Consider the following 57,671-nt stretch of genomic DNA (forward strand, 5'->3'; position numbering starts at 1 on the left):
GAGATCGGGTCGGCGGCAGACGTCGCCGAGGCGTTGAAGCCGATTGCCGGCAACTTCGCCTTCGTGCTGTTCAGCATCGGCATCGTCGGCACTGGCCTTCTCTCCATTCCGGTGCTTGCGGGCTCTGCGGCTTACGCCTTCGGCGAAAGCCAGGACTGGAAGTGCGGCCTGGAACATAAACCTTGGGAAGCGGTCGGCTTTTACAGCGTCATCGCCGCGGCGACGATCTTCGGGCTGGGGCTAGAGTTCGCGCCGATCGATCCGATCAAGGCATTGTTCTGGAGCGCGGTGATCAACGGCTTCGTGGCCGTACCGATCATGATCGCCATGATGATGGTGGTCTTCGGATGGGCAGCGACCACCGTGATGGGCGTTGCCGCTATCGCGATGCTGGTGTCTAAGTAAACCGCGCGCCTGCTGAGAAGAGCCGGAGGAGGTCCACCCGCGGGTCCGGCACACGCTAATCAGTGAAACGCGATGAACCGCTGCGGCGCAATACCGGCTCGACCGGCATGATGATCGGTCGCGTATTGAATAGTTTCAACCAGTTCCAGGTCGAACATCGGCTTGGCAATCACGCCTAAGGTCCCCTCGACCCCATCGCCGAGCTGTTCGGGGTTGCCGGTCATGAAGATGACCGTGACGCCTTGATCTGCAAGCCGCCTGCCGATCTCCGGCCCAGTGGCCCCATCGACCAGATTGACATCAACAAATGCGACTTCGGCCCGTTCGGCAAGATCGTAAGCCTCTTTTGCCGTCGTCGCTGTTCCAATCGCCTCATGCCCGAGCGACGTCACTGCCTCTTCGACCGCGCTGGATAACAGCCATTGGTCTTCGACAATCAGGATATTCATCATGCGTATCCTACCTTCCTGCGTGCGCTGCAAAAGCTCCCTGAGACAAGTTTGTTCCGCAGAAATCCACCTTTCGCGCAGCCGCCGCGCAAAACGCACGCCTGCGTTCTACGATGCGTGCGTTTACCATTATGCGGAACAACGCTGGACTCCGCTCGTTCTTTGGCAGTCGCAAAGATCTGGAATGCCGATGACCGAACCGTCCGAACAACTCTCGCTCGTTGAGGAGCAGCTGGTCGTCGACAAGCGTCCGGTCAGCGACGGCCGGGTGCGGGTCAGCACACGGACGGAATTCGTCACCGAAGCCGCCGAGGCTCGTCTCGACAGCGAAAATGTCGAGGTCATCCGGGTTGCGATCGGTCGTGAGGTGTCCGAGGCGCCTCAGGTCCGGACCGAAGGTGACGTCACCATCGTGCCGGTCATGGAGGAGGTTCTTATCATCGAGAAGCGCCTGATGCTGGTCGAGGAAATTCATATCCGCCGCGTCGCGACAAGCGAAGAAGTTTCCATTCCCGTCGAGCTGCGCAAACAACGCGCCACGATCGAGCGCGAAGACTGATCAACCCAATCCATTGAACTTAAAGAAGGGGAGAGATCATGACTTACAACGAAACCACATCTTCCTACGGCGCCTCGTCGTCGAACACGATCACGGCGTTCTTCGAAAACCGTAGCGATGCCGAGGCTGCCATCGAGCGGCTGGTCGAGGCCGGTATCCCGCGCGACGGCATTCGCCTCGTCGCCGGCAAGGAGTTCGAGCGTTTCAACCGACGCGTTCTCCGAGAGCAAGGGCTTTTGGGAGAAGCTGGAAGACTTCTTCTTCCCGGATGAAGACCGGGCAGTTTATTCCGAAGGCCTGCGCCGTGGCGGTTATCTGGTGACGGTCACCGGTGTCAGCGCCGCGACCTACGACAAGGCTCTCGATATCCTCGATGACGAAGGCAGCATCGACCTCGAGGAGCGGGCCGAAAGCTGGCGTTCGGAAGGTTGGGATCAGAAGAACGTCTACGGCGCTTCCGGTGCTGTTGCCAGCGGTACAACCGCGACAACTGCATCGACAGTCGCTGACGGCCGGGAAGAAGTGATTCCGGTGGTCGAGGAAGAGCTTCGCGTCGGCAAGCGCGATCTCAATCATGGCCGGGTGCGGGTCCGTTCCTACGTTGTCGAAAATCCGGTGAGCGAACAGGTGTCGTTGCGTAACGAAAACGTCAGCATCGAGCGCCGAACCGTCGATCGTCCATTGACGGGGACGGAAAGTGCGTTCGTCGATCGTACGATCGAGGCTGAAGAACATCACGAAGAAGCGGTCGTCTCCAAGGATGCGCGCGTCGTCGAAGAAATCTCGCTGCGCAAGACCGCAGATCAGCGCGAGGAGACCATCCGCGATACCGTCCGCCGCACCGAGGTGGAAGTCGAGGACGACCGCTCGACGGGTGCAATCCGCAAGGAATAGTCTCGATTGCCTCGCTCTCACCTAAGCATCGAAGGGCCGGTGGAATAACCACCGGCCTTTTTGCTTTTGGGTTCGAGAGGAACCCTCGCCTGATTGCGGCGTTATCGTGGCACTCACGAACCCGTGAACCCATGAGGATACGTCCATGACCGAACCCGTCTCAGTCCACCTGTCGCGCGAAACAGCCTATGTCGATCCGTCCCTGACGGCGTCTTTGAACAAAGTCTCCTGGGGTGCGATCTTCGCCGGTGTCGTTTTGGCACTGGCCGTTCAGTTCCTGCTCAATCTTCTCGGCGTCGGCATTGGTGCTGCAGTGCTCGATCCTGCACAATATGATAACCCGGAAGCCAGCACCTTCTCGATTGCAGGCGGGATCTGGTTCGTCGTGGCCGGTATCATCGCATCCTTCGTCGGCGGCTATGCGGCCAGCCGGCTGTCCGGTCGCCCGAGCCATTCGACCGGCGGCTATCAAGGTGTCACCACCTGGGCTGTGACCACGCTCGTCATCCTCTATCTTCTGACCACCTCTGTCGGGGCTCTGGTCGGCGGAGCATTCAGTGGTCTTTCCAGCATCGTCGGTGGTGTTGGCCAGACGGCGGCAACCGCTGCGACGACCGCCGCACCTGCCCTGGCAAATTCGGCCAACCCGATGGCCGGGATCGAGCAGCAGATCCGCGACGCCTCTGGCGGCAATGATCCGGCAGCACTGCGCGACGCCGCGATCGCGTCTGTTCAGGCCGCCGTCACCGGTGACGAAGCGACCGCAGCTGATGCTCGCAATCGTGCTGCCGATGCTGTTGCCAAGGCCCAGAACATTCCAATCGAACAGGCGCGAACCCAGGTCGCGCAGTACGAAAAGACCTATCGCGACAACATCGCTGCCGCCAAGCAGAAGGCGCTCGATGCGGCCCAGACTGCTACCAAGGCAGTGTCGGCCGGGGCGATCCTTGGTTTTATCGCTCTGCTGCTCGGCGCTGTTGCCGCATGGTTTGGCGGTTCCTACGGCACGAAGAAGGCGCTTCTGCTCGCAGAGACCACCACGCGTCGCACCATCTGATTTGCGAAAAGGCCACCCGATGCGGTGGCCTCTTTGCGTGCAGCTCAAATCTCAAAGGAAGATCTCATTATGATAAGTGGTCCATTAAAGGCCCTCCTCGGCGTGCTTGCCGTCGCCGGCTATCAGAACAGAGACAAGATCGGCGAACTGTTGCACGGCATTCAAACCGGACGCAATCCGGGTGCTGTGCCGGGACAAACCGATCAGCAGCCCGGTGGGCTTGGCGGGCTGCTTGGAGGCCTGGCTGGCGGCCAAGTCGGTCTCGGCGATCTCCTCGGCGGCATGACCTCCGGCGGGATCCTCAGCGGCGGCCTCGGCGATCTGCTGAAAACCTTTCAGCAGAATGGTCACGGTGATAAAGCGGAGTCGTGGGTCCGGCCGGGCCCGAATGCCGACATGGATCACGGCGAACTGGCGCAGGCCATCGGACCGGAGATCCTCGACGAGCTGGCAGCGAAGACCGGCCTTCCCCGAGAAGAGATCCTCGGCCGGCTCCGTGAAGATTTACCCAAGGCCGTGGATGATTTGACCCCGAATGGGACCCTTCCTGAGGCCGACGAGGGCTTCGGCCATTCTCGCCCGACCGCGGTCTGAGCATGGCATATGAAGTCACACGGCTGATCCTCACCACTGCCCTGGTCGTCCTCTGCGGCCCGGCGTTCGCAGGTCCAGTTGATGCGCAGGCCGTCAACACGGCCGCCATCGCCTCCCTCCCCGTCGAAGCACCGGCGGAAAAACCGAAAGACCCGGATCCGGCCGTCGTCCACCTTCAGGTTTTATTGGATCGTGCCGGCGCGTCGCCGGGCGTGATCGATGGTTATTTCGGCGAGAACCTGACAAAGGCGATCGCCGGTTTCGAGGCTTTGCAGCGCCTTCCGGTCGATGGAAAGCTGGATCCGGAGGTGCTCGCGCGGTTGACCGACGAGGTCCCGGCGGTCCAAGCCTATGCGATCACCGCGGATGACAGCAAGGATATCGTTGAAAGCATTCCCAAGGACTATGCTGAACAAGCCAAGATGGAACATCTCGGCTATACAAGTATCGCCGAGAAGCTCGCCGAACGCTTCCACATGGACATCGGATTGCTCAAGACACTCAATCCGACCGCAGCGTTCAAGTCCGGTGAGACGATCGCCGTCGCGATCCCGGGCGTTCCCCGAACCGGCTTGGTCAAACGGATCGAGGTGCATCGGAAAGTGGCGCAGGTGTTTGCCTTCGCAGAAGCTGGATCGCTGCTGGCCGTCTATCCCGCCACCATTGGCAGCGAGGACACGCCCTCGCCGACGGGCACGCATAAGGTCAAGGGCGTTTCTCGGATGCCGGTCTACACCTACAACCCCAAGATCAATTTCCAGCAAGGCAACAACAAGAAGGTCTTGGAATTGCCAGGTGGCCCCAATGGTCCGGTGGGCACAGTGTGGATCGACTTGACGGAGCCGACATACGGGATCCACGGCACGCCTGAGCCGGAGCTGATCGGCAAGGTGGGGTCGCATGGATGTGTTCGGCTGGCGAATTGGGATGTTGAGGAGCTGGCCGGTATGGTCAAGCCAGGGGTCGTTGTCGAATTCGTCGAATGACTTACGAAGACTGACCTTGCAGCAGAGGTAGAACATCGCCATGAAAGAAACTGCCAAATCCGGGCCATTGCCGGAAGGTGTCGAGAATCATGGACGGTTCCAGCGCCTCTTTTGGACCGTGCAGCGCTGCGCCTGGGTGGTTTTCGCGGTCATTCTTATTGCGTGCTTGTTGGGGTTGCTCGGTCGCGGCGGGTTCTTCTCCCGCTCGATCGTGCAGGTGGCTCAGGGCTCGCTCGATTTTCCAGCGATTTCCCGTTGGAACGCGCCCGACGAATTGAAGGTAACATTTTCCGCCACGGACCAGGATCGGACCGTCATCATCGATCCGCGGTTCTTGGAAGCTTTTTCCGTGGAAGGGATTGATCCACCCCAAAAGACGACCTTCGCGCGCGATGGCCATGTTGGCTACGTCTTTGCCGCAGACCCCACGGCCGAGATCACCGTGATCTTCCGATTGCAGACCCAACACCCTGGATTGCGCTCCTATTCGATCGGCATCGGGGATGAGGTGTCCGAGCGGTCCACATTCATTTTCCCCTGAGGTATTGTCATGGACGCTGTCATCCGCGGGCTAGCCATCTACTTCACTCTGCTGGTCATCATTAGGCTCTCAGGACGACGAACCCTTGCCCAGATGACGCCATTCGATCTGGTAATTGTTCTCGTCATCTCGGAGACCACTCAGCAGGCCATGCTCGGCGACGACTTCTCGATCACCAATGCCATCATTCTGATTCTGACGCTGTTCACCACAGACATCGCTCTCTCCTACGTCACGCGCTGGTGGCCCAGGACGGCCCATGTCATCGATGGCGTGCCGACCGTGCTGGTCGTGGACGGGCGCTACGACGAACGCGCGCTGAGAGGATGCCGCCTCGACAAGCAGGATGTGATGGAGGCAGCCCGCAATCAGGAAGGGATCGAGCGCGTGGGCGATATCAAGTTCGCGATCCTGGAGGTGAGCGGCAACATCAGCGTGATCAAGAAGCAATCTTGAATACAGCACGGTGAAACATTGGGAATTAGTGATCGGCTCGTCCGCATAGCATAAGACCAATTCGTTCTCTCAAGGGAGAGATCATCGTTCCATCGCCAGCGGGCTTCTCGAAGGGCCGCCCGGAGCCGGCACTACAAGCGCATTCTCTTCGGACAAACTCATCCAACAATCAGGCGCCGTTTAGGAGCAGCGTAAAGGGAATTTCCGCACAGAGCCACAAGCAGACGAATCGGTCTCAAAATTCCGGATAACAAATGGACGCCAATGTGATCCGCGTTCTTTGCACCATGTTTTCGGCGCAGCCCGCGAGGATTGATACGCAGCCCTGCCGGCAAATGCAAAGACACATGTTTTACAGTGTAATGGGGCGTCTCACTCCTCCTCGCCGGGATACTGAGACTGTTTCAGGAGGCCAGCGAGATGAGCGATGTTGCGGGCGAGCATCGAGATCATTGTTTCGACTTCCTCCGGAGTTTTGTCGAAGTCCACGAAGTTTTTGGATCCCATTGCCTCGCCGACCCAGTATGCCACGGCATTGGCGGGAACGGTGAAGCCGACATCATTGAGAGCCTGATACACTTCGGCCGAGACATGGTGGGCGCCATCTTCGTTGCCGACGACCGCAACAGCTGCCACCTTGCCATAGGATACCATCCGCCCTCCTCGTCGGTCTCCTCCAAGAAAGCGTCCATGCGTTCCAACGCCCGCTTGCAGACACTCGATGGCTGGCCCAGCCAGATCGGTGTCCCAATCAGCAGGATATCGGCCTCAAGCACTTTCTCGCGGATCTTTGGCCAATCATCATCCCCTTCGCCTTCGTTTGATGTCACACCCGGCTTGATATTGTGATCAGCGAGACGAATTGTTTCGGTTTCGACTCCGTGTTTTTTGAATTCCTCAGCGATCAGCTCAAGAAGCTTGGCGGTCGAGGACTGCTCCGAGGACGCGGAAGATTTTAGGGTGCTGTTGAATGCCAAAGCCTTGAGTGTCATGGAGTTTCCTTTCAAAAATTACTGTTGACGGAGGGCTGTTCTCGCCGCCGCGCTCCGAGCCGACCTGTCCGACGGACGTTTGTCTTCCGGATAAAGCCTCAACGACCCGCCGGTTCCCGGCTTCATGTCCACGTTGAAAATTCTCCGTCTTCGCCAGATCGAGTTGCAACGCGAACCAATCGCCCAGCGATTCGACAGCGTTGTGGCCGGTTCTGTTGGCAACACCGCTCCAGCGGACATCACTAAGCACAGATGGAGGCCGCGATCGACAGCGCCGAGCACGTTCGCCAGCACCCGGAGACCGTTTGGTCGGCGAGAAACTGTGGTCTCTACCTTTTGCTGCCGTTCCACTAGCCGCTTCGTTTTGGTACGAGTCCTGCCGGAAGACGTTATTTCCAGCATATCGATGACAAAACCGGCCTCATCTCACCCCTCTTCCTTGCAGCTGCAGCTATACGGCGCAGGGATGACGTCGATGGCTAAGTCAAGGTTGGTGAGAGCGATGTGCTCGCCGCTAAATTCTCACCCACGGGCCTCGCTCGATCTCACTGGCTGGGGACAGCCTTAAGTGGGGCTACTCCGCCGTAGGCTACCGATTTCCCCATTTTCCGCGATACCGGCTGCCAGTATATAAAATAGAAGACATGTCTTAAATAATATGCGTATTGCACGTGAATTCCATTTACGATGTCCGCTGTCACTTTCTAAACATCGCCTCTCGCCATGCTGCCAAGAAGTCGTCATTCGTATCCATTGCCTCGGGAGTATTCGTGTGAAGTTTGATCAGAACGAAAGTTATCATGACGAAGCGGTTATGAACCTTCTGGCGCTCGTCCGCGACCTGAAAGGGAAAGCTGCGACGTCGGGGGCAGTGGATCATCAGCGACGCCGTGCCAACGTTCAGTCCGTCCTCGCATCTCTCCTTCGTGCGTCCGCCTCAACCGGTGGCGACTGAAGGCCTCAGGACCAGCGTTGGATGACTTGAAGCACCGTTCGAAGCTGGCCTGCCACCGTGAGGTGTCCGGATTGCTCGGCAATCTCCAACGCCGCGCGACAGTGGAACGTCAGAGCACTCTGGTGCTTCAACTGATCAAGTGGATCGGCGACGATCATCCCTGCCCAACAGGCGGGCGTGCCCGCCTCATCCCTGAAGCAACGGCCCGAGGCCAGTACCGTCAGCGCATCGCCCTCAGGCTGAAGGATACGGTAGGTTTCCTGGTAAAGCCCTCCTTGGACGATGGCTGTATGGATGGCCTGGGCAATTCTCGGCCGGTCGTCGACATCAATGCGCTCGAGGATCGCCTCTATCGGCAGTCCCTGGCGCAGTGTTGGAATGTCGAATCCGAAAAAAGTGGCAAAGTTATCGTCTCCAAAGACAAGATTTCTGGCACGTTCCAACTGTAGAAGCCGAGACTATCGGTATTCGTCCCGGTTCCAAATGCCTGCGACTGCACATTCCTCACGTAAACCTCCCGATGCTGCACGACTGAGCAAGCAGAAGGAGACCGCGGCATCACGAGACTTCGACACGAACGCCATCAAAGTATCCTGGAACTTGCACCTCTAAACATTTACGCAAATTGGAAGTTCCTGGATCACGTAAAAGTTGCGACATCAGAAGAATTTACCAGCCATCATTGTTGCGCCAATCGTCCATTCGGATACCCTAATACGTATAAGACGTCTTTCAGGGAGACGAGCGCACGCCCCATTCGCCAATGCTATGTGACTGGCCGATTTCCCCGGAAGAACTGAACCGCCTTGCCATTGTCTACGAAGTGGTCCGCCACCACGCCCATCTATCGCATCACCATCCAATGGCAGAAAGGATTGCCGCCATGGCGATCCGGTACTACCAGCTCGGCATTCGGGAGGAGCAGGTACTGGTCGAGGCTGTGTTGCGCTCCTACAAACAATTATCGGAAGCGTCGATGACCGCCACGGCTTAGCTGCCCTTGGCCATACCATAACCGCCCCCTACGTCGTCTGCGCACCGCTCGCGTTACCTGCATCTCCATCGCGGTCGCGCGGGTTGATCTGACCGGCGTCGATGAGACGCTCGTTTCCAGTAAGGCCAAGTTCTGCTCGGTCCTGTTCGGCCTCGACTTATGCGCGACCGATCCCGATCTGATCGACGAGCAAGCCCTCCGGGAGGAGGCGTTCGAGCTGTTTCAGCGTTCCTTCGCTTTGCTCACTCATGGTGAACTTTTTAGCTTATCTTCAAACCGCGCGCCACTTCGGCAAGGCCAAGGCATCTGTCCACTCCAGCGGCGAGCACGAGTGGCTTGCCCCTTTGCATCGTCGATGGACCAGAGTTGGAGGGTGATAGGCGGCGAATAGTAAAAGCTGCCCCTATCTGCGTCTTCCTCGGGATCTGGCTCGACAAAATCGACTTTTGACGATCTCGCCGAAATGTCGAGGAAATGGGGACTGATCACGGCGTCGATCTGTTTCAGATGCTGCCGGACCCAAGTCGTCATGGAACTCACCCTTTCAACATCCTCGGATGTCGCATTTTCGAGATGACTCAGTACCGCGGTCAACTTGCTCCGTTGGATCAGTTGCTCATGAACCGCGTCCACAAACTCCATGCGGCGCTTCTCGCGTCCGTTGAATGCCTCTTCACGCTGACGTTGAGCTTCAGCCTCCCGGTATTGGCGCTCCCGCTCGTCGGCTTCTCTCCTGCGCTCGTTAATGTACGCGGCGTGTCCGACAAAGCCTGCCAATATGTCAGGCAGCATGTCTTCCAGGACTTGCGTCTTTCCGTCTGAGTAAGTGCGACGAATACCTGAATATGGGTTGGCGTGAATGACGATGGCGAGCCGGCCGGATGGAAATTGGTCGTACTTGGGCCATGGATCGGTGGTGTAGCCCCAGCGTGCCCTTTCATCCCGACGCTTCAATTCTGCGGCTGTTGGTTGATGCAAGGTTTTCTCGGGCTGTTCCTCTAGGCCGAACGCAATTGATTCATTCTCGACAACGAGCACCAACCCGTCCTCGGTCGCCTTGGGCAAATGGCCTTGGGTCTCCGCGAGAGCGAACAACTCGCTTAGAACCCGAATTCCCCGTTCAATGGAAGCCGGAGCAATTTTGAGCGGGACAGCACCTTTCGACGGAGCCGAGGCGAAACCCTGGTCGTCAGGACGCGCTTTCAAAATCGTGCGCCTTGTGGCAGCAAGATACGGCGGTTCAACGATGCTCAGCGTCAGTTCCGATGCGGGGACCAGAAGCGGCTTAGCCGCAGCGTGCTTTTGGAGCTTGTCTCTCGCTTTTTCCTTGGCTTCGCGGACCAACGGAGACAGATGCTGCTCCGAACTTCCTGATATCCTCACCGTAGCCAGGTTTGGTTCGGTCAGTGCCGGTAGTGCTTCCTTGGTGACCCGCTTCCCATATTCCAGCTTTGCCCAGTACCCACGTTCCGGTGTTGGAATGTGGTGGCGATCGCAGGTCTTCTTCAACGCCGTACCCGTGACGCCGTAATCTGCGGCAACTTTGGTCATGGGTTTGGACCAAACCTGCTCGTAAAGCTCTTCCCGAGAAACTGTCTTCACCCTCTCAACCTCTGTCGTCCATGCAATGGGCTCGGTCCCAACCCGCCATCCCGGCGATCCAGGATCAAAGTATGTTTATTGATTTTGCCGGTTTTGACGGTACTTTATCGAGGTGCCAGATTCGACGTTTGCCATCGATTTCTCATCATGAGACGGCCGATAGATGCCGATAGTTCACAGAATTTTTACAGCAGTTGTCGTGCCGAATAACCCTGTAAAATCAAAAGCCTAACTTTTTGACGGTTTCGTGTACGGGCCCCGGCCGCCCAAAAATAAATTTATGAAATGAAAACAGGCACTTAGCTCGCGGAAAATAACAGAGTGGGAATGATCCTGCCGGTCCAGGCGTCCATATAGGCCGCCGGATTTATGCGGCTCGTTCCCGTGGACCACGCATCCAGGATGCAGGCGAAGGCGGAACGAGCCGTGCAAAAACATGTACGGCTGGCGCACCGGCCTTCGTGAGCCGCAATTTTCAGGCGTCGCCGACGTTTGTTTCTGGCTCGCCATCTCCCAGGCGCTGCAACGCAGGCATCAAGACCGTATCCAGCAATCGGTTGAGGAAAGCCTCGTCAGCCGGCATGCGCCTGACCACCGCTTGATAGAAAATCATCGTTTGCGCCACATCGTCGAGCGGCTCCACCTCCAGGGCCTGCGCCCGCAATGCTCCCCTTTGCACCGCCCGATCAATCACACCACGCCATCCTTCGTTGCGGATTGCTTCAAGTTTCCTGGAAAACAGAGCAGCAAGTTCCGGATCGTGGTGCATGGGCAATAGCAGGCCGGCGAGCATACGCGCCCGCTCCGGATTAAGCGCCCCGGCAAGCATTTTCAAAAACGCGAACAGGTCGGCACGCAACGAACCGTGGTCTTCCAAATGCAATTGCAGCTTTGCCAGATCATCCTCGATTGCCGCCATGACCAGGCTCTTTGCATCCGGATAGCGTCTGTAAATGCTGGTCGCGGGAATACCGGACAGTCGTCCGACCTTGGCCATGGTTACGCCCTCAAAACCCGTCTGGCTGAGAAGCTCCAGCGTGATGCGAATAAGCGCGTCATCAAGGTTCTTGTCGCGTGGGCGGCCCTGCTGCGGTGAATTGGAATCGTCAGCGTTCAATACAATACTCATCTTAAAAACCGCCCTGTCGATATCGACGCGGTACTCGCTATTGATCGCGGAGGCAATTGGGTTTATGACTTTCGCTATAGATCCATAGCGAAATTCATAAACCCATGAACACCTTCAAAACCTGGTTCCCCACACTATCACAAACGGCAAGCAGGCGGTCGATCCTATGGGGAGGTGCGGCGCTCGGAGCAATGACACTCGCCCCGGCCTCGCTCTTCGCAGCGCAAGGCTCTGCCGCGTCAACCAGCGCCCCGGCTGGCACTTCTGCTGGAAAAGCCGAAAACGAATTATATCCTCCTTTGTTCGACCCGGTGACGGGCCTGGCTTATCTGCCCCAAATGATTCGCAATTCATGGTTTTTGATCGGCTATCTCGAAACGACAACCGGTCACAAATTCAGTTGCCTCGTTCATCAGATTATCGCCTCATCGCCCGAAGAGCCGGTAAAGATCGCCAGCATCCTGAATATCACGGACATTACCGAACGCAAATATCGCGGTGAGGAGCGGATTCATCAGAATAATGAAATCACGCTTGCAACGGACCAGATGAAAAACGTCACGCCGACGTCGACAATACAGGGCGATCACCGCTCCGTCAGTGTACAGGCGCAGTTCGGCTGGGGGGCTCTGGATTTCAAGGCGGACTTCCCCGGCCAGATCATGATGAATGGCGGCGCCGGTGTCTTCCAGTTTCTGGGTGGAACGCCGACTGTCCAATATTCAATCCCGTGGGGCAAAGGAGCGGGATGGCTGACACTGGATGGCGTTCGGCACGAGGCAACCGGCACGTTCTGGCTGGATCGCCAATGGGGCCTTCGACAGGGATTTTTTGGCCAGCCCGGCATCCCGATCGACCCCAGAGACAATTGGGTCTGGATGGATCTCAACCTCAGCAACGGAATCGTCCTCGGCTTGTGGGATGTGGAATTGAGCGGCCAACGTCATAGCTGGGTTACCGCACTTTATCCCGATGGAAGCCATGTGATCGCCGCATTGGAACCTTTGGCCGATGGTGCCAGCGCGGTATGGACCAGTCCGGCAACCGGCCAGCGCTATCCGACCCGATTTAATGTCAAGGTTCCAGCACTCGGCTGCATACTCGACGTCACAGCTGTGATGGTAGAGCAGGAAATCGTCTCGCCAACGGAACCGAAATATGAGGGCGTCGCAAATATATCCGGCCTCTTCGACGGCGAAACCGTGACTGGCTTCACACTGATTGAGATGGTGGGAAACTGGCGCGGCTGATCCCGTTGCCTAACGCCGCAGCCTTTGCAAACTCCTCAGTGTGTGCCTCACACCAACACAATCCAATCATTTCCCTTCGCTCCCAATCATTCGCCAACCACGCCGAGCGCAAAACTGAAAGACAGCAAGATGAGTGGTTTGAACACAGACTTTACCCTTCTATCGCAAAAGGCTCGCAGACGGGCGGTGCTCGGCGGAGGGCTGGCGCTTGGGGCCCTCAGCCTCACTGCGACCTCTGGCTTGGGCGCAGCCATCGCCACCGGCACCGCCCGCTCCACATCCGGCACGCCGCTGTTTATCGATCCGGTCAAGGATCTGGCTTCTCATCCCTCGACCGTTCTGGAATCCTGGTATGTCAATGCCGCCTTCGAAAGTCGGGGCAAGATTGTCGGTTTCGAATGGCATCAAAGCGTCACCCCGCAGGGCAGCATGACCGAGTTCCTGCTGATGAACGGATCTGACGGCACCTGGAGACCGCAAGTCGCCGCAGAACCCGCATCGGATAAAGTTGGTGCTGCAACGACGGAATGCCATGTCTATTCAAGCCTCGGCACGCTGAAGGGAAACCGGTCCCAGTTCCAGCTCAAGCTCGGATCGGGAGAGAACTCCGTCGACGTGGTGCTGACGCCGCAGCGCGAGGAACTCTATAACGGCACAACCGGCCTTCTTCGCTTTCTCGGCTCGGATTCCTATGAATTTGCCTTCCCCAACATGCAGGCGAAGGGATCGATGACCATTGATGGCGACGTGTTTCCAGTCGATGCAAAATCGGTGTGGTTTGATCGGCAATGGGCCAAGTCGGAAGCTGCCGATCCGCAAGAGCAGGCGAAGAAGGCTGAGCAGATCAATCAGTCTCACTGGACATGGCTGGGACTGACGTTCGATGCCTCAGACAAATGCGCGATTTCGTTCTGGGATGTCATGGAACCCAACAAGCGTTCGACCTTCCTGACCTATTTGCGCGAGGACGGGGTGCAGATGAATGTCGATGCGCAGGTGGATTACGATCGCATCTGGACAAGCAGCGATACCGGGCAGCGTTATCCTGCCATTGCGCATATAACCGCGCCAGCAATCAATCTCGACATCGTGCTGACCGCAATGCTTGAGCGACCGGAGTTTGTCTATCAATCAGGACAAGGGCATAGCGGATGCCAGTCCCTCTGCCTGGTGAAGGGTAAAATCGGCGCAAACACCATCAGCAAACCGGCGATCCTGGAGCTTATTGGCGGTATCGACCTGTGACAAAGGCCCCAAGGCGGCGATAGCCGGTGCAGACCGCGATCATAATACCCTGCCGCTGGCCAACAGTTCGGCCAGCATCGTATTGGGAAAGCGCCGTTTCTGGATGATCGCATAAAAGCTTTCGATGACTTCCGGAATGCGGCAGTGTTCGATGAGCACTCCCGCCTCCAGTTCGTCGCGCACGACGATCGGCGGCACCAGTGTGAGCCCTTCGCGCTCGCGTGCCAGAAGGCGAAGCATCGCCATATCGTCCACCTCGGCGAGAATGATAGGCCGTATTCCGGCCATTTCGAGGATCCGGTCGAAGGCCACCCGGATATCGCTATCGAGGCTGGGCAGTAGCAATGGCTCGGTGCGCAGATCGTCGGGAAATTTGAAACTCTGCCCAGCAGGCCGGGGGCGGCCAACCAGGCTGACCGGCTGCTCGTTCAGCAGATGATTGCGCAACAGCGAGCGTGCGTCGCGCGGGGCGGCGCTGTTTGCCAGCACAACATCAACGGCATGGGCTTCGAGTTGCGCCAGGAGATCGCGCATATTGCCCGAACGCACGATCAGTTCCACATCGGAGCGACCGACCAGCGGGCGCAGGAATTCCAGCTGGAAGTTGCGCGACAGCGTCGTCAGCGCGCCGACCCGCAACACTTGACGGCTGGAGGTGGGGCGGCCACTGAGCGTGCTCATCAATTCGTCGCCGGCCTTGAACACCGTATCGGCATAATCGAGCGCGATCTGCCCAGCTTCTGTCAGCACCAGCTTCTTGCCGACACGCTCGAACAGCGCATGCCCCATCTGATGTTCAAGCTTCTGGATCTGCACGGACAAAGCTGACTGCGACAGATTCATATGCTGTGCGGCCCGCGTCAGGCTGCCTTCATGCGCGACGGCCCAGAAATAGCGTAGATGATTGAAATTCAAATCTCTCATATCGTTCTTTTAAAACGAACGATATCGACAAAACAATGAATTTTTCTTGGTCTCATAGCTTGGATAAGAGTGGTCCCCGAAGCGATCCTGCCTGAAGGGAATACCACCCGTGTCCATTCATTTCCTGCCCTTGCTGGCGCCCCTTGCCCTGCTTGCGAGCGCCGCCATCAGCTTTACGCAACAGCAGCAAAGGCCCAGACATAGCCCTCGTCTTGGGGAAGTAGCAGCGCTGCTGGCGCTTGCAATCGCGCTGGCCTCGATCATCGCGCTGATCCTGCTTGGCCCTGGCAGCAGCCCGTTGATCGGGTTTGCAACAGTGGGCCTATCGGTTCGGCTGGATGCCGTCAGCGCCACCATGCTGGTGCTGGTGACATTCATCGGCTGGGTGGTCACACGCTATGCCGCGACCTATATGGATGGCGAGGACCGGCAGGGACCGTTCACCGGTTGGCTCTGCATGACCCTCGCCGCGGTGCTGTTGCTGGTCACGGCGGGCAACCTGCTGCAACTGGTGCTCGCCTGGATCGCCACCAGCCTGTTTCTCCATAAATTGCTGTTGTTTTATCCCGGTCGAGTGGCGGCACAGCGCGCCGCCCGCAAGAAATTCATCACCGCCCGCCTCGGCGATGCAGCGCTGGCCGCTGCGGCCGCTTTGCTGGCAATCGCCTATGGAACCGCCGATATCGGCGCAATCCTCGATGCTGCCCGTGCTGGACATGCCACGGGACAAGGCGGCGGCCTTGTTGTTGCCGCAGCAAGCCTGCTGGCGCTGGCTGCTGCGCTTAAATCCGCGCAGTTTCCCACCCATGGCTGGCTGACCGAGGTGATGGAAACACCGACACCCGTCTCAGCGCTGTTGCATGCGGGGGTGATCAATGCCGGTGGCTTTCTGCTGATCCGTTTTGCCGATGTCATGCTGCTCGCCCCCGGCGTGCTGGCGGTGCTGGTCATGCTCGGCGGTTTCACGGCGCTGTTCGGCAGCCTGGTGATGCTGACCCAACCTGCGGTCAAAACCTCGCTGGCCTGGTCCACCGTTGCGCAGATGGGCTTCATGATCTTCGAATGCGGCCTGGGGCTGTTTCCGCTGGCCCTGCTGCATATCGTGGCGCATTCGCTCTACAAGGCCCATTCCTTTCTGGCCTCTGGTGGCGCAGTGGAGCGGGTCGCAGCACTCCCCCGGCCCGGCCCGGTGGCCGTGCCCGATGCGGGCGCGGTTGGGCGAGCCTTTCTTTCAGCCCTTGCCATCTACTGTGTCGTAGGCCTGTGTTTTGGGCTGACACATAAATCACCGCAAGCCATTGCGCTTGGCGCCATCCTGATCTTCGGCGTCGCCTATATGCTGGCCCAGGGCTTTGCCGATGCGGCCCCCAAGGCATTGACCCGGCGCACGGCGGTCTATGCCATCGCCACCTCGATCGGCTATTTCGCGCTGCAAATGGCTGCCACCCTGATGACATCAGGGGTCCTGCCTGCCACGCCTGCGCCGGAACCGCTGGAATGGGCGCTGATCGTGCTGGCAGTGGTCAGCTTCGGCCTGGTCGCCGTGGTGCAGGCCATGTTCCCCCTCTGGGCCTATCATCCGGCAGCGGCGGGCCTGCGCGTCCATCTTTCCAACGGCTTCTACGTCAATGCCATCTTCGACCGCCTGGTCGGTGGTTGGTCGATCCGTAGCCTGTCTTGATGAAATCGGAGTTTTGACCATGTTGCATAGCCATATCCCGACCCAAGCCGATCCGATGATCTTCGAGGCGGCGGCAGACCGTGCCGCACGGGCCATTCCTCCCGTCTGGCCGCTGATGTCGAGCGTCGCCGTCAACCCCTTTCTCGGGCAAGCTGGCGAAACCTTAGCCCAGGCGGGCGCCCGGCTGGCGCGCGTGGCAGGCATCGCCATCACCATGCCGCGCCATTGGTACCAGCAGAAGATCGCCACGGGTGAGATTTCCGATGCGGATCTGCTGGCCGCCTGGACCTGCGCCCCTGCCGATCTGCGGCCAACCGATCTTGCTGCCTTGAAAATAGCTGCCACTCTCACCCCACCAAAGCCAAAGGCACTGGCCTCGGTGGCGGATCTGGCGACGCAAGTCTCCGGTGTAGATTGGCCGGGCCTGATAACCGAGCGGCTCGGCGCCTGGATGGCAGGCTATTTCGATGAGGGCCAAGCGCTGTGGGCCGCGCCGCGTGGCAAAAGCGCCTATAGCGCCTGGCGGGCCGTGGCAACCCATGACCTGACGCCGGAAATCGCCGGTCTGCGCGGTTTTGCGCGGCATGTCTCGGAGGCACCGGAAACGGCGATGGCGGTGATCGCCCGTGTCTGCATCCGTCTCGGCCTGCCTGCCGAGGCGCTGGAGACCTATTTTCACCAGATGCTGATGTCACTGGGCGGCTGGGGGCAATATGCACGCTACAAACTCTGGCAAGCGGAACTGGCCGGCGGCACCGATCAAACGATCACGGACCTTCTGGCAATCCGGCTGATCTGGGAAGAGGCGCTGTTTCTGCGCTATGGCGGCCAAATCGGCGAAGCCTGGGCGCATGTGCGGGCGGCCCATGCGGCACCGGTCGTGGCGACGCCCGATATAGTGATCGACGCCATCCTTCAGGACGCAGCCGAACGGGCGGCACAGCGGAAACTGGCTCGGACTTTGGCAAAAACCGCCCCACAGAAACGCGAAACCCGGCCACGGATTCAAGCCGCCTTCTGCATAGATGTGCGCTCGGAAGTGTTTCGCCGTGCGCTTGAGAGCCTCGATCCGCAGATTCAGACGCTCGGCTTTGCAGGCTTTTTCGGTCTGGGGACGGCGCATCGCCGCTTTGCCTCCGATGTCGAGGAATTGCGGCTCCCGGTTCTGCTCAATCCGGCACTCAAATCCAGCGCTGGCGGACCTTACAAGGCCGACGATGCCGAGCCGCAACGGGTCAAGGCGCGGGCAAAGCGAGCCTGGGGCCGGTTTAAGCTGGCGGCTGTCTCCTCCTTCGCTTTCGTCGAGGCCACAGGGCCGATCTATGTCGGCAAATTGCTCACCGATGCACTCGGCCTCCCCCACGCACCAACCCCGAATGATCCCGCACCGCAACTCGAACCTGCGCTCGATCTGGCGACCCGGGTCAAGGCAGCCGGTGCGGTGCTGCGCGCCATGTCGCTGACCACGGGCTTTGCACGGCTGGTGCTTCTGACAGGGCACGGCGCCAATACCGTCAACAATCCTCATGCCAGTGGCCTGCATTGCGGTGCCTGCGGCGGCTATTCGGGAGAGGTCAATGCCCGCCTGCTGGCGGCCTTGCTGAATGACCCTGATGTCCGGGGCGGACTGATTGAGACCGGCATCGAGGTCCCGCTGGATACACTGTTCCTGGCGGCACTGCATGAAACGACCACCGACCGGGTGATGCTCTATGCGGATGACCATCCCTCCAACACTCATGAGGCCGATATCGCTCAGGCCAGGAGCTGGCTTGCCGATGCCGGCAGACTTGCGAGGGGCGAGCGTGCCCTTCGCCTGCCGCGTGCCGTAGACGAGGCATCCATTTCCAAACGCAGCCGCGACTGGGCAGAGACCCGGCCCGAATGGGCGCTGGCTGGCTGCAAGGCCTTTATCGCCGCCCCCAGATCCCGCACGGCTGCTAAAAACCTCGAGGGCCGGGCCTTCCTGCATGATTATGACTGGACGCAGGACAAGGGCTTCAGCACGCTGGAGCTGATCCTGACCGCCCCGGTCATCGTCGCGAGCTGGATCAGCCTGCAATATTACGGCTCGACCGTAGCGCCGGAGGCTTTTGGCGGTGGCAACAAGCTCCTGCACAATGTCACCGGTGGCATCGGCGTGGTGGAAGGCAATGGCGGGCTTTTGCGGGCCGGGCTGCCTTGGCAATCCGTCCATGATGGACGGGATTATGCACACGAACCGCTGCGCCTGTCGGTCTGTCTTGAAGCGCCCGTCGAGGCCATTGCCGAGGTGCTGGGCCGCCATGATGGGGTGCGCGCCCTGTTCGATCATGGCTGGCTGCACCTCTTCTCCCTTGATGAGCAGGGCCGTATGGCCTGGCGGTACAATGGCGGTCTGCAATGGGTGTCAATGGACGACGCGCAGGCCCCCGAACACATGCACCCGCTGAAGGTCGCCGTTTAATCGGGACTGGACGTTCTAACTGGACAGCCACCCGGGATACAATAAACGCGCTCTGGAATGGGCATAGTCCGGGTGGTGACCTGATCTGGCATCAGGGCTGCGCACATCACATCTGCGTATTTCCTATTTAAGGAATATTTTTAACGCCTATTTCACAGTGAATGTGCTTTCGTCATGGCTGGCAAACGGGGTTGACCCGTGGCCAGGGAGATCGACCGCGTGAAGATGGCATCTATATTTCAGAACAAGCCTATAAAAGACGCCGCTATATTGCTGAGTGTCGGGGCTGTGATATGGGCGATTGCCATCCAAATCGACTTCCATGAACATCTCGATGCCTTCCTGCATCGCAATGAAGCCTGGCAACTCGATGAGCTTTTCAATGTCGTCGCTATTACCGGTCTGCTCAGCCTGATTTTCGCGGCCAGACGGATCGGCGAGCTGAAGGCCGAGATCCGGTTGAGAAACACCGCCGAAGACAATATGGACTGGCTGGCCCATCACGATCCCCTGACAGGCCTTCCCAATCGCCGGGCGCTGTCCGATCGGCAGGCGGAGATGGAAGCCTTGCAGGATGGACGCCACTGGGTGATCTATTCCATAGATCTCGACGGGTTCAAGAAGGTCAACGACCTCGTAGGCCACCAGGGCGGCGACCTGCTTTTGCGGCAAGTGGCGCAGCGCTTAACGCATGCCTTGCCGAATGCCGATGTCTACCGGATGGGTGGTGACGAATTCCTGCTGGTCAGCCCTCGCTCGGCGAATATGGATTATCGCCATGCCGGCCAACATATCGTCAGGCTTCTGTGCAACCCTTACGATGTCGGCGGCATGACCAGCGAAATCGGCGTCAGTGTCGGTTTTGCGCTGTTTCCGGAAGACAGCGACGATTTCAAGGATGCAACGCACTGCGCCGATGTGGCGATGTATGTCGCCAAGAAAGCCGGGCAGAACAGCGTCTATGGCTTCGAACGGATCATGGAAGACCGCGTCATGCGGCGGGCTGAAACCGAAATGGCGCTGAAGCGTGCGATCCGTGACAAACTGATCGTTCCCTATTACCAGCCATTGATCGACCTCAAATCCGGTGAATTGCGTGGATTCGAGGCTTTGGCACGATGGAAGACCGGCCCTAACCATTACGTTCCCCCCAGTGATTTCATCGAATTGGCGGAAACCGCCGGGCTGATCGTCGAGCTGTCGGATAGTCTGTTTCGCCAGGCCTGTCTTGACGCACTGCAATGGCCCGACACGGTGCGGCTGGCCTTCAACATCTCGCCGACGCAATTCATCGACCGTCAATTGAGCCTGCGGATCATGTCGATCCTGATGGAGACGGGATTTCCGCCCAACCGGCTGGAAATCGAGATCACCGAAACGGCGCTGGTCCATGATATCGAACTGGCTACCCAGATCCTGGCCGACCTCAGGCAGAGCGGCATCCGCATTGCCCTGGACGATTTCGGCACCGGCTATTCCAGCCTGTCGCAATTATCGAAATTCACCTTCGACAAGATCAAGATCGACCGCAGTTTCGTCATGGCCTACGACGTCGACAAGAAGCAGGAAGACATTATGCGTGCCATTCTGGGCCTTGGTCAGGGCCTTGGCATTGCCACCACCGCCGAAGGCATCGAGGACGAGAACCAGCTGGCCTTCCTGAAAAGCATCGGCTGCGATTTCGGTCAGGGCTTCCTGTTCAGCAAGGCGTTACCGGCAGAACAAGCCCTGTCGTTAACGACGAAGGATGCCACAATAAAACCAGATGTAGCAACTGTGGCGCGCTAAAAATACGCCAACAACCGGAGAACCCATTAAGTGCTGCGATTTTGTCTTTCCTGAACGCCAAAATTCGCTAAGAGCTTATCGTAATATCAATGGACGGATGCAGCCTCCCATGACGCAATTCGACGTGCTCACCATCGGTAACGCTATCGTTGACATCATCTCCCGCTGTGAGGATCAATTCCTGGAAGAAAACGGCATCGTCAAGGGCGCCATGAACCTGATTGATGCGGAACGCGCCACACGGCTTTACAGCCTGATGGGGCCAGCCATCGAGGCCTCCGGCGGCAGTGCCGGCAATACGGCGGCAGGCATTGCCAATTTCGGCGGCAAGGCAGCTTATTTCGGCAAGGTCGCCGAAGACCAGCTCGGGACGATTTTCGCCCATGACATTCGCGCCCAGGGCGTTCATTACCAGACCATGGCCAGAGGTCAGCATCCGCCGACCGCTCGCTGCATGATTTTCGTAACCGAAGACGGCGAGCGCTCGATGAACACCTATCTCGGCGCCTGCGTCGAGCTCGGTCCTGAAGATGTCGAGCCGGAGGTGGTGAAACAGGCCAAGGTCACCTATTTCGAAGGCTATCTCTGGGACCCGCCACGCGCCAAGCAGGCGATCGTCGATTGCGCCCGCATTGCCCATGAGCATGGACGGGAAATGTCGATGACCCTGTCCGACAGTTTCTGCGTGCATCGCTACCGCGCCGAATTCCTCGACCTGATGCGCTCAGGCACCGTCGACATCGTGTTTGCCAATCGGCAGGAAGCGCTCGCCCTCTATGAGACAGAGGATTTCGACGCAGCACTCGACCAGATCGGCAAGGATTGCAAACTTGCCGCTGTGACCATGAGCGAAGAGGGAGCGATGATTATCCGTGGCAGCGAGCGCATCCATGTGCCTGCCACCACCATCGCCGAACTGGTCGATACGACAGGTGCCGGCGATCTGTTCGCCTCCGGTTTTCTTTACGGCTATACGCAGGGGCGGTCTCTGGAAGATTGCGGCAAGCTCGGTTGCCTGGCAGCCGGCCTGGTCATTCAGCAGATGGGACCGAGACCGCAGGCCTCGCTACAAGAGGCAGCCAGCGAAGCCGGGCTTATTTAAAAGGCCCAGTTATGGGAAGCCTTCCGTGATTTGAAGGCTCCCCTTATTTGCCCTTATTTGAAGGCTTCTCTTACTTGAAGGCCTCGCCGGGATAGGCGCCCCAGATTTCCCCTTGGGCGACCCATCCTTTGGTGCCGTCCACTTCGGTGCGACACCAGTTGCCATTGCATTCCAGCAGCTTCATCAGCACGCCGGGTTGAAGCTTGGCAACCACGCCCGCCCCGGCCTGCCCATCGCGGCGCATATTCACATAGATATCGTCGCCCTTACCCTTCATCCACGGCGCTGCAAGCGCACTGCGTTCACCAGACAGCAATGTCTGGTTCACCCAGCCCTCAGTGCCATCGGCATCGCGAATGCGCCGCCAATTGTCGTATTCCTGAATGATTTCCACCGGCAATCCCGCACGCGTATACATCCAGGACGTCGCATAATCCGTGCTGGGGCCAATGCGCAGATTGACCCTCGCCGATTTCAAGGTCACGAAACGCGGCAACGGCAGGCCGCTCATGCCCTTGGCTGGGCCTTGCGCGACGGCGGCGCCTGCCCATATGACACAGAGAGCGGCGATGAAAGGAATGAGACAGGAGCGTTTGAACCCGTTGGGCATGGCATTTCCGTTGAACGATCGATAAAACGAAACCCGAAGCCCCCGCCAGCGGTTCCGTCGCCTGTATGTGATCCTTGACGGCGAAGATACAATTGTCTTCCCGAACAGGTTTGATAGAAATGAACCGGACTGCGCAATATCTCTCTCGACCAGAGTGGCTCGAAAATAATATTGCGTAGCTGGCGAAACCTCTTGAAACATCCGTCCCGCGCCAGCGACGCGCGACGACTGGCCGGAATCATCGCCTGTGTTGGTTAAGGACCTGTTTACAAAGCATCGAAAGTCTTCATGACCCAGCGGAAAAAGACCAAGGTTTACATCACGCGCAAACTGCCGGACGCAGTGGAAACCCGCATGCGGGAATTGTTCGAGGCAGAGTTGAACATTGACGACACGCCGCGCAGCCGCGACGCCCTGATGGATGCGATGAAAACCTGTGATGTTCTGGTGCCGACCGTGACCGACCGGATCGATGCCGGACTGATCGAGGCGGCTGGCCCGCAACTGAAACTGATTGCCAGCTTTTCCAACGGCACCGACCATATCGATGTCGATGCTGCGGCCCGCAAGGGCATTACCGTGACCAATACGCCGAATGTGCTGAGCGAAGACACCGCCGACATGACCATGGCGCTGATTCTCGCCGGCCCACGGCGTCTGGCGGAAGGCTCGCGCGTTCTGACCGACCAGCCCGGCGAATGGGCCGGATGGTCGCCGACCTGGATGCTGGGACGGCGGATCTGGGGCAAGCGAATCGGCATTGTCGGCATGGGCCGGATCGGCACGGCGGTCGCCCGGCGCGCCAAGGCTTTCGGCCTCGCCATCCACTACCATAACCGCAAACGGGTCAGCCCGCAGACGGAAGATGAGCTGGAGGCAACCTATTGGGACAGTCTCGACCAGATGCTGGCGCGGGTCGATATCGTCTCGGTCAATTGCCCATCCACGCCGGCCACCTACCATCTGCTTTCGGCCCGGCGCCTGGCGCTGATGCAGCCGACCAGCTATATCGTCAACACCGCCCGGGGTGGCATTATCGATGAAAGCGCCCTCATTCAATGCATCCGTGACGGCAAGATCGCGGGCGCGGGCCTGGATGTGTTTGAGAATGAACCGGCGGTCAATCCGAAGCTGTTGAAACTGGCGGAAGACGGCAAGGTCGTATTGCTGCCGCATATGGGATCGGCAACGATTGAAGGCCGGATCGATATGGGTGACAAGGTGATCATCAATATTCGCACCTATTTCGACGGCCATAGGCCGCCGAACCGGGTTTTGCCGGGGCGCGACTGATCACAGGTGCTTTCATAAAAGGCTTGAGATAGCCGAAACCGAAATACGAACAGCTATTGAAAATGGCTGTTCGTATCAATCAGACGAGTGGCTTTTCCATCAGCACGAACGTGGCCCGGTCATAACCGGGATGGCTTTTTTCCCCAACAACATGGAAACCCCATTTTTCGAAGCGCTTGTGATTATTATCAAGCTCGATACGGGTTTCCAACTGCAAGTGCCTGACACCACAGGCATGGGCAACACCTTCCGCCGCTTTCAGCATGGCGCGACCAATCCCTTGCCCCTGAAGCCCGGGAAGCACGGCGACCTTGCCGACATAGAGCCGGTCTGCCTCGCTCTGGCGGCAGAACAGACAGCCGACCAGCTTGCCATCGATCAGGGCGGCATAACCGATTTCCTCATGCGCCTTGGCTTTCAGGGCTTCCGCCGTCAGCTTCAACGCTGAAGACGGCGGATCGATCAGCGGATGCATGTAGTCGAAAGCTTCCAGCACCAGGGCTAGAAGATCATCCCAATTTTCAAACTGCTCGTCGATCTGAATGATCTCGACCATGGTCAGCCTTTCCTGTTCCTGTCATCGCTCTGGCCTGTTCTATCATGGCGCGGACCTGTTGCTGTCACGACGCCGGTAGCGCACCGTGTCGAACCGGGCGGACAGGGCGTCATACATTAGCAGACGCCCTACTAACGGTTCCCCAATGCCGGTGATAAGTTTGATCGCTTCCATCGCCATCAAGGTGCCGATCACCCCGGTCAGCGCACCGATAATGCCAGTCTCGGCGCAGGTGGGAATGAGACCGGCAGGCGGCTTTTCCGGAAAAAGATCGCGGTAGCCAGGATAGAGCACTCCATCCGGCCCGGTCTCATAGGGTTTCAGTACGGTCAGCGAGCCTTCAAAACGCCCAACAGCACCCGTCACCAATGGGCGGCAATGCTGTTGTCCGGCATCGGCGGCGGCATAGCGGCTGTCGAAATTGTCCGAACCGTCGATCAGCAGATCGAACCCGGGCAGATGCGTTGCGGCGAAATCCGCATCGAAGCGTTGCTCGAACCGCATCACGCGCACATGTGGGTTGAGCCTGGCAATGGCCTTTGCCGCGCTTTCCGTCTTCAGGTCGTTCAGCGTACCGCTGTCATGGATCACCTGCCGTTGCAGATTGGAGAGCGAGACGTGGTCGTCATCGGCAATGCCCAGCGTGCCGATACCGGCTGCGGCCAGATATTGCAGTACAGGCGCGCCAAGTCCGCCTGCGCCAATCACCAGCACGCGGGCGGCTTTCAGCTTCTGCTGGCCTGCCCCGCCGATTTCCGGCAAGAGGATGTGGCGTTGATAACGCTGGATTTCTTCGGGTGAAAGCGGCTCCATGGCCTGTTGTCGCATGTCTTTGGCTTTCCGAATAGTCACAATGACAGATGGCCGTCATCCACGGTCACGAATTGTGCCCGATCACCCAGACTTGCAAACATCTGCGCATCGGTGCCGGTCATGAAGGCCTGGCCGCCGAGCACGTCGATCCGGTCGAACAGGGCAGCCCGACGGCCCTCGTCAAGATGGGCGGCAATTTCATCCAGGAGCAGGATCGGCGCAAAGCCGGTCATGGTCGCCACCAGTTCGGCATGGGCAAGGATCAGGCCGATCAGCAGAGCCTTCTGCTCGCCGGTCGAACAACGCTCGGCTTCCATGTCTTTTTCCCGGTGCCGCACCAGAAGATCGCTGCGATGCGGCCCCTCCAGCGTGCGGCCTGCCGCTGCATCCCTGCCCCTGGAACCGGCCAGACGATCGCGATAGGTGTCTTCGAGATCGATAGCCGCCGTGCCGGCATGGTCATCCATGAACCCCGACAGCATCAGTTCTGCCCCCGGAAAACTTTCAGGCTCCCGTCGCTGTTCGATAAGGGCGGCCAGCAACCGCATCATTTCCTGACGGGCGAGCGCCATGGCAATGCCGAGTGCTGCCATCTGCTGCTCGATCCCGGCAAGCCAACTGGCATCGAAACGGCCTTCGGAGAGCAATTTGTTGCGGCTGCGCATGGCGCGCTCGAAATCGCTGGCGCGGCGGCCATGCTGCGGGTCGATCGACAGGACCAGCCGATCCAGAAACCTGCGCCGCTCGGACGAGGAGCCGGTAAAGAGACCGTCCATGGCTGGCGTCAGCCAGAGAACGCGCAAATGATCGGTCAATTCGTCGACGGAGCGCACCGAGGCGCCATTGATGCGCAGACGCCGCACCGCCGTCTCGTCCTGAACCTCCGTGCCGGTGCCCAGTTCCACGTCCCCGGCCATGCCCCCCAGGCTGGCAAAAATCGAAAATCCGCTTGCCGCTCCGGCCCGCGCCACATCGGACAGCACCGCCCGACGCAGCCCACGCCCCGGCGACAGAAAGGAAACCGCTTCCATCAAATTGGTCTTGCCGGAACCGTTATTGCCGGTCAGCACCACATGGCGTCCATCAAGCCGCAAGGAGGCGGAACCGTAATTGCGGAAATCCGTCAGCTGCAGCCGGTTGATGAAGGTTTTTTCAGCCATGCATTCCCATATCAAACCGTCTCACGGCACGACGCTGTAACGTCATAGGTAAGACATGAAAGAAGCTTTATCATTATATTTTCTGCATCAAGCCCAAAGCAATTCCGTTTCAGGGAATTATGCAGTAGCTCGTCCAGACGAAGACAATGGCAGTAGCACACCGGCCAAGGACAACACGGGCCAAGTAGCGAACCAGAAGGACACACTATGGCTAGCGCGAAAGACGCCGACGCAGAAGACCGCCTGATCCGGCTTGAGGAAACGGTTGCCTATCAGGCCAAGACCATCGAAGAGCTTTCAGATCAGTTGACCGAGCAGTGGAAAGTGGTGGAGCAAACCCGAGCCAAGCTTGATCGGCTGACGGAACGGTTTCTCAGTCTCGAAGAGCAAGCGGTTGATGCCGTGCCGATCACCAAGCCACCCCATTATTGACCATGGAAAAGGCCGATGCGAAGCGCACCGGCCTTTTTTCATCAACCCTCGAAGAACTCTTTCATCCGGGCGAAGAACCCGGTCGATTCCGGATTGTTCTCCTTGGACGAAATCTGGTCGAATTCCTGTAACAGCTCGCGTTGACGCTTGGTGAGCTTCTGCGGCGTCTCGATCTGGATCTGGATATAAAGATCCCCCATCTGCGCCGAGCGCAGCACCGGCATGCCCTTACCCTTCAAGCGGAACTGCTTGCCGGGCTGGGTACCTTCCGGCACGGTGACCCGCGACTTGGTTCCATCCAGCGTGGTCACATCGAACGTGCCGCCGAGGGCGGCTGTTGTCATCGAGATCGGTACGGAGCAGTAGAGATCGGCACCTTCGCGCTGGAAGAACTGGTGCGGCTTGACCGACAGGAAAATATAGAGATCGCCCGACGGCCCGCCTCGCAAGCCCGCTTCGCCTTCGCCCTGAAGACGAATGCGTGTCCCGTCTTCAATACCGGCCGGAATGGAAACAGACAGCTGACGTTCTTCTGTAACGCGGCCCTGGCCGTGGCACTTGCCACAGGGATCGCTGATCGTCTGGCCCCGGCCCTGACAGGTCGGGCAGGTCCGCTCGATGGAAAAGAAACCCTGGGCAGCCCGCACCCGGCCAGACCCCTGGCAGGTGGCGCAGGTGGTCGGCTTGGTGCCGGGCTTGGCGCCCGAACCGGAACAGACTTCGCAGGTAATCGAGGTCGGAACCCGGATCTGCGCCGTCTTGCCGGTAAAGGCTTCCTCCAGCGAAATTTCCATATTGTAGCGCAGGTCGGCACCACGTTCACGGCCACCGGTGGAACGTCCACGTGCATTGCCGCCACGCCCGCCGCCCATCATCTCGCCAAAGATGTCCTCGAAAATATCCGAGAAACCGCCGCCGGCAAAACCACCGCCGCCGCCAGCACCGCCCATGCCACCCTGCTCAAAGGCAGCGTGGCCGAAACGGTCATAGGCAGCCCGTTTTTGCGGGTCCTTCAGCGTTTCATAGGCCTCGTTGATTTCCTTGAACTTCCGCTCGGATTCAGCATCGCCCGGATTCTTATCCGGGTGAAACTTCATCGCCAGCTTGCGGAAGGCGCTTTTCAGCTCTTTTTCATCTGCGGTTTTGGAGACACCGAGGGTCTCGTAGAAATCTGCTTTTGCCATCGTCCTACAAAGCTCTCAAAGCTTTTTCCACACCCGCGTGGTTGCTTGTCTTCTGTCCTACCTGCGCGTCGCAGGCAGACATGTCTCTGTTAAAATCTGCAGCCGCCTGGCGGGCATCATCCATCAGCATTTTTCGCGCCGCGCCCTTTTGCGTGACCGCCTCCGACAGCGACATGCCGGCAAAGCCCAGGGAATGGGCCGCCAGATCGCAGGAAGAGACCTGCCCACCGGACTTCTTGCGCTTCAAGGCATCCTCGATCAGCGGACCGAGGCCACCAACGGTTCGCCGCAACAGCGCCGTATCCCGCTTGGCAATCGCCTGAAGGATAGACGCTTCGGCAGCACTGACTTTCTGGTGAACATCGGAGCCCGCTGCCGCATGCGCGGCGAGGCACCCTGCCAAAGCAAACGCGGCTGGCCCGAAGGCCAGCCATCTCACAAAGGTATTACGCCGCAAATTCCGCATCAAGCAGACTTCTTCGTGTTGTCGTCCTTCACTTCTTCATAGTCGGCATCGACGATGCCGTCATCATGGTGACCACTTGGCCCACCCTCGGCACCGCCTTCGGCCTGCTGGGACTCGTAGATCGCCTGACCAAGCTTCATGGACACTTCCATCAAGGTCTGGGTCTTGGCCTGGATGTCCTCGGCGTCAGGCTCCGAGGTTTCAACCGAAGACTTCAGGGCTGCAATAGCATCCTCAATCGCCTTGCGGTCGTCTGCGGATACCTTGTCACCATAATCCTTCACCGACTTCTCGGTGGAATGAATAAGGCTTTCAGCCTGGTTCTTGGCTTCGACCACGGCGCGACGGTTCTTGTCGGCTTCAGCATTGGCTTCAGCGTCCTTGACCATCTTCTCAATGTCGGCATCCGACAGACCACCAGAGGCCTGAATGCGGATCTGCTGTTCCTTGCCGGTGCCCTTGTCCTTGGCCGAGACCTGCACAATACCGTTGGCGTCGATATCGAAGGTGACTTCGATCTGCGGAACGCCGCGCGGTGCCGGTGGCAGACCAACGAGGTCGAACTGGCCAAGCAGCTTGTTGTCCTGGGCCATTTCGCGCTCGCCCTGCGATACGCGGATGGTCACGGCCTGCTGATTGTCGTCAGCGGTCGAGAACACCTGGCTCTTCTTGGTCGGGATCGTCGTGTTACGGTCGATCAGACGGGTGAAGACACCGCCGAGAGTTTCAATGCCGAGCGACAGCGGAGTGACGTCGAGCAAGAGAACGTCCTTGACGTCGCCCTGCAGAACGCCAGCCTGAATGGCGGCACCCATGGCAACCACTTCGTCCGGGTTCACACCCTTGTGTGGTTCCTTGCCGAACAGCTGCTTCACAACTTCCTGCACCTTCGGCATACGGCTCATGCCGCCAACCAGAACAACTTCATCAATGTCAGCGGCAGTGACGCCAGCGTCCTTCAGAGCTGCCTTGCACGGTGCAACGGTGCGCTGAACCAGATCGTCCACCAGGTTTTCAAACTTGGCGCGGGTCAGCTTCATCGTCAAATGCTTCGGACCAGAAGCGTCAGCGGTGATAAACGGCAGGTTGATTTCGGTCTGCTGCGACGAAGACAGTTCGATCTTGGCCTTTTCAGCAGCTTCCTTCAGGCGCTGCAGAGCGAGCTTGTCGTTCTTCAGCTCAATGCCCTGCTCCTTCTTGAATTCTGTTGCCAGATATTCAACCAGACGCATATCGAAGTCTTCACCGCCGAGGAAAGTGTCACCATTGGTGGACTTCACTTCGAACACGCCATCGCCGATTTCCAGAACGGAAATATCGAAGGTACCACCGCCCAAGTCGTAAACAGCAATGGTCTTGCCGTCCTTCTTGTCGAGGCCGTAAGCGAGAGCCGCAGCGGTTGGCTCGTTGATGATGCGCAGAACTTCCAGACCAGCGATGCGGCCTGCATCCTTGGTGGCCTGACGCTGGGCGTCATTGAAGTAAGCGGGAACGGTGATAACGGCCTTTTCGACCTTTTCGCCGAGGTAAGCTTCTGCGGTTTCCTTCATCTTCTGAAGAATCATCGCAGAGATCTGGGCTGGCGAATAGCCTTTGCCCTGAGCTTCGACCCAGGCATCACCATTGTCGCCCTTGATGATCGGGAAAGGCACGAGGCCCTTGTCCTTTTCAACGGTCGGATCTTCGTAGCGGCGGCCAATCAGGCGCTTGACAGCGAAGAGCGTGTTGGTGGGGTTTGTCACCGCCTGGCGCTTGGCCGGCTGGCCGACAAGGCGCTCACCATCGTCAGAAAAAGCCACCATGGACGGCGTGGTACGCGCGCCCTCCGAATTTTCAATGACCTTCGCATCCTTGCCGTCCATGACAGAAACGCAGGAATTGGTCGTTCCAAGGTCGATACCGATTACTTTTGCCATTTTATTCTCTCCTTGAAGCAGGCTGTCCGAACCCCGACAGGCATTCCAGTGACAGCCCCTCGACGTGGATTGTGGTCTACGGGATTGCGCAGCGACGCTGCCTTATGCGGGCTATATAAGAACCGAAATTTACGACTGCAAGGCACCAAATTCACGCCGACCACCAAGTTTAGTTATTTCCCGCAAAACAAGGTATTGCGGATGGTCCCAAGGTGAAGACGCCATACAATCTGGACCAAATCCCGCCAGATATGACAGACATTGCTTGCCTGAGGCCTGCGGGACGTGAAAGGCGTGATCGCGCATACAAAATCCAGCCATTACCGCCCCATGATCACATCCAGCAACGTGGTCTTTCCATCACTATGGCTCTGCGCGCGGGGCTGTTGTCCTTCACCCACATCGGCCGGAGGCGCATAGCCACCATCGGCACCGTAAGGATTGCTGTCGGGATCTTCACCCGGATAGCCATCCTCAGGCACAGGATCGTTGTGGCGCAAAGCACCCGGCGGCACCCGGCCTTCCAGAACGGCGCCATCGCGTGGATTGACCGGCGGGCGCGGCTGTAATGGAGCCTGGCCCGGCAGTTGACCCGGGTTCTGGTTTGGTGTCTGGCGCGCCTGAGGTGGATAGGCCGGATTGGCATCACCAGGCTGAGTACCGGGCGCATTGCCGGACAGCGGACCTGGCGTATTGGCAGGCGCTGGTGGCGCCGGTGGATAACTGTTTTCCTGATCGGCGGGGGCAGGCGTGGACGGCGTGCCGGACAGAACCTGCTGGATCATCGTCGTCAGCGACGGGCTTTCCTCGGTCTGTGGCGTCGGATCGCCAAACAACGGCACCGGCGTCAGACCTTTATGGGCAACCGTCATGAAATCCTTCCAGGTCTTGGCGGGAAGACCACCGCCGGTCACCTTCTTCATCGGCGCCCCGTCGTCATTGCCGAACCAGACGCCGGTGGTGAGATTGCTGGTAAAGCCGACAAACAGTGCATCGCGGAACGATTGCGTCGTTCCGGTCTTGCCAGCTGCCTGCCAGTTCTTGAGCTTGGCCGCCTTGCCGGTGCCCTCGGTCATCACGCTTTCCATCATCCGGGTCATCTGCCCGACAACCTGCTGATTGAGTACCCGCGGGGGCTCACCGTAATCGGCGGTATAAAGCACCTTGCCATCGGCATCGGTAATCTGGCTGATCACATGCGGGGTTGCCTTGTAGCCGCCATTCATGAAGGGCGCATAGGCTGCCGTCAGCTCCAGTAACGACACTTCCGACGTGCCGAGCGCAATCGAAGCATTGCTTTGCAGATCCGATTCGACGCCGAGCCGGTGAGCAAGCTTGATCACCTGATCCGGGCCGACTTCCATCACCAGTTGGGCGGCCACAGTGTTGAGCGAATGGGCGAACGCGTAGGAAAGCGTCACCGGTCCGTTGTATTTCTGCTCGTAATTTTCAGGGGTCCAATTGCCAATCTTCACCGGACCGTCATTACGCACAGTGCTGGGCGTATCGCCGATTTCCATGGCAGCGGCATAAACGAAAGGCTTGAAAGCCGAACCCGGCTGCCGTTTTGCCGTTACGGCCCGGTTGAACTGGCTGGTCGCATAATCCCGACCGCCGACCAAGGCGCGCACCGCGCCATTGCCGTCAATGGCGACAAGAGCCGCTTGCGAGGCGTTGGATTTCTTGCCGTCCTTGTCCAGCGTGGCGGCAATTGCTGCCTGCGCCGCATCCTCCAGCGTCGGATCGATGGTCGTGGTCACGACAATGTCCTGCTTGACCTCGCCGATCAGCCCCTTCAACTGGCCCGCCACCATATCGGCCACATATTGGCCCGCCCCATCGGCCTGCCGCTTGGCATGATCCGGGGACTGTTTCATGGCGCGGTCGAAGTCGCTGTCCGTGATGTAGCCCTGTTCGCGCATGGCGCCCAGCACGATCTTGGCCCGATCCTGGGCTGGCTTTGGATCATTGACCGGCGACAGCCGCGACGGCGCCTGAACCAACCCGGCCAAAAGCGCCGCCTCGCCCAGATTGACGTCGCGCGCAGAGGTATTGAAATAGCGTCGCGATGCCGCTTCGACACCATAGGCATTGTCGCCAAAATAGACCCGGTTCAGATACATGGCCAGGATCTGATCCTTGGTATATTTCTGCTCCAGCCACAGTGACAGCAGCACTTCCTGCACTTTGCGCTCAAAGGTCTTCTTGGGCGACAGAAACAGGTTTCGGGCCAATTGCTGCGTGATGGTCGATCCGCCTTGGGCCTTATGGCCCAGCAGAATATTGGTGACGAAGGCGCGGCCAACCCCGATGAAATCGACACCGAAATGGTGGTAAAACCGTTTATCCTCAATCGCCACGATTGCTTCCGGCAGATAGGGCGACATTTCATCGATGGACAAGGCTTCGCCACCGGTGACACCGCGATTGGCGATCAATGCGCCATCGACAGAGACAATCTTGATATTCGGCGCGCGGGCCGGCACGGTCCAGGAACTGGCACTCGGCATCTGGGCGGCGAAATAGATGACCAGACCAACGATGCCGATCGTTCCCCATATGCCCAGCACCACGCACCAGTAGAACAGCCTGCGGATACCACCCAAGAGGCCGCCAGACCGGACTTTCTCTCGCTTCGGGCGCGGATCGGCAACTTCTCTCGACCGTTTGGAACCGGTGGCTGGCATTTTTTTCCCAGCCGAGGCCGAGCGTCCGCCGAGCACGCGATCAGTGCTGTCGAGCCTGATCTCGTCACCATCCTCATTCTCAGCGTCGCCAAGCCTGGGCTCAATGCGGTTTCGTGACTTTTTCATGCCTGCCATGGCGCGCGGGCCGTTCTCCAGAAGGGTAATCATAGGGGCTGCTTCAATCCCTGCTTATAATGTCTTGGGCATGGATGGAAGACGGATGGGATGGGCAATGCATGTCTGTTGATTCCATCCCATTGCGGTCTTTTCGAGAACCGAATGGAACCAAAGCGGCATGGAACCGTTATTTTCCCGAAAACACAACAGGGAGTTACCCATGGCTGATACGACGCGTATGCAAGCTGAAATGCGTGAGCTTCAGGCTCAAATCGCGCAATTGAAGGACAAGTTGGCTGAACAGGGTCATTCTGTGGCCGATCAGGTTCGCGGCAGCACATCTCATGCGCTGAGCAACGCTGCCCGCGGCGCGCAGGACGTGGCGCGCTACGCCAAGGATGAAGCAACATCGGTTGCTGGTATCGTGCGCGAGCATCCGACGGCAACATCGACCGCTCTGCTTGGCATTGCACTGGTGGGTGCGTTCGTGGGTTATCTGGTGGCAAGCCAGTCCACGCCAGAGCCTCGCCGTCGCTGGTACTAAGGCACAGGTCTGAAACTGCCACGCAGTTTCGGAGGATAGGCATTCGTCGTTTTATGGCGAGGAGGAAAGGCGGCGCATCCTGCGCCGCCTTTTTTGTATTCGATCACTGTGACCAATGATCCTTCATCTTACTGGCAGACATCTTACTGGCAGACATCGACCCATTCAGCCCCGGTGAGATCGACTATGCGTTGCGGCGCGATCTTGACGGCGGAATTGGTGGCACCGGCAGCCGGGACGACAATGTCGAAACGCTGCAACGACATATCGCAAAACACCGGAAGCGGCGTGGCCAGCCCGAAAGGACAAACGCCACCCACCGGATGGCCGGTCAGCGCCACGACTTCTTCCGCTCCCAGCATACGGGGCTTGCCCCCGAACCGCTCCTTGAATTTCTTGTTGTCCAGCCTGCGCTCGCCTGCGGCAACCACCAGCATGGTGACGTCACCAACCCGCAAACAAAGGGTCTTGGCGATCTGATCCGGCTCGACCCCATGCGCCTCAGCGGCCAAAGCCACGGTGGCCGAGCTTTGCTCGGTTTCAATCACGGTAATATCCGGCGCATGGGCCGAAAAGAAATCTTGGACGGATGTAAGGCTCATACTCTATTTCATAAAAGGGCGAGCGCCGGCCTGCAAGAGTTTGCAGATCGGGAGGATCAAGAAAATCACCTCCAGCGCCGTGCGCCACTGCTGCATGATCCCTCAATCGATGTCGATTTAAGAATTATGCAGCAGAGCCCTTGAAAAGTCGCAATGAGTTGCCATTTATGATGAAGACGTGAAGGACGGGGCATTGCTGCCGAGGTCGCTGACGATGCTTAATACAAGTTTAGGCATTTGGCGCGATACTCATTCAAAGGCGGCAAACAGGGTGAGAACCCGGTCCTCCTTCAGGTTGAAGCCTCGCGCTTCGTTGACCACGGATGTACTGGCAACGATAAGAGCGAGTTTTGGAAAGGTCGGGTTTACTCCCCGGCCTTTTTGCTTTTTAGGCCCCTTATCCTTCCCCCCGTTACGACACGCGATCCAAATGAAAACGCCCGGAGTTCGTCCGGGCGTCGTCGCAATTGCGTGCTTGGTGTCAGTGCGCCAGCGCGTCCAGAATGCGGATCCAGGACCGGATACCCTTATGGAAGGATGCCAGCTCATACTTTTCATTGGGTGAGTGAATGCGGTCATCCACCAGGCCAAAGCCGACCAGCAGCGAATCCATGCCCAGCATGGTCTGGAAATCTCCGACAATCGGGATAGAGCCGCCCATGCCGATCACTTCGGCGGGCTTTGGCCATTCATCCGACAGAGCGGATTTAGCCTTGGTCAGGAAGGACGAATCATAGGGAAGCTGGATGGCTGGTGAGGCCCCATGCTCGTGAAATTCAACCGAGCAGTCGCCGGGAATACGGGCCTTGACGAAAGCCCGGAAGTTTTCGCGAATCTTCGCCGGGTCCTGCTCCCCGACCAGACGGAAAGAAACCTTCGCCGACGCTTTGGAGGCGATCACGGTCTTGAAGCCTTCGCCGGTATAGCCACCGGTAATGCCGTTGACTTCGGCGGTCGGACGCGCCCAGGTCAATTCCAGCACGCTGCGGCCTTTTTCGCCTGATGGGATCGACAGACCGACATCATTGAGAAACTTGTCGGCGGTGCGGCCCAGCTTTTCCCAAGAGGCCTTGATATTGGCAGGCGTCTCCTCGACACCTTCGTAAAAACCGTCAATGGTGACCCGGCCCGTCTCGTCATGCAGGTCGGCCAGCACCTTGGCGAGAATATGGATCGGATTGGCCGCAGCCCCGCCAAACAGACCGGAATGCAGATCGCGGTCCGCTGCCGTCACGGTCACTTCCTCGCCGACCAGGCCGCGCAGGGCTGCCGCAATCGCCGGGGTGTCGCGGTCCCACATGCCGGTATCGCAGACCAGGGCGAAATCACATTTCAGCTCGCCTGCATTGGCTTCCAGGAACGGCTTCAGCGATGGCGAGCCGGATTCTTCCTCACCCTCGAACAGGATGGTGATCTTGACGGGCAGGCCTCCATGCACAGCCTTATAGGCCCGGCAGGCCTCGACGAAGGTCATCAACTGGCCCTTGTCATCGGCCGTGCCGCGTCCGGTGATCACCTTGCGGCCCGGCTCGATTTCCTTGATGGCAGGTTCGAACGGATCGTTTTCCCAAAGATTGAGCGGATCGACCGGCTGCACATCGTAATGGCCGTAAAACAGCACATGCGGCGCATCCGGGCGGTCAGCATCGTGATGGCCAACGACCATCGGATGACCGGGCGTATCGCGCACGGAGGCATTGAAGCCGAGACCCGTCAACTCCTGCGCCAGCCATTCCGCTGCCTTGCGGCAGTCGGCCTTATAGGCCGGGTCTGTGGAAATCGAGGGAATACGCACAAGGTCGAAAAGCCGATCAAGGCTTTGCGGCAGCGCCTTGTCGGCCTCGGCGAGAATGGGGGCTAGATCGGTCATGGGCATGTCCTGCACTGTTCAAATCAGCGGGGACGATAGACCATGCGCCCGACAGTTTCGAGACAAGCAGCGTCAAATATTTGAGCCGGTATCGCTAGTGCGGGCATTTTGCAGGGCCTGGCGGATGAATTCCAGCATCAATTCCTTCTCGAACCGCCGAAAACCATGAAAAAGCGCCTCATCGGCCTCGCAGGCAGCGGAAATCGCCTGATCCCGCAACCCCTCCCCCTTGTCGGTCAGGAAAACCAGTTGCGCACGTCGATCGCTAGGATGGGGCTTTCGCTCGATCAACCCGTCGCGCTCCATGCGCGATAGCGTGTTGGCCATGGTGGCCTGTTCCACGGCCACCCGCTCCAGCAATTGCTTCTGGGTCAGGCCTTGCTCCTCCCAAAGCTCCAGCAGGATTGGAAACTGACCGGCGGAAAAGCCGAGCCCTTCGGCGCGAACCTGCAAGGCACGGGCAAATTCCTTGGCGAGTTGGCTCACGAGATAGGTTGGCGATTGCCGGCGATCAAACAGCATGGCGGCGATGATAGGCCGGTTTCAAAGCCGAGGCAATGTGGCCCGCTTTATAGCAGAAATGCCAGGCACAAACAAAAAAGTCGTCACGGCTGGAGGCGGCGCCGTGACGACTTTTCGTAACAGGGGACAAAGGCCCGGAGAGGGGGGATAAGGCCTTTGTCCTGAAGTCTGAAGCGGCGGGGGACGAGCCAACTTTCAGACCGCGGTGCTAATCATGCGCCGCTGACTAGTAAATGCGCGGCCAAATGTGTTTTTTCAAGGGAAGGAATGATTACAAAGCGGTAAGCTTTTCGTGATGACACAGAAAATTCGTCACTTCACTCTGTAAACGGTTTTGGCGTGATGTGGCATGGACCTTTTTGAACCGCCGCGCTATCCCTTGGCGCATGAAAAAAGGCGATCATCTCTTTCTTGTCGACGGCTCCGGCTTCATCTTCCGGGCCTTCCATGCGCTTCCGGCGCTGACCCGCAAATCGGACGGGCTGCCGGTCGGCGCGGTCTCGGGCTTCTGCAATATGATGTGGAAGCTGCTGACCGAAGCGCGCGACACATCGGTCGGTGTCACCCCCACCCATCTGGCGGTGATTTTCGACTATTCGTCGAAAACCTTCCGCAAGGATCTCTATCCGGAATACAAGGCCAATCGCTCCGCCCCGCCGGAAGATCTGGTGCCGCAATTCGGGCTGATCCGCCAGGCGACGCGGGCCTTCAATCTGCCGTGCATCGAGACCGAGGGTTTCGAGGCCGATGACATCATCGCCACCTATGCCCGGGCTGCCGAAGCCATCGGCGCGGATGTCACCATCGTCTCCTCCGACAAGGACCTGATGCAGTTGGTGACCGCCAATGTCCATATGTATGACAGCATGAAGGACAAGCAGATCGGCATTCCCGATGTCATCGAAAAATGGGGCGTGCCGCCGGAAAAGATGATCGACCTGCAATCGCTGACCGGCGACAGCACCGATAACATTCCAGGCATTCCCGGCATCGGCCCGAAAACGGCGGCGCAATTGCTGGAGGAATATGGCGATGTGGAAACGCTGCTGGCGCGGGCCTCCGAGATCAAGCAGAACAAGCGGCGCGAAAACATTCTGGCCGGCGCCGAACTGGTCAAGCTGTCGCGGCAACTGGTGACGCTGCGCACCGACGTGCCGCTGGACATGCCGCTCGACGCGCTGATGCTGGAAAAGCAGGATGGGCCAAAGCTGGTCGCCTTCCTGAAGGCCATGGAATTCACCTCGCTGACACGCCGCGTTGCCGACAATTGCGATTGTGATGCCGGCGCCATCGAGCCCGCCACGATCTCGGTGGAATGGGGTGCTGCGGCCCGTGGCCCGGATCTCGACGCCGGTGCCGCAGCTCAAACGCCAGTCTCCGGCCAAGAAACAGATTCCACGGCACAAGCCACCAAGGCCGATGGCGCGACACCTGCCGATCTCGCCGCTGCAAGGCAATCGGCCTTCGGTGGTCAACCCATCGACCGGTCCGCCTATGTGACCATTCGCGATCTTCCCATGCTGGAAGGCTGGATTGCCTCAGCCCGGGAAACCGGTGTGGTTGCCTTCGATACCGAAACCACCTCGCTTGATCCGATGCAGGCCGATCTGGTCGGTGTGTCGCTGGCCCTACAGGACAATGCGGCGTCGCCGGGCGGGGCAACCATTCGCGCCGCCTATGTGCCGCTTGGCCATAAGACCGGTCGTGACGACCTGTTCAGCGACGGCCTGAAACTGGCGGAAAACCAGATCCCGATGGATGCGGCGCTTGCCGCCTTGAAGGGTCTGCTGGAAGATCCATCGGTTCTGAAAGTGGCGCAGAACCTGAAATATGATTACCTTGTCATGAAGCGACACGGCATTGTTATCAAGGGCTTCGACGATACCATGCTGCTGTCCTATGTGCTGGAAGCTGGCGTCGGCGCCCATGGCATGGACAGCCTGTCGGAACGCTGGCTCGGACATACGCCCATCCCCTATAAAGAGGTGGCAGGCTCCGGCAAATCGCTTGTCACCTTCGATCTCGTCGATATCGACAAGGCGACCGCCTACGCCGCCGAGGATGCGGACGTTACGCTGCGTCTCTGGCTGGTGCTGAAGCCACGGCTTGCCGCCGTAGGTCTAGCGCGTGTCTATGAGCGACTGGAACGGCCCCTGGTGCCGGTTCTGGCCGAGATGGAAGAGCGCGGCATTACCATCGACCGACAGATCCTCTCGCGGCTATCAGGCGAGTTGGCGCAGAAAGCCGCCGCCTTCGAGGATGAAATCTACGAACTGGCTGGCGAGCGCTTCAATGTCGGTTCGCCCAAACAGCTGGGTGATATCCTGTTCGGCAGGATGAACCTTCCCGGCGGCTCGAAAACCAAGACCGGTCAATGGTCGACCTCTGCGCAGGTGCTGGAAGATCTGGCCGCCCAGGGCGAACCCCTGCCCCGCAAGATCGTCGACTGGCGCCAGCTGACCAAGCTGAAATCCACCTATACCGACGCCCTGCCCGGCTATGTTCACCCGCAGACCAAGCGGGTCCACACATCCTATTCCATGGCGGCCACGACCACCGGTCGCCTGTCGTCATCCGAGCCGAATCTGCAAAACATCCCGGTGCGCACGGCAGAAGGCCGCAAGATCCGCACCGCCTTCATTTCCACCCCAGGCCACAAGCTCTTGTCTGCCGACTATAGCCAGATCGAGCTGCGGGTGCTGGCGCATGTGGCGGATATTCCGCAATTGCGCCAGGCCTTTGCCGATGGGGTTGATATTCATGCGATGACCGCCTCTGAAATGTTCGGCGTGCCGGTGGATGGCATGCCGTCTGAAGTGCGCCGCCGCGCCAAGGCGATCAATTTCGGGATCATCTACGGTATTTCCGCCTTCGGGCTTGCCAACCAGCTCAGCATCGAGCGGTCGGAAGCGGGCGAATACATCAAGAAATATTTCGAGCGCTTCCCCGGCATCAAGGACTATATGGAAAGCACCAAGGCCTTCGTGCGTGAGCATGGTTATGTCGAAACCATCTTTGGACGGCGCGCCCATTACCCGGAGATCAAATCCTCCAACCCGTCGATGCGGGCCTTCAACGAGCGGGCGGCAATCAATGCGCCCATCCAGGGTTCCGCCGCCGATGTCATCCGCCGCGCCATGGTGCAGGTGGAACCGGCGCTGGCCAAGGCCGGTCTCGGTGACAAAACCCGGATGCTTCTCCAGGTCCATGACGAACTGATCTTCGAAGTCGAGGACGAGGCCATCGACGCGGCCTTGCCGGTCATCGTCTCCACCATGGAAAATGCCGCCATGCCCGCCATCGCCATGCGCGTGCCGCTGAAGGTGGATGCCCGCGCCGCCGATAATTGGGACGAGGCACATTGACAGGCTTCACCTGATTGGGTTGACCGGTCGAAGTATGGGTCTCTAAGCGATCCGTTCCGGTCGGCGATAGCCGGTCGGCTGCTGATAGAGCCAGCCGATCCGGGCGATGGCAGCGTCCACGTCTTCGCGGGCAACGCTCATCGTGTGGCCATTGGCATGCAGCAGGGTGCGCTCGTCTTCCATGATGCCGGCATGGCCTTTCCAGAAGATCAGGTCGCCCCGGCGCAGATCGCTCCGCTCAATCGGGTTGCCGAGGCCTGCGGCCTGCATGTCGCTGTCGCGCGGGGCGCTCAGCCCGCACATCTGCATGGAGAGCTGGACGAGGCCGGAGCAATCGATGCCAAGCCCACTGCGTCCGCCCCACAGATAGGGCGTTTCCAGAAAACGGGCGGCGATGGCCACATAATCCTCGCCCGCAGGCGTGCCGAGGGAGCGGCAATGATCGGCAATCACCGCATCACCGTCGCTCAGCAGACAGTAACGGGTACCACGGGTCTCAGCCTCACCGGTAACCGTTATCCGGCTACCCATCGAGATGGTCCGCGCATTGGGATAGCGCAGGTCCGGACCGGTGTAGAGAAAACTGCGTGGCACCGTTATCCAATGCGTGGGCGGCGCCTCGATGGCGGCAATCGCCGTTTCCGGCACATAGCCGACATAGCCATCCAGATCGGCCTTAACCCAGGCCCAGCCATCGGCACGGTCGAAGACCGTAACCTCTTCGCCCAGCAGCACCTCCGTATCGATTCCGCAGGCAAAATCCGGGCGCGGACGCAAAGCGATAACCGGCACGGCAATACGCGCCGGTGTGCCGCTGACATATTGCTCGGCTTCCACCCGGTCGCGTAGGGCCGCATCGGCCAGATCAGATCGATAGGCGTTCAGCCGGCGGTCCAGTTGCATTGTCACGTCCTCATGCCACGCGCCTGCTCGATAATCAGGTCGCCGAATTTTTCCAGATAAAGCGCGCCCGCCACAGTGCGCTTGATGATGACATTGCGCTTGTCCATGTCATCGCGCACCCGGTCGACAAACCCCATGCCGCCCATGGTATCGAGCGCACGGGTAATGACCGGCTTGGTGACCTTGAGGGTGGCGGCAAGCCCCCGAACGGTATGCGGCGGCGGAACCAGATAGATATGCAGCAGGATGGACAGCTGGCGCAGCGTCAGGTCGCGGCCATCCTCCTGCACCTGGCGCAAGGTTACGTGATGCCAAAGCCCCAGCGCCGCAGTTGCGGTCAATTCCAGGCTCATCCTCGGCTCCGCTCTCGTTTCGCACCCGTTATATATCACACGACAAAGCCCGGCACTGCAAGAGGCCGGGCCTGTCATGGATGGATGCGATCAAGAGCCCGATTTGGTTGCCATCACCGCAATCTTGACAGAGATGGATTTCGACACCCATTCCGCCGATGGATCGGAAAACATCCCGAGATTAAGGGTGGCGCGATCCAGTTCCAACGTGCCGTCCACCTGCGCCTTGTTGCCCTCCATTTTCAAGCTGAAAGGCAGAACAACCGGCAGAGTTTTGTTCTTGATGCTGAGGGTGCCTTTCGCCTCATAGCGATCGCCTCCCAAGGCGCGAAATTCCGTGGCTTCGAATTTGGCCTCTGGAAACCGGGTGGAATTGAGCCATTCACCATTCTTCAACGAGCCTTCCTGGGTCGCATCGCCGGTCCTGGCGGAGGCAGTTTTCACCAGGATCACCGCTTTCGAACCAGCAAGATTGGCCGGATCGAAGCGAATATCGCCGCTCCACTCTTCAAACCGGCCATTGAAGGCATTGCCTGCATGGGTGCCACCAAAACCGATGCTGGACGATGCCATATCGATTACCCAGACAGGGGCGGTTGCCGCCTGGACTGGCGCGGTTTGCGCAGGGTTGGCCTGGCTGGCATTAGCCGGTGACTGGGGCGCAGTGACGGGCGGCTCAGCTTGCGCCTCCACCGCCATTGGCTGCTCGGCAAGCGGTGGAGGCAGATGCAGGACCCAACCGATGGCAGCCGCCATAACGACAAGCGCCAAGCCGAAGCCATGCGACAAGCCACTGGTCTTCCCTTTGCCAGACGTACCGTGCGCGGCTTTCCCAGCCCGCAGAAAAGGCACCATCTGCGCTAAGACGCCATCCCGCTCGATAAAATGGTGCTTCAAGGCCGCTGCGACATGCAGAACGATCAGCACTGCACCGCCGTAAGCCATATAACTATGGGCACCCATCACGCCGTAGGCGAGGCTGCGATGTCCCTCCAGGCCCGGAAGATGCGGGATTGGAAACAGGCCAAACCAGGAGGTGGCCACATCCAGCGGGCGGTCCGTTGCAATCGCCCAGCCCGAGGACACATAGATCCAGCCGGTCAACGGCAGGATCAACATCATGCCGTAGAAAGCGATATGCGTGGCATTGGCCAGAAAGCGTTCCCAGAGCTTCATGCCGGATGGCAGGGCTGGTGGCTTATGGGTTGCCCGCCAGACGATGCGCAGCACAGTCAAAGCCAGAATGGCAAAGCCGATGGATTTGTGGATCTGAAACAGCTGATAGGCCAGTTGCTGGGTCTCAGGCTTTTTCAAGGCCCGCACCATCCACCATCCCATCGGGATCATCGACAGGATCATCAGCGCGATCGCCCAATGCAACGCGATAGCAACGCCGGTATAGCGTACCGCAGCCCGCGGTATTGTCTGGTGCTGAAACGCCGTGTTCATGGCTCTTAAAACCTATATTTATCAATGATAAAATTCGGATAATCGGCGAGCCGGATGCCCGCTGCGACGCAGGCTCTGGGCCGATTGAGGGTGCTGATATGCGCGACCAACCCCATCGGCCCAAAGGCATTTACGCAGAGGCCTGTGCCTCACGTGCTGCTTTCACCATTACTTCAGGTCAGCCATCACTTGGATGGAGACGCAGCCGGGTCCTGGATAAACTCACCGTCAAAGCGGATCGTCACATCCTTGCCAACGTAACCGACAGGTTGGCCAAACGCCGTTCTGTCAAACGTACCTTCCGCGGCAAATCCAATAGCCGGAACGCCTGCAAATGGATGGCTGTCAATGGCCCCATTCAGCGTTGCATTCAGCGTCACCGGCTTGGTGACACCCAGGAATGTCAAATTGCCGACGATTTCTGCCGTCTTGTCACCGGTCTTCTTCACACTGGTCGATGTGAAGGTGATCTTCGGGAAGACGTCACTGTTGAGCTTTTTCGGGTCCTTGCTGATCTCCTCAGGCCAGGAGGCGTAAGGCGATTTGGCGTGGCTGGCTTTATAATCTGCGGGATAGGGCACATCCACCGAGGTCGGATCGATCGTTACCTCGATCTTGGAGGCTTCGATTTTTGCCGGATCGAGCGAGAGCGTGGCTTCCAGCTTGCCAAACCGAGCCGTGTAGTTGGAAATCGTATTGTGCTTGACCGTCCATGTCAGGTTCGCATGGGTCGGATCCAGCTTGTAGACCCCAGCGGGCGGAGCCGTCTGGGCATCCTGCGCCGAAGCCGTTGCCACGCCGCCAATTGTCAGGCCGCTAAACGCCGTTGCCATTCCAATAAATGCTGAATTTATAACGATTTTTCTCACATTAAAATTCATTAAATTAATCTCCTTTTTTCCGTTCCATGCGCCCAAAACGTGTGGAGCGGAGAGGCCAATGTAAAATAAAAAAAATTTGAATTTTCTAACTCTTGAAATTTAACACTTAAAAATTGAAATGCCGAATAACTATTTTAATTCATATAAAAACCCCTCCAATCTGTGTCTCGTGGGCGTTTTGGCGCGATGCCAGTCATTTCCGAAAATCATGCAATTCATTGTAAATAAATAGTTTTTATATTGCTTTAGGGCGTTTTCCTGGATGACAATTCGACGTCAACAGGAAGGAGATCTTACAACCGGCCTTAAGACATATCCGGCTCCTGGCGCTCAAAACACGATAATCATAGTTAAAATAAAAAATGAACGATAGCCTCCATGTCGTCAACATATGTTGAACAGTCTGTCAAACGGCACGGTAATACCAAGGCCCTGATAGCCCCAAATCGGCATCAGGTCCCGCAGCTGATAAATGATGAGGGCAGCGGCTTTAAGGAACGGTCACTGAAGAGAGACTGCCGGATTTTAAATCTCGGCACACCTTTTCTCTCGAGAGATTTTCAAACCTCTCGAGGGTCAAGACAGCATCTTCCATGTCGTCGCTTATTTGAGCGCGGCAATATAGCGATAGAGGGCGCGAATTGCCTGTGCCTCGCCACCAACCGGGCTATGGGGCCGCTCTTGCGGCGCCCAGCCGAAAATGTCGAAATGCGCCCAGCTTGTCGTTCGGGTGACAAAGCGCTTCAGGAACAGGGCAGCGGTGATTGCCCCCGCCATGCCGCCCGCAGGTGCATTGGTGAGGTCGGCAATCTGCGAGCGGACCATTTTTTCATACCCTGGGAAAAGCGGCAGGCGCCACATCGGGTCGTCAGTTTCAAGGCTTGAATCCGCCAGGTCATAGGCAAGCGCATCGTCATTAGAGAAGAAGGCCGGCACATCCGGCCCGAGCGCCACCCGGGCCGCGCCCGTCAGCGTCGCCATGTCGATCAGCAGGTCCGGCTCCTCTTCGTCGGCATAGGTCAGCGCATCGGCCAGGATCAACCGTCCCTCGGCATCCGTATTGTCGATCTGAACCGTCAGACCTTGACGGCTTGTATAAATATCGCTGGGGCGGAATGCATTGCCGGCTATGGAGTTTTCGACGGCAGGCACGATGACGCGCAGATCCACCTTCAGCTTGGCATCCATGATCATCAGGGCAAGGCCCAGCACGTTGGCCGCGCCCCCCATGTCCTTCTTCATCAGCAACATCGATGAAGACGGCTTTATATCCAGCCCACCCGTATCGAAACAAACGCCCTTGCCGACCAGGGTGATCTTCTTGTGACCCTTCTTGCCCCAGCGCATTTCGAGAAGCCGCGGCGCCTGGGCGCTGGCCCGGCCTACGGTATGAACCAGCGGGAAATTCCGGTGCAGCAGCTCATCGCCAATCACTACGCTGACGTCTGCCTTATAATGATCGGCCAGTGCCCGGAAGGCTTTTTCCAGATCAGCCGGTCCCATGTCATTGGTGGGCGTGTTGATCAGGTCGCGGGCCAGGAAAACACCGGCCAGCTGGCGGGCAATGTCGCTGGCATCTGCATCCTGAGGCATCAGCAGTTTGGGATGATCCGAACGGTCGGCCTTATAGCGCTCGAAACGATAGCTGCCCAGACCATAGCCCAGAACCAACCGGTTGGCCGTCAATGGCGCGGTTTCGATATGCCAGTCGCCAGCCGGCAATGCCCGCGCCAGCTTGCCCGCCAGAAACGGATTTTCTCCTGGCGCACCGCCAAGACCAAAGAGCGCCCCGCCCAATTGTCCGTCGCTGGTGGGGATCAGCAGCAGCGAACCCACATCCGCCTTGTAGCCTGCCTTCTTCGCCCAATCGAGTGCAACAGGATCAATCGCCCCGGTTTCGATATGGGCAGGCGTCACCGCGAAAATCGGTAGAGACTTACCGCCCTTGGTCAGAAACGGAGTGGGTCTTTCAATATATTGATAGGGTGCCATGATTGCCCTTTTGCTGTTCCATCACTTCACGGTCAGCTTTACCGCAAAATTCCTTAGAATCAGTTCCTTCGCGGCGGTTTTCTCTGCCGAGAGGACCGGGTCCGATTTTTCCCGCACATATGCGGCGGGCTAAAATGTCAAACGCCGGATGGTCTCGCAGACCACACGCATTTTAACATTCCATTAGGGTTAACAGATTATTGCTTTTGCGTGGTTGCAGGGTCGATGACGGTGATTCGTCCGCCTGTGAATTCAGGGGCATGGGGATAGAGTGATGGCTGTTTGGCGTTCATCCATTCAGATTTGCGGGGCACTGCCGGCTCTTTCGGTGTTTGCGCTGGCGCTGGCGCTTACGGGCTGCGCCACCACCTCCAATACCGACAAAATGTCGACCGGCTCGATCCCGAGCATGACCAAGCCCGTTGATCAGATGACGCCGGGCGAAATCGCCATGGCCACGGACAGCATGGGCCGGGCCTATGAGAAAAATCGTAAGAACGGCCAGGTCGGCGTGGCCTATGCCAATCTGTTGCAGATGGGCGGTCGCGCGCCGCAGGCTTTGTCTGTCATGCAGCAGGTGGTGATCGCCAATCCAAATGACCGCCAAGTGCTTGCTGCCTATGGCAAGGCACAGGCCGCAGCCGGTCAGCTGGAACAGGCCTTGACCACGATTACCCGCGCCCAGACCCCCGATCGGCCCGATTGGCGGCTTTATTCGGCCCAGGGCGCCGTTCTCGACCAGCTTGGCCGCACCCAGGAGGCGCGTGCCGCCTATCAGCAGGCCTTGCAGATCCAGCCCAACGAGCCATCGATCCTGTCCAATATGGGCATGTCCTATCTGCTCGGCGGCGATCTGAAAACCGCTGAAACCTACCTGCGCAGCGCATCCCAGCAGCCCGGCGCCGACAGCCGGGTTCGCCAGAACCTTGCCCTTGTCGTCGGCCTTCAAGGCCGCTTCGACGAGGCCGACAGGATTGCGCGCGCCGAACTTTCACCCGAACAGGCAGAAGCGAATGTGGCCTATCTGCGCACCATGCTGAACCAGCAGAATACCTGGAAACAATTGGCGTCCAAGGATACTGCCCAAAATACAGCCAGGAAACCTGCCCAGCCCACCGCTAAGGAACAGACTCCCGTCAAGGATACGAGCCTGGCGGCAACCCCTCTTCGGTAAAGGTGTCAGGGTCGCGCGCCCTCGAACACAAGGCGAAGTCCAAGTCCACCCAGAACCAAAGCCGCTAGGCGATCCAGCGGCTTCTTGGCTGCAAGATAAGCCCGCCGGGGTATCGGCGCAGAAAATACCAGCGCCACCAGCGCATACCAGCCCGCCTCCACCAGAAAAACCAAGCCTGGCAGCATGATGAAGAGCGGGCTATCGGGCCGAGACGGCAGCAGAGCCGCGAAAATACTGGCATAGACAATCGCGGTTTTCGGATTGCTGATCTGCGTCAAAAAGGCGCTGAGATAAATCCTGCTGAAAGACATGGGCGCAGCGGCGGCCTGCTCCAGATTGCCCGGTTGGGCCGCACCGCGCCAGAGTTTCCATGCCATGTAAGCGAGGTAGAGGCCACCAGCGACCTGCAAAACCTTATGAAGCCAGGCAAGCTGAGTTATCAGGGCTGCCAATCCCGCAAGCGCCAGAACGGCGAAGATCAACCCGCCGGTCCCCATGCCGAGCGCTGTTACCAAGCCAGCTGCTCTGGAGTGGGTCATGGATGTGTGGCTGACCAAAAGAAAACTTGGACCGGGACTGGCTGCGCCAATCAGCAAGGCGAATGCTATGGCAAATAAAGTGGCAAACATCGTCATGCGGCATCTCCATAGTAAAAGGAAATTGCCCAGGCGCGCGGCGCGGATGATCCGCTGATCGCTCATCTCCAGAAAGATAAGCGCCGCGCTTCCCGATGGTACTCCACCTTCAAGAGCTTAAGGAGGCTACTCCAATCCTTTGCGTTGCCATCCTGCCAATTACGCTCTTATCGCCAGTAACGCGGATTAGTTGCTTATCACATTTTATAGCGCGGCTTCAATCGTCTCGATGAAACGCCTGCCCGCCTCTTCCAGCGGGCCGGAATTGTCGATGGTTACGACAGGATAATCACCGCATATGTCAGGCGGGCTGCGTTGCAGCCGTTGCAGGATGTCCTCACGGCTTTCCCGGCCCCTCGCCTCCAGCCGATCGGCCAGAACCTCCGGGCAGGCGGTGACATTGACCACCAGCATTCGCGGAAAGACCTGTGCAAACCGGGAAAGCACCGAGCGTGAGCCGTTGGCGATCACCACGCTGCCATTCGATAGCCAGCGATACACATCGTCAGGAATACCATAGCTTAGACCATGAGCATCCCAGTCGACCGCAAAACGTCCGGCGGCCTTGAGATCGTCGAACTCGGAGGGACTGGCCGGGCGATGATCCTCCCCGCCCGCATCGGCGGCCCGGGTAATGACCCGCTGGACGAAATTTACGGAGCAGCGCCGCGCATCGGCCTGTTCGGTAAAATACCGCTTGGCATAGGCAATCAGACTATCCTTGCCCGCTCCGCTTGGGCCGACCACGACGATCATCCGGCCCTTATCCTCAGCCTTGGCGCCCGGATGATCAGGCATGTTATCAGGCAAGGCGGAATGCGGCGCCATCACGCAACCCTTCTGCCCTGGCGCCAGACGGACCGCACCACCGGCACGCCGCCATGATTTTCGCTGTAGCGCACCCGCACCAGATCGGCGCGCAGGCCAGGGGCAATCCGGCCCCGATCTTCCAGCCCGACGGTGCGGGCCGGTGTCGAAGTCACCATGGCCAGAGCCTGCGGCAGGCTGATCGCCTCATAGCGATGGGCAAGCACGAAAGGCGCGTGCAGCAGGCTGAGCGGGATATAATCGGATGACAGCACATCGAGCACACCGCGCTCGGCCAGATCGGTTGCGGCAATATTGCCGGAATGGGAGCCACCGCGCACCACGTTCGGTGCGCCCATCAGCACGCTCATCCCCGCCTGGTGCGAGGCATCGGCGGCTTCAAGACTGGTCGGAAATTCGGCCAGACGCACGCCATGGCCCTTGGCCTCTTCCACATGGGCAAGCGTTGCATCGTCATGGCTGGCGACGGTAATGCCGCGCTCGGCGCAGATGCGGGCCAGCGTATCACGGTGCTGGCCGGAATATTGCGCGGAAGCCTCCAGCCGCTTTTCGACAAAGCGGGCAAAGGCCTCGTCGGTGAGCCCCTTCTTGGTCTTATAATAGAGCGTGTACTGGTCCATGGTCTGGAACTGGCGCTGTCCCGGGGAATGGTCCATCAGCGACACCAGCCGCACATGCGGGTCCTGTTCGAAATCAGAGAAATGGTCGAGGACATTGTCAGACGCCACTTCGCAGCGCAGATGCAGCAGATGCTCGGCGCGCAGCCGGTCGTCCTTTTCGGCGGCTTGAATGGCGTCGGCCATATCGCGCATTTCGCCTTTCTCAAACCCGCCATCCTCGTCCGACCCCATCCGCAAACAATCGAACACGGTGGTAATGCCTGAAGTGACGACCTGCGCATCATGGGCCTGAATGGCCGCCGTCTTGTTCCAGCGCACGCCGGGGCGTGGCGAATAATGCGATTCCAGATGATCGGTATGCAGCTCGACCAGGCCGGGGATCAGGTAATCGCCGCCGAAATCCTCGCCGACGCGGCTGGTGCCTTCTGAGATTTCAGCAATCAACCCGTCACGAATGACTACAGCGCCCTTCAGAAGCAGCCCACTTTCCAGCACCACAGTCGCATTGGACAGCACGGTTTCATTCGACATCACAGACTTCCTTCAGGCCCGGCAAGGGGCAACCAGCGGTGAACGGTAAAGGGCGCATTGCGGCTCGGCTCGACAAACAGGCCAAGCCCGCCAATCGGCAGCGCCCGGTTGGTAAAATCAGCGAACCGGTTCTCCAGCACAGCGCGCATCGCATCGCTACGCTCGGCGTCCACAGGTCCGGTCAGGGTCATGTGAAACCGGAATTCCTCCATGACATAGGGATAGCCCCAGGTTTCCAGCAGGGCACGCTTGCGCTCGGACAGATTTTCCGGCTTTCGCCTGATAATATCGGCCTCGCTCAAGGGGGCGCGAAACGGCTCGAAAGCCTCAACGACCGAAGCGGCAAAATCCTGCAAGGGTTGATGGGCCGAGTCGGGAACCACCGCAAAGAACGGCCCGAGCTGATTGACCACGACCTTCGGGATCTCAAAGGCGGGCGTCGCCTTGCAGAAGCGCGAAAACATCTCCAGCAGCGCTGCTTCGCTCTCACCTTCTTTTAGGGAAAACGGTGCTTTCAGCGTGGCATGAAAGCCGTAGCGACGGGGATCAACGGTCAGGGTGATGATCTCATCGTCTGAAAACCCTTCCACCGGCTGCCGGTCAAGATCCGCGCCGGTAAAGGCATCGCGGCCAAGCCAGCGCGCAGCAGCAAGAGACAAGGGATCGTCTTTGGGCGGTGTAAAATAAAGGGCGTAACGCACGGCAATCCTATCCCGGGAATCAGCTTGGAAGAGCCTGTATCTGACCCGTCTCAAGCGGTGGAAGCAAGCTTTGTCTGGCTGATCGCAATGCCGAAATGGCACCAGAGGAAGATCATTTTTGCGCGCCGATCAGTTTTGAGCGCAGCAAATTGGACACGGCATCGAAGATAAACACCACCATCAATATCAACAGCACCATATAGCAGACATTTTCCCAATTCTGGTTGGTGCGCATCGCTTCCCAGAGCTTCAGGCCAATGCCACCCGCCCCGACCGCACCGATAATGGTGGCCGAGCGGGTGTTGGATTCCCAGAAATACAAAGCCTGCGATGCAAAAACCGGCAGAACCTGCGGCAACACACCGAAGCGCTGCACGGCAAGCGGCGAGGCGCCGACCGATTTCACCCCTTCGCGCTGCTTGTCATCGATATTTTCAAGCGCTTCGGAATAGAGCTTGCCGAGCGTGCCTGTGTCGGTGAAGAAAATCGCCGAGATCCCGGCCAGCGGCCCCGGCCCGAAGGCGCGGGTGAAAAACAGCGCCCAGATCAGCATATCGACCGAGCGCAGAAAATCGAAGAACCGTTTGGTCAGCTGGTTAACCGGACGGTTGCGGGTAATATTGCGCGCCGCGATGAAGGACAGCGGAAAGACGACCAGCGAAGCGAAGACTGTGCCGACAAAGGCCATGACCAGGGTTTGCGCCAGCTTGGTCCAGACATCCAGATGCTGCCAGGACGGATTGTAGAGAATGTCGTTCCAGGCCAGCGACAGGTTGGACCGGTCGGGATCGAGCCTTGGGCCGGTGACGATCAGGCTCACCACTTCGGTTGCGGACCTGCCGAAAAATGCGGAATTGGTATCGAACAGGAAATTGGCCCAGCCAAAGAACCGGTTCCGCACCCTGACCCGGTCGGCGCTGATATCCGCCCAACCCTGAAGGCCGAAATAGGCCATGACCCGTCCGCCGCGTTCGCGCTGTTCGACCCAGGCCGGTAGCGTGCCATCGACAAGCACGGTGCCCGCCTTGCGGTCAAGCATCAGGGTGACGCGCTCGGCGCCCCGGTTCAGGACCACGCTTTCGGGGCTGACCAACAGCGAGGCGCTGGAACCGAGATTGACATCGGCCTCCCTGATCACTTCTTCCTGGCGCGTAACAGGTGCAGTTTGCGCGGCGACAGGCGCCTGTTGCGGGGCTGCTGCCATGAAATTGAAGCTGGAAGCTTTTGGCGCGGGTGCCGCTGGTGCGTCGGCAGCAATACTCGTGCGCGTCATCATCTCTTTTTTGGTCACCAGCCAATCCGGGTTGGGGTTGGGACCAATCGGGTCGAAGCGCGAATAGGCGATGGAAATCGCTCCATCGGGCGCGATATTGATTTCCGGCCGGATCTCATAGGAAACCCAATCCGCCAGATAGTTTCCGGCAATGCCCCAGCTGGCGCTGGAGACCACTTTGCCAACCGCAAAGAACCACCAGGAAAAGGTGAAATACAGCGCGAGCAGGACAATGGTCAGCGGCACGCGGTAGCGCTGCCAAAAGCTGCGGCGGAAGATCTCCGGGTGGCGGGCGGCGATCAGGTCCATTTGGGTGGCGTCGAGATGTGTCATGGCCGAACCTCAGGAGACAGCATGGAAGGCTTGCTCACCAACCAGTTTGCGGCGCAGCCAGGCCGAAAACTGATCGACGGCGATCACCGTGGTCAGGAGCAGGATGACGATGGCAACGGTTTTTGCCGCATGGCCCTGGCTGATCGACAGCCGTAGTGGCTCACCGATGCCGCCGCCGCCGACAGCACCAATAATCGTCGATGCGCGCACGTTGATTTCCATGCGCAGCAGGGCATAGCTGATGAAATTCGGCATGACCTGCGGCACCATGCCGAACCACAGCCGCTCCAGCCAATTGCCACCGACGGCGCGCAGGCCCTCGTCCGGCTTCATATCGGCATTTTCCACCACTTCGAAAAACAGCTTGCCGAGCGCGCCGACCGTGTGGACCGAAACCGCAATCATCGCCGGGATCGGGCCGATCGACAGAATGGCGAGGAAAAACCCGGCCAACACCACTTCCGGAAAGGCCCGCAGCAATTCCATGAAGCGGCGCACCGGCCAGCGGATGAACCTGTTCGGCATCATATTGCGCGCCGCCATGAAGGAAAAACAAAAGCCCAGCATGCCGCCAATCAGGGTCGAGACCAGCGCGATATTCAGCGTCTCGATCATCTTGTAGAAATATTCCGGGATATAAAGCGTCTGGGTGAGGTAGAAGCGCCCTTCCGGATAATTGTATTTCAGGCTGCCATCGTCATAGGGCGACGGCAGGTCAAACATCGCCCGCCAGATCTCATTGCCATCGCGAGGAATGAGCGTTTCGACGAAATCGAACAGATGCGGCAGACGGTCGAAGAACTTGCCCGAATTGGTATCATTGGCAAACCACAGCGATCCCGCCAGCGCCAGAAGCAACACGGCAAGACCGGCTGCCGTGTAAAGGCGGCGGGTTTGCGCCAGCGCATTCCAGTGGCTTTCGATCACGCGTCCCTGCTCGCTCAGCAAGGACAATCTGGCGGTATGGCTCATCTGGCACTTTCCAAAATGGACAAATGGGTAAGCCGCCGGTCGTTTATCCCGGCGGCTTTGATATCTCAGGCTGCGATCAGCCGCCGATGGTGGCCTTGCGAGCGTCGATGACCGGCTTGTAGAAATCGACATTCACAGCCGCAAAGCCCTTGAAATCGCCGCCTTCGATGGCGGAGAAGCAGGCGGCGTCGGTCTTCGGCAGGTCCATCATGAAAGCCTTGACCTTGGTCTTCATGTCGTCGTTCATCGAGGAGCGGATGACGATCGGGCCGTTCGGGATCAGCGGCGACTTCCACAGTTCCACCAGGTCGTCCATGTTGAGGACGCCCTTGTCGACCATCTTGCGCAGGTTGCCTGACGTGTAGCCGTCCTTGAAATTGCCAACGCCGGAGCCGAAGGTCGTGCCGGCATCGAACGTGCCCTTCAGCACTTCGAGCACCAGGTTTTCATGGCCGCCGCCAAAGCCGGTCGATGCCACATATTCCTTGACCGGCTTGCCGCCGAGGGCGTCAGGCAGGGTCACGGTCGGGATCAGATAGCCAGACGTGCTGTCAGGATCGGCAAAACCGAGCTTCTTGCCCTTGATGTCAGTGACTTTGGTCATGCCGCTGTCCTTGCGGGCCACCATGATCGAGTAATAGCCCATCGAGCCATCGGTCTGCACCGTGGTCAGGATCGGCTCGACAGCCTTTGGGTTGGCCAGATAAGCCTTGGCATAGCCGGAAGCGCCAAGCTCGGCATAATCAAGTGTGCCACCCAGAAGACCCTGGATAACGCCGTCATAATCCGAGGCCGGGAACAGCGAGACCTTGGTGAAGCCGAATTCCTTCTTCAGGTGATCGGACAGGCAGTTGTAATTGCGCAACCGGTCGGCTTCGTTCTCGCCGCCGAGAATGCCGATGCGGAATTCCTTCAGGTCTTCGGCAGCAGCCACGCCGGCCAGCGACAGAAGCGTCACCGAGGCAAGCAGAATTTTCTTCAACATGGTCTCTCTCCTGGTTTTCCGGTCTGGTTTTCCCGATGGACCGGATCTGTCTCTTGAACGTAAGAAAGGTGCCTTTGACGCGGGCAAGCGAAGGCGCTGCCATCGGGCTGGATGCCGCGATAGAAATGCTATTTTTCAGGTCACGAATTGCTGGCTCAGCTTGCCGTGGCCGCCACCATCGGCACAGACAGGGCAACCTCCGGCTTCGGCAGGCGGATCGCGGTCGATGTCATGCTTTCATCAATGCCGTTGCCATCCTGGCCAGTGCCATAGATCGCCTGCACCGCCTGCGCCGTCAGGGCATCCGGCGGACCGTCGAACACCACCCTGCCCGCCGCCATGCCAATGATCCGCTCGCAATAGGCCCGCGCCGTATCCAGCGTGTGCAGATTGGTGATCACGGTGATACCTTCGCGCTCGTTGATGTCGCGCAGTGCATCCATGACGATCTTGGCGTTCAGCGGATCGAGCGAGGCGATTGGCTCGTCGGCCAGCAGCATTTTCGGCGCCTGCATCAGTGCGCGGGCAATGGCTACCCGCTGCTGCTGGCCACCCGACAGCGTGCCAGCCGGCTGCAAGGCCGTCTGCTCGATGCCCAGCCGCTCCAAAGCAGCAATCGCCATGATCCGCTCTTCCCGGGAGAAGATATTGAGAATGCTCAGCGCCGTGGAGCGATGGTTGAGACGCCCCAGCATGACATTGGTGAGAACATCCAGGCGCGGAACCAGGTTGAACTGCTGAAAAATCATCGCACAATCGCGCTGCCAGTTGCGCAATGCCCCACCCTTGAGGCGCGTCACGTCCTGATCGCCGAACCGCATCGACCCCGATGTCGGATCGGCCAAGCGGTTGATCATCCGAAGCAAGGTGGATTTTCCCGCACCGGAGCGACCGATAATGCCGACCATCTGCCCATGCGGAATGGACAGGGTCACGGCCTCCACGGCAATCTTCTTGCCAAAACGCCGCGTCACCTCGGTCAGTTCGAAATTCATGCGCTTCTTCCGATATCATGTCCAAATCCAGAGCGAGCTATAGTTCAGATCGGTGAAGCACCCATGTCAGTTTCATGACATTTCTGTTAAAATCAGAGGGTAGAAAGGCCTATACTTCAGGCTAAGACTTCATGTCGGGCCAGAAAATCTTCGGCGGAAAGTGTGCGGAAGTCGGCAAGGGCCGCGTGAAGCCGCTCATGCTGCCAATCCCACCAGGCAAGTCTGTCCATGCGCGCGCCGATACCTGGTCCGAACCGAGGCTTGATCGGCTTGGCGGGGACACCGCCGACGATGGTATAGGGCTCCACCGGCTTGGAAACGACCGCGCCTGCGCCAACCACCGCGCCATTGCCGATGGTGACGCCGGGCAGGATGGTGGCGCCATGGCCGATCCAGACATCATGACCGATCATCACCCGGTTTTCCCGCCGCCAGTCGAAGAAATCCGTTTCCAGATCCGCCCCTTCGAAATAATCGACGGCCCGGTAGGTGAAATGGTGCAGCGTGGCGCGCCAGGTCGGATGATTGGGGGCATTGATGCGGACACTGGCAGCGATATTGGCAAATTTGCCGATGGTGGCGCACCAGATGGAAACATCCTGCATCACATAGGAATAGTCGCCCATCTGGACTTCCTCGAGACGGCTGCGCTCAGCCACTTCGGTGTAGCGCCCAAGCGTGCTGTTCGTGACGCTGGCGGTCGGGTTGATTTGGGGCTCAAGCCCAAGACGGGTGCTCATGCGGCGATGCTCCTAGAGTTTGTCAGGGAAAAGTGGGTACCGGCTTTCCCGAAAAGACAAACGAAAACAAGAAAGCTAGAGGATGGCTGGTTCAATCTGAACCTGACGGCCTCTAGGTGAGAATTGCGAAACATCCAGAATTGTATCAGCGACCGCTTCGCGCACTTCCTCGTCGTGGAAAATGCCGAGCATGGCGACGCCCTCGGCCTTTTTCCCGGCAATCAGGTCGATGACCACGGTGCGGTTTTGCGCGTCGAGCGAGGCCGTCGGCTCGTCCAGCAGGAGGATTTTATGATCGGTGATGAAGCCGCGGGCAATATTGACGCGCTGCTGTTCGCCGCCGGAAAAGGTAGCGGGCGGCAATTGCCAGAGCGCCTTGGGCAGGTTCAGCCTGGCCAAGAGATCGCTTGCTACCGACCTTGCCTCGTCGATGGCCACGCCGCGCGCCGTCAGCGGTTGGGCCACGACATCCAGCGCCGACACTCTTGGGACGGTGCGCAGAAATTGGCTGACATAGCCCATCGTATCCCGGCGGATATCCAGCACCATGCGTGGCATGGCCGATGCCAGATCCACCACCGTATCGTGATGACGCACCAGAATCTGGCCGCTATCGACGGCGTAATTGCCATAGAGCATTTTCAGGATCGAGCTTTTGCCAATGCCGGACGGGCCGCCCAGCACGGAGCAGGAGCCGCTTTCCACGGAAAAGCTGACATTGCGCACCACCGGCAGGACAAGCCCGTCGCGCAGATGCATGGTGAAGCTTTTGGCGACATCGGAAACGATAAGAGGTGTGGGCATGGGTCTATCCAATCACACTTGAAGAATCGAGGAGACGAGCAATTGCGTGTAGGGCTCGCGCGGATCGTCCAGTACCCGGTCGGTCAGACCCTGCTCGATCACATGGCCGTCCTTCATCACCATCATCCGATGCGACAGCAGCCTAGCAACAGCGAGGTCATGCGTGACCACGATGACCGACAGACCAAGGTCGGCCACCAGCCCACGCACCAGATCCAGCAGCCTTGCCTGGACGGACACATCCAGCCCGCCGGTCGGCTCGTCCATGAACACCAGACGCGGATTGGTGACGAGATTGCGGGCGATCTGCAAGCGCTGACGCATGCCGCCGGAAAAGGCACGCGGCTGGTCATCAATGCGGTCGGCGGCGATTTCCACCCGGTCCAGCCAATCGGTGGCGGTGGCGCGGATATTGCCGTAATGCCGTTCGCCGACCGCCATCAACCGCTCGCCGACATTGGCTCCGGCTGAAACGGTCATCCGCAGGCCATCGGCGGGGTTCTGGTGAACGAAGCCCCAGTCGGTGCGCATCAGAAAGCGCCGCTCGGCCTCGCTCATGTGATAAAGCTCGCGGTAAGCGCCGTCACGCATCCGGTAATCGACGCTGCCAGTGGTCGGCATCAGTCGCGTGGACAGGCAGGACAGCAGCGTCGTCTTGCCGGAACCGGATTCACCAACCACGGCCAGCACTTCACCCGGCCACAGATCGAAGGAGACATTGGCGCAGCCGATCCGCCGTCCGTAGAATTTCGACAGGTCGCGAACCTTCAAAAGCGGTTGCTGGGTCATTGGGCAGCCTCCTCCTGCTGTGTTTCGGCCAGCATCTCACCCCGATGACCTTTGGCGCGGCGATCCTCGCAATGGTCGGTGTCGGAGCAGACGAACATTCGCCCGCCCTTGTCGTCTAGGATCACTTCATCGAGATAGACATGCTCGGCACCGCAGAGCGCGCAGGGCTTGTCGAAGCTTTGCACCGTGAAAGGATGATCCTCGAAATCCAGGCTGACGACATCGGTATAGGGCGGCACGGCATAGATCCGCTTTTCGCGGCCCGCGCCGAACAGTTGCAGGGCCTCGGAACGATGCATTTTCGGATTGTCGAATTTCGGTGTCGGAGACGGGTCCATCACATAGCGGCCCGCCACCTTGACCGGATAGGCATAGGTGGTGGCAATCCGGCCATTGCGGGCGATGTCTTCATAGAGCTTCACATGCATCAGCCCGTATTCTTCCAACGCATGCATTTTGCGGGTTTCTGTCTCGCGCGGCTCCAGAAAGCGCAGAGGTTCCGGGATCGGCACCTGATAGACCAGAAC

General features: G+C 58.9%; 52 protein-coding genes and 3 pseudogenes (2 of these 55 only partly in view). 21 read left to right on the top strand and 34 right to left on the bottom strand.

Going from position 1 to position 57,671, the window contains the following annotated elements; translation table 11 throughout:
- A pseudogene (locus tag V6582_RS09620) lies at positions 1-405 on the top strand (NRAMP family divalent metal transporter) (it extends 857 nt beyond the left edge of the window).
- Positions 406-464: 59 nt separating this feature from the next.
- On the opposite strand, the gene V6582_RS09625 reads toward V6582_RS09620, so the two are convergent.
- Positions 465-854, bottom strand: a complete 390-nt coding sequence (locus tag V6582_RS09625) for a response regulator (RefSeq protein WP_197434334.1) — start codon at positions 852-854, stop codon at positions 465-467.
- 190 nt (positions 855-1,044) lie between these two features.
- On the opposite strand from V6582_RS09625, the gene V6582_RS09630 reads away from it, so the two are divergent.
- From V6582_RS09630 to V6582_RS09665, 8 genes are all read left to right on the top strand, one after another.
- Positions 1,045-1,413: a YsnF/AvaK domain-containing protein gene (locus V6582_RS09630; protein ID WP_234889610.1), complete on the top strand. Its 369-nt coding sequence runs from the start codon at positions 1,045-1,047 to the stop codon at positions 1,411-1,413.
- Between the two features lie 38 nt (positions 1,414-1,451).
- Complete coding sequence (locus V6582_RS09635; protein ID WP_349508952.1) at positions 1,452-1,685, top strand: hypothetical protein; 234 nt, start codon at positions 1,452-1,454, stop codon at positions 1,683-1,685.
- Between the two features lie 46 nt (positions 1,686-1,731).
- Entirely contained in the window at positions 1,732-2,307 is a 576-nt protein-coding gene (locus tag V6582_RS09640) for a YsnF/AvaK domain-containing protein (RefSeq protein ID WP_349508953.1), read from the top strand.
- Positions 2,308-2,452: 145 nt separating this feature from the next.
- Complete coding sequence (locus V6582_RS09645) at positions 2,453-3,364, top strand: PhnA-like protein (RefSeq protein ID WP_156631099.1); 912 nt, start codon at positions 2,453-2,455, stop codon at positions 3,362-3,364.
- A 69-nt stretch (positions 3,365-3,433) separates the two neighbouring features.
- Positions 3,434-3,958: a YidB family protein gene (locus tag V6582_RS09650; RefSeq protein WP_156631101.1), complete on the top strand. Its 525-nt coding sequence runs from the start codon at positions 3,434-3,436 to the stop codon at positions 3,956-3,958.
- 2 nt (positions 3,959-3,960) lie between these two features.
- Positions 3,961-4,944, top strand: coding sequence for a L,D-transpeptidase family protein (locus tag V6582_RS09655; RefSeq protein ID WP_156631103.1), 984 nt, complete (start codon positions 3,961-3,963; stop codon positions 4,942-4,944).
- 40 nt (positions 4,945-4,984) lie between these two features.
- On the top strand, positions 4,985-5,485 hold the full coding sequence (locus V6582_RS09660) for a hypothetical protein (RefSeq protein WP_156631105.1): 501 nt from the start codon (positions 4,985-4,987) through the stop codon (positions 5,483-5,485).
- Between the two features lie 9 nt (positions 5,486-5,494).
- Complete coding sequence (locus V6582_RS09665; protein WP_156631107.1) at positions 5,495-5,941, top strand: DUF421 domain-containing protein; 447 nt, start codon at positions 5,495-5,497, stop codon at positions 5,939-5,941.
- A 372-nt stretch (positions 5,942-6,313) separates the two neighbouring features.
- On the opposite strand, the pseudogene V6582_RS09670 reads toward V6582_RS09665, so the two are convergent.
- Positions 6,314-6,933 (bottom strand): annotated as a pseudogene (locus V6582_RS09670) (flavodoxin family protein).
- Between the two features lie 960 nt (positions 6,934-7,893).
- Entirely contained in the window at positions 7,894-8,331 is a 438-nt protein-coding gene (locus V6582_RS09675; RefSeq protein WP_156631109.1) for a PAS domain-containing protein, read from the bottom strand.
- 320 nt (positions 8,332-8,651) lie between these two features.
- Here V6582_RS09675 and V6582_RS09680 point away from each other — a divergent pair, with 320 nt between their 5' ends.
- Positions 8,652-8,882, top strand: a complete 231-nt coding sequence (locus V6582_RS09680) for a hypothetical protein (protein WP_156532425.1) — start codon at positions 8,652-8,654, stop codon at positions 8,880-8,882.
- Positions 8,883-9,128: 246 nt separating this feature from the next.
- Here V6582_RS09680 and V6582_RS09685 read toward each other — a convergent pair whose 3' ends face one another.
- Positions 9,129-10,433: a hypothetical protein gene (locus V6582_RS09685; RefSeq protein WP_156631111.1), complete on the bottom strand. Its 1,305-nt coding sequence runs from the start codon at positions 10,431-10,433 to the stop codon at positions 9,129-9,131.
- Between the two features lie 526 nt (positions 10,434-10,959).
- Positions 10,960-11,613 carry a TetR/AcrR family transcriptional regulator gene (locus V6582_RS09690; RefSeq protein WP_156631113.1) on the bottom strand — a complete coding sequence of 218 codons (654 nt, stop codon included), beginning with the start codon at positions 11,611-11,613 and terminating at the stop codon, positions 10,960-10,962.
- A gap of 104 nt (positions 11,614-11,717) precedes the next feature.
- Here V6582_RS09690 and V6582_RS09695 point away from each other — a divergent pair, with 104 nt between their 5' ends.
- Both V6582_RS09695 and V6582_RS09700 read left to right on the top strand, forming a co-directional pair.
- Positions 11,718-12,863: a lipocalin family protein gene (locus V6582_RS09695; protein ID WP_156631115.1), complete on the top strand. Its 1,146-nt coding sequence runs from the start codon at positions 11,718-11,720 to the stop codon at positions 12,861-12,863.
- A 129-nt stretch (positions 12,864-12,992) separates the two neighbouring features.
- On the top strand, positions 12,993-14,108 hold the full coding sequence (locus V6582_RS09700; protein WP_156631116.1) for a lipocalin-like domain-containing protein: 1,116 nt from the start codon (positions 12,993-12,995) through the stop codon (positions 14,106-14,108).
- Between the two features lie 39 nt (positions 14,109-14,147).
- Here V6582_RS09700 and V6582_RS09705 read toward each other — a convergent pair whose 3' ends face one another.
- Positions 14,148-15,032: a LysR family transcriptional regulator gene (locus tag V6582_RS09705; protein ID WP_156631117.1), complete on the bottom strand. Its 885-nt coding sequence runs from the start codon at positions 15,030-15,032 to the stop codon at positions 14,148-14,150.
- A 109-nt stretch (positions 15,033-15,141) separates the two neighbouring features.
- Between V6582_RS09705 and V6582_RS09710 the strand changes: the two genes are divergently transcribed.
- From V6582_RS09710 to V6582_RS09725, 4 genes are all read left to right on the top strand, one after another.
- Positions 15,142-16,713 carry an NADH-quinone oxidoreductase subunit L gene (locus V6582_RS09710; RefSeq protein ID WP_337739193.1) on the top strand — a complete coding sequence of 524 codons (1,572 nt, stop codon included), beginning with the start codon at positions 15,142-15,144 and terminating at the stop codon, positions 16,711-16,713.
- A 19-nt stretch (positions 16,714-16,732) separates the two neighbouring features.
- Entirely contained in the window at positions 16,733-19,159 is a 2,427-nt protein-coding gene (locus V6582_RS09715; protein ID WP_156631119.1) for a YbcC family protein, read from the top strand.
- 225 nt (positions 19,160-19,384) lie between these two features.
- Positions 19,385-20,947, top strand: a complete 1,563-nt coding sequence (locus V6582_RS09720) for a putative bifunctional diguanylate cyclase/phosphodiesterase (RefSeq protein ID WP_234889611.1) — start codon at positions 19,385-19,387, stop codon at positions 20,945-20,947.
- Between the two features lie 109 nt (positions 20,948-21,056).
- Complete coding sequence (locus V6582_RS09725; RefSeq protein ID WP_156631120.1) at positions 21,057-22,049, top strand: adenosine kinase; 993 nt, start codon at positions 21,057-21,059, stop codon at positions 22,047-22,049.
- 70 nt (positions 22,050-22,119) lie between these two features.
- Here the strand turns inward: V6582_RS09725 and V6582_RS09730 are convergent, their stop codons facing one another.
- Complete coding sequence (locus V6582_RS09730) at positions 22,120-22,659, bottom strand: SH3 domain-containing protein (RefSeq protein WP_156631121.1); 540 nt, start codon at positions 22,657-22,659, stop codon at positions 22,120-22,122.
- Between the two features lie 288 nt (positions 22,660-22,947).
- Between V6582_RS09730 and V6582_RS09735 the strand changes: the two genes are divergently transcribed.
- A complete protein-coding gene (locus tag V6582_RS09735; protein ID WP_156631122.1) occupies positions 22,948-23,952 on the top strand; it encodes a 2-hydroxyacid dehydrogenase in 1,005 nt (334 codons plus the stop codon).
- A gap of 79 nt (positions 23,953-24,031) precedes the next feature.
- Here V6582_RS09735 and V6582_RS09740 read toward each other — a convergent pair whose 3' ends face one another.
- The 3 genes from V6582_RS09740 to recF are packed head-to-tail and all read right to left on the bottom strand — an operon-like array spanning position 24,032 to position 26,481.
- Positions 24,032-24,508, bottom strand: a complete 477-nt coding sequence (locus V6582_RS09740) for a GNAT family N-acetyltransferase (RefSeq protein WP_156631123.1) — start codon at positions 24,506-24,508, stop codon at positions 24,032-24,034.
- Positions 24,509-24,550: 42 nt separating this feature from the next.
- Positions 24,551-25,321 carry a molybdopterin-synthase adenylyltransferase MoeB gene (locus tag V6582_RS09745; protein WP_156631268.1) on the bottom strand — a complete coding sequence of 257 codons (771 nt, stop codon included), beginning with the start codon at positions 25,319-25,321 and terminating at the stop codon, positions 24,551-24,553.
- A 35-nt stretch (positions 25,322-25,356) separates the two neighbouring features.
- A complete protein-coding gene (recF, locus tag V6582_RS09750) occupies positions 25,357-26,481 on the bottom strand; it encodes a DNA replication/repair protein RecF (RefSeq protein WP_156631124.1) in 1,125 nt (374 codons plus the stop codon).
- A gap of 207 nt (positions 26,482-26,688) precedes the next feature.
- On the opposite strand from recF, the gene V6582_RS09755 reads away from it, so the two are divergent.
- On the top strand, positions 26,689-26,913 hold the full coding sequence (locus V6582_RS09755) for a SlyX family protein (protein ID WP_156631125.1): 225 nt from the start codon (positions 26,689-26,691) through the stop codon (positions 26,911-26,913).
- Between the two features lie 41 nt (positions 26,914-26,954).
- On the opposite strand, the gene dnaJ is transcribed toward V6582_RS09755, so the two are convergent.
- The 4 genes from dnaJ to V6582_RS09775 all read right to left on the bottom strand — a co-directional run bounded on the left by dnaJ (position 26,955) and on the right by V6582_RS09775 (position 33,301).
- Positions 26,955-28,097 carry a molecular chaperone DnaJ gene (dnaJ, locus tag V6582_RS09760; protein WP_156631126.1) on the bottom strand — a complete coding sequence of 381 codons (1,143 nt, stop codon included), beginning with the start codon at positions 28,095-28,097 and terminating at the stop codon, positions 26,955-26,957.
- 4 nt (positions 28,098-28,101) lie between these two features.
- Entirely contained in the window at positions 28,102-28,563 is a 462-nt protein-coding gene (locus V6582_RS09765; protein WP_156631127.1) for a hypothetical protein, read from the bottom strand.
- Positions 28,563-30,479 carry a molecular chaperone DnaK gene (gene dnaK / locus V6582_RS09770; RefSeq protein WP_156631128.1) on the bottom strand — a complete coding sequence of 639 codons (1,917 nt, stop codon included), beginning with the start codon at positions 30,477-30,479 and terminating at the stop codon, positions 28,563-28,565. Before dnaK ends, V6582_RS09765 begins: the two co-directional genes overlap by 1 nt.
- A gap of 320 nt (positions 30,480-30,799) precedes the next feature.
- Positions 30,800-33,301, bottom strand: coding sequence for a transglycosylase domain-containing protein (locus V6582_RS09775; RefSeq protein ID WP_156631269.1), 2,502 nt, complete (start codon positions 33,299-33,301; stop codon positions 30,800-30,802).
- Between the two features lie 202 nt (positions 33,302-33,503).
- On the opposite strand from V6582_RS09775, the gene V6582_RS09780 reads away from it, so the two are divergent.
- On the top strand, positions 33,504-33,827 hold the full coding sequence (locus tag V6582_RS09780) for a hypothetical protein (protein ID WP_156631129.1): 324 nt from the start codon (positions 33,504-33,506) through the stop codon (positions 33,825-33,827).
- Between the two features lie 143 nt (positions 33,828-33,970).
- Here the strand turns inward: V6582_RS09780 and V6582_RS09785 are convergent, their stop codons facing one another.
- The 3 genes from V6582_RS09785 to V6582_RS09795 all read right to left on the bottom strand — a co-directional run bounded on the left by V6582_RS09785 (position 33,971) and on the right by V6582_RS09795 (position 36,821).
- Positions 33,971-34,429 (bottom strand): YbaK/EbsC family protein, encoded by a 459-nt coding sequence (locus V6582_RS09785; protein WP_156631130.1) that lies wholly within the window; start codon positions 34,427-34,429, stop codon positions 33,971-33,973.
- Positions 34,430-34,910: 481 nt separating this feature from the next.
- The gene (locus tag V6582_RS09790) at positions 34,911-36,299 is read right to left on the bottom strand and encodes a dipeptidase (protein ID WP_156631131.1); all 1,389 of its coding nucleotides are present in this window, start codon (positions 36,297-36,299) and stop codon (positions 34,911-34,913) included.
- 72 nt (positions 36,300-36,371) lie between these two features.
- On the bottom strand, positions 36,372-36,821 hold the full coding sequence (locus V6582_RS09795) for a MarR family winged helix-turn-helix transcriptional regulator (protein WP_156631132.1): 450 nt from the start codon (positions 36,819-36,821) through the stop codon (positions 36,372-36,374).
- Positions 36,822-37,207: 386 nt separating this feature from the next.
- On the opposite strand from V6582_RS09795, the gene polA reads away from it, so the two are divergent.
- Positions 37,208-40,186: a DNA polymerase I gene (gene polA, locus V6582_RS09800; protein WP_156631133.1), complete on the top strand. Its 2,979-nt coding sequence runs from the start codon at positions 37,208-37,210 to the stop codon at positions 40,184-40,186.
- Between the two features lie 42 nt (positions 40,187-40,228).
- Here the strand turns inward: polA and V6582_RS09805 are convergent, their stop codons facing one another.
- The 5 genes from V6582_RS09805 to V6582_RS09825 form a co-directional block, all read right to left on the bottom strand.
- Positions 40,229-41,089, bottom strand: coding sequence for an NlpC/P60 family protein (locus V6582_RS09805; RefSeq protein ID WP_156631134.1), 861 nt, complete (start codon positions 41,087-41,089; stop codon positions 40,229-40,231).
- A gap of 2 nt (positions 41,090-41,091) precedes the next feature.
- The gene (locus V6582_RS09810) at positions 41,092-41,442 is read right to left on the bottom strand and encodes a MarR family winged helix-turn-helix transcriptional regulator (RefSeq protein ID WP_012654721.1); all 351 of its coding nucleotides are present in this window, start codon (positions 41,440-41,442) and stop codon (positions 41,092-41,094) included.
- A 90-nt stretch (positions 41,443-41,532) separates the two neighbouring features.
- Positions 41,533-42,891, bottom strand: coding sequence for a YceI family protein (locus V6582_RS09815; protein ID WP_156631135.1), 1,359 nt, complete (start codon positions 42,889-42,891; stop codon positions 41,533-41,535).
- Positions 42,892-43,076: 185 nt separating this feature from the next.
- Positions 43,077-43,724 carry a YceI family protein gene (locus V6582_RS09820; protein WP_234889612.1) on the bottom strand — a complete coding sequence of 216 codons (648 nt, stop codon included), beginning with the start codon at positions 43,722-43,724 and terminating at the stop codon, positions 43,077-43,079.
- Positions 43,725-44,375: 651 nt separating this feature from the next.
- A complete protein-coding gene (locus tag V6582_RS09825; RefSeq protein ID WP_156631137.1) occupies positions 44,376-45,764 on the bottom strand; it encodes a leucyl aminopeptidase family protein in 1,389 nt (462 codons plus the stop codon).
- Between the two features lie 274 nt (positions 45,765-46,038).
- Here V6582_RS09825 and V6582_RS09830 point away from each other — a divergent pair.
- Positions 46,039-46,860, top strand: a pseudogene (locus tag V6582_RS09830) (tetratricopeptide repeat protein); the annotation flags it as partial.
- 83 nt (positions 46,861-46,943) lie between these two features.
- On the opposite strand, the gene V6582_RS09835 reads toward V6582_RS09830, so the two are convergent.
- The 12 genes from V6582_RS09835 to V6582_RS09890 all read right to left on the bottom strand — a co-directional run.
- A complete protein-coding gene (locus tag V6582_RS09835; protein ID WP_156631138.1) occupies positions 46,944-47,573 on the bottom strand; it encodes a LysE family translocator in 630 nt (209 codons plus the stop codon).
- A 204-nt stretch (positions 47,574-47,777) separates the two neighbouring features.
- Positions 47,778-48,401: a phosphonate metabolism protein/1,5-bisphosphokinase (PRPP-forming) PhnN gene (phnN, locus tag V6582_RS09840; protein WP_420360168.1), complete on the bottom strand. Its 624-nt coding sequence runs from the start codon at positions 48,399-48,401 to the stop codon at positions 47,778-47,780.
- On the bottom strand, positions 48,401-49,552 hold the full coding sequence (locus V6582_RS09845; RefSeq protein ID WP_156631139.1) for an alpha-D-ribose 1-methylphosphonate 5-triphosphate diphosphatase: 1,152 nt from the start codon (positions 49,550-49,552) through the stop codon (positions 48,401-48,403). Before V6582_RS09845 ends, phnN begins: the two co-directional genes overlap by 1 nt.
- Positions 49,552-50,253, bottom strand: a complete 702-nt coding sequence (locus V6582_RS09850; protein WP_337739195.1) for a DUF1045 domain-containing protein — start codon at positions 50,251-50,253, stop codon at positions 49,552-49,554. Before V6582_RS09850 ends, V6582_RS09845 begins: the two co-directional genes overlap by 1 nt.
- 112 nt (positions 50,254-50,365) lie before the next feature.
- Entirely contained in the window at positions 50,366-51,859 is a 1,494-nt protein-coding gene (gene phnE, locus V6582_RS09855) for a phosphonate ABC transporter, permease protein PhnE (protein WP_156631141.1), read from the bottom strand.
- A gap of 9 nt (positions 51,860-51,868) precedes the next feature.
- The gene (gene phnE / locus V6582_RS09860) at positions 51,869-52,831 is read right to left on the bottom strand and encodes a phosphonate ABC transporter, permease protein PhnE (RefSeq protein ID WP_156631142.1); all 963 of its coding nucleotides are present in this window, start codon (positions 52,829-52,831) and stop codon (positions 51,869-51,871) included.
- Between the two features lie 76 nt (positions 52,832-52,907).
- A complete protein-coding gene (gene phnD, locus V6582_RS09865) occupies positions 52,908-53,816 on the bottom strand; it encodes a phosphonate ABC transporter substrate-binding protein (protein WP_070163945.1) in 909 nt (302 codons plus the stop codon).
- Between the two features lie 155 nt (positions 53,817-53,971).
- Entirely contained in the window at positions 53,972-54,811 is an 840-nt protein-coding gene (phnC, locus tag V6582_RS09870) for a phosphonate ABC transporter ATP-binding protein (RefSeq protein WP_156631143.1), read from the bottom strand.
- Positions 54,812-54,927: 116 nt separating this feature from the next.
- The gene (locus V6582_RS09875) at positions 54,928-55,551 is read right to left on the bottom strand and encodes a DapH/DapD/GlmU-related protein (RefSeq protein WP_156631144.1); all 624 of its coding nucleotides are present in this window, start codon (positions 55,549-55,551) and stop codon (positions 54,928-54,930) included.
- A gap of 75 nt (positions 55,552-55,626) precedes the next feature.
- Positions 55,627-56,355: a phosphonate C-P lyase system protein PhnL gene (phnL, locus tag V6582_RS09880; RefSeq protein ID WP_156631145.1), complete on the bottom strand. Its 729-nt coding sequence runs from the start codon at positions 56,353-56,355 to the stop codon at positions 55,627-55,629.
- A 12-nt stretch (positions 56,356-56,367) separates the two neighbouring features.
- A complete protein-coding gene (phnK, locus tag V6582_RS09885) occupies positions 56,368-57,144 on the bottom strand; it encodes a phosphonate C-P lyase system protein PhnK (RefSeq protein ID WP_012654706.1) in 777 nt (258 codons plus the stop codon).
- Positions 57,141-57,671, bottom strand: partial view of an alpha-D-ribose 1-methylphosphonate 5-phosphate C-P-lyase PhnJ gene (locus V6582_RS09890; RefSeq protein ID WP_156631146.1) — the 3' portion only. 378 nt of this gene lie beyond the right edge of the window; the window shows 531 of its 909 coding nt (coding positions 379-909); its start codon lies off the right edge, out of view; the stop codon is at positions 57,141-57,143. Before V6582_RS09890 ends, phnK begins: the two co-directional genes overlap by 4 nt.

The organism is Agrobacterium vitis, assembly GCF_037039395.1.
GTDB lineage: Bacteria > Pseudomonadota > Alphaproteobacteria > Rhizobiales > Rhizobiaceae > Allorhizobium > Allorhizobium vitis_E.

Excerpts from the sequence above, each read along its gene's own strand:
- polA (WP_156631133.1), top strand. The coding sequence starts at position 37,208 with ATGAAAAAAGGCGATCATCTCTTTCTTGTCGACGGCTCCGGCTTCATC.
- V6582_RS09785 (WP_156631130.1), bottom strand. The coding sequence starts at position 34,429 with ATGAGCCTTACATCCGTCCAAGATTTCTTTTCGGCCCATGCGCCGGAT.
- V6582_RS09720 (WP_234889611.1), top strand. The coding sequence starts at position 19,385 with ATGGCATCTATATTTCAGAACAAGCCTATAAAAGACGCCGCTATATTG.
- V6582_RS09845 (WP_156631139.1), bottom strand. The coding sequence starts at position 49,552 with ATGTCGAATGAAACCGTGCTGTCCAATGCGACTGTGGTGCTGGAAAGT.
- V6582_RS09730 (WP_156631121.1), bottom strand. The coding sequence starts at position 22,659 with ATGCCCAACGGGTTCAAACGCTCCTGTCTCATTCCTTTCATCGCCGCT.
- V6582_RS09875 (WP_156631144.1), bottom strand. The coding sequence starts at position 55,551 with ATGAGCACCCGTCTTGGGCTTGAGCCCCAAATCAACCCGACCGCCAGC.
- V6582_RS09700 (WP_156631116.1), top strand. The coding sequence starts at position 12,993 with ATGAGTGGTTTGAACACAGACTTTACCCTTCTATCGCAAAAGGCTCGC.
- phnE (WP_156631141.1), bottom strand. The coding sequence starts at position 51,859 with ATGACACATCTCGACGCCACCCAAATGGACCTGATCGCCGCCCGCCAC.
- V6582_RS09650 (WP_156631101.1), top strand. The coding sequence starts at position 3,434 with ATGATAAGTGGTCCATTAAAGGCCCTCCTCGGCGTGCTTGCCGTCGCC.
- phnD (WP_070163945.1), bottom strand. The coding sequence starts at position 53,816 with ATGTTGAAGAAAATTCTGCTTGCCTCGGTGACGCTTCTGTCGCTGGCC.
- V6582_RS09685 (WP_156631111.1), bottom strand. The coding sequence starts at position 10,433 with ATGACCAAAGTTGCCGCAGATTACGGCGTCACGGGTACGGCGTTGAAG.
- V6582_RS09740 (WP_156631123.1), bottom strand. The coding sequence starts at position 24,508 with ATGGTCGAGATCATTCAGATCGACGAGCAGTTTGAAAATTGGGATGAT.
- V6582_RS09795 (WP_156631132.1), bottom strand. The coding sequence starts at position 36,821 with ATGCTGTTTGATCGCCGGCAATCGCCAACCTATCTCGTGAGCCAACTC.
- V6582_RS09695 (WP_156631115.1), top strand. The coding sequence starts at position 11,718 with ATGAACACCTTCAAAACCTGGTTCCCCACACTATCACAAACGGCAAGC.
- V6582_RS09725 (WP_156631120.1), top strand. The coding sequence starts at position 21,057 with ATGACGCAATTCGACGTGCTCACCATCGGTAACGCTATCGTTGACATC.
- V6582_RS09630 (WP_234889610.1), top strand. The coding sequence starts at position 1,045 with ATGACCGAACCGTCCGAACAACTCTCGCTCGTTGAGGAGCAGCTGGTC.
- V6582_RS09765 (WP_156631127.1), bottom strand. The coding sequence starts at position 28,563 with ATGCGGAATTTGCGGCGTAATACCTTTGTGAGATGGCTGGCCTTCGGG.
- V6582_RS09735 (WP_156631122.1), top strand. The coding sequence starts at position 22,948 with ATGACCCAGCGGAAAAAGACCAAGGTTTACATCACGCGCAAACTGCCG.
- V6582_RS09835 (WP_156631138.1), bottom strand. The coding sequence starts at position 47,573 with ATGACGATGTTTGCCACTTTATTTGCCATAGCATTCGCCTTGCTGATT.
- V6582_RS09635 (WP_349508952.1), top strand. The coding sequence starts at position 1,452 with ATGACTTACAACGAAACCACATCTTCCTACGGCGCCTCGTCGTCGAAC.
- V6582_RS09665 (WP_156631107.1), top strand. The coding sequence starts at position 5,495 with ATGGACGCTGTCATCCGCGGGCTAGCCATCTACTTCACTCTGCTGGTC.
- V6582_RS09755 (WP_156631125.1), top strand. The coding sequence starts at position 26,689 with ATGGCTAGCGCGAAAGACGCCGACGCAGAAGACCGCCTGATCCGGCTT.
- phnE (WP_156631142.1), bottom strand. The coding sequence starts at position 52,831 with ATGAGCCATACCGCCAGATTGTCCTTGCTGAGCGAGCAGGGACGCGTG.
- V6582_RS09680 (WP_156532425.1), top strand. The coding sequence starts at position 8,652 with ATGCTATGTGACTGGCCGATTTCCCCGGAAGAACTGAACCGCCTTGCC.
- V6582_RS09825 (WP_156631137.1), bottom strand. The coding sequence starts at position 45,764 with ATGGCACCCTATCAATATATTGAAAGACCCACTCCGTTTCTGACCAAG.
- V6582_RS09780 (WP_156631129.1), top strand. The coding sequence starts at position 33,504 with ATGGCTGATACGACGCGTATGCAAGCTGAAATGCGTGAGCTTCAGGCT.
- V6582_RS09660 (WP_156631105.1), top strand. The coding sequence starts at position 4,985 with ATGAAAGAAACTGCCAAATCCGGGCCATTGCCGGAAGGTGTCGAGAAT.
- V6582_RS09815 (WP_156631135.1), bottom strand. The coding sequence starts at position 42,891 with ATGAACACGGCGTTTCAGCACCAGACAATACCGCGGGCTGCGGTACGC.
- V6582_RS09775 (WP_156631269.1), bottom strand. The coding sequence starts at position 33,301 with ATGGCAGGCATGAAAAAGTCACGAAACCGCATTGAGCCCAGGCTTGGC.
- phnN (WP_420360168.1), bottom strand. The coding sequence starts at position 48,401 with ATGGCGCCGCATTCCGCCTTGCCTGATAACATGCCTGATCATCCGGGC.
- V6582_RS09690 (WP_156631113.1), bottom strand. The coding sequence starts at position 11,613 with ATGAGTATTGTATTGAACGCTGACGATTCCAATTCACCGCAGCAGGGC.
- dnaJ (WP_156631126.1), bottom strand. The coding sequence starts at position 28,097 with ATGGCAAAAGCAGATTTCTACGAGACCCTCGGTGTCTCCAAAACCGCA.
- V6582_RS09645 (WP_156631099.1), top strand. The coding sequence starts at position 2,453 with ATGACCGAACCCGTCTCAGTCCACCTGTCGCGCGAAACAGCCTATGTC.
- V6582_RS09820 (WP_234889612.1), bottom strand. The coding sequence starts at position 43,724 with ATGGCAACGGCGTTTAGCGGCCTGACAATTGGCGGCGTGGCAACGGCT.
- V6582_RS09810 (WP_012654721.1), bottom strand. The coding sequence starts at position 41,442 with ATGAGCCTGGAATTGACCGCAACTGCGGCGCTGGGGCTTTGGCATCAC.
- V6582_RS09745 (WP_156631268.1), bottom strand. The coding sequence starts at position 25,321 with ATGGAGCCGCTTTCACCCGAAGAAATCCAGCGTTATCAACGCCACATC.
- V6582_RS09715 (WP_156631119.1), top strand. The coding sequence starts at position 16,733 with ATGTTGCATAGCCATATCCCGACCCAAGCCGATCCGATGATCTTCGAG.
- V6582_RS09625 (WP_197434334.1), bottom strand. The coding sequence starts at position 854 with ATGAATATCCTGATTGTCGAAGACCAATGGCTGTTATCCAGCGCGGTC.
- V6582_RS09705 (WP_156631117.1), bottom strand. The coding sequence starts at position 15,032 with ATGAGAGATTTGAATTTCAATCATCTACGCTATTTCTGGGCCGTCGCG.
- V6582_RS09655 (WP_156631103.1), top strand. The coding sequence starts at position 3,961 with ATGGCATATGAAGTCACACGGCTGATCCTCACCACTGCCCTGGTCGTC.
- dnaK (WP_156631128.1), bottom strand. The coding sequence starts at position 30,479 with ATGGCAAAAGTAATCGGTATCGACCTTGGAACGACCAATTCCTGCGTT.
- phnK (WP_012654706.1), bottom strand. The coding sequence starts at position 57,144 with ATGACCCAGCAACCGCTTTTGAAGGTTCGCGACCTGTCGAAATTCTAC.
- phnC (WP_156631143.1), bottom strand. The coding sequence starts at position 54,811 with ATGAATTTCGAACTGACCGAGGTGACGCGGCGTTTTGGCAAGAAGATT.
- recF (WP_156631124.1), bottom strand. The coding sequence starts at position 26,481 with ATGGCTGAAAAAACCTTCATCAACCGGCTGCAGCTGACGGATTTCCGC.
- phnL (WP_156631145.1), bottom strand. The coding sequence starts at position 56,355 with ATGCCCACACCTCTTATCGTTTCCGATGTCGCCAAAAGCTTCACCATG.
- V6582_RS09790 (WP_156631131.1), bottom strand. The coding sequence starts at position 36,299 with ATGACCGATCTAGCCCCCATTCTCGCCGAGGCCGACAAGGCGCTGCCG.
- V6582_RS09805 (WP_156631134.1), bottom strand. The coding sequence starts at position 41,089 with ATGCAACTGGACCGCCGGCTGAACGCCTATCGATCTGATCTGGCCGAT.